Genomic DNA, 57,671 nt, shown 5'->3' with positions numbered 1-57,671 from the left:
GCGGTCAGGATCTTGGCGATGCTTTCCTTGATCTCCTTGGTGTTGGGCGGGCGGCCCTTTTCGATCAAGGGCTTTGCCAGGCCGATGGTTTCCTTCAGCGCCTCAGTCACCATGGCCTCGCCGGCCTTGGATTTCAGGAACTTCTCGAAGAAGACTTTGACTGCCTTCTTGGGCATCTCGCGCGACAGTCTGGAGGCCGCGGCCTTGGCCAGATCATCGGCAAGACCTGCCGAGAGTTTCGATGTCAGCTTGCCGCCGGCGGCACCTGCCAGCCCCGCGATGAAACTGTCGATAAAGACTTTCTTGGCGGCACCGTCCCAGGTCACGTTGTTGCCCGCCAGATGCTCGCCCAGCTGGCCCGCGCTGGATTTCAGCGCCTCGGTGCTGGCAGCGGCAATGGCGTGGGCCTTGGCGGGCGACATGCCCTTGGTCGCCACCAGCCGTGCGGTCATGTAGGTTTCGACCACGGCAAAGGAGACCTCGCGCACCACCTCCAGCTTCCAGATGATCGCTCCGGCGGTGCTGATGCGTTCGTCGATGAATTTCTTGAAGGCCTTGCCGCCCTTGTTATAGGCCTTGGTCGCCTTGACGTCCTGTTTGTAGACCTTTTTCCAGTCCGGTTTCTTCTTGCTGGTCAGGGTCTTCATCAAGCTCGCTTCGGAGCGCGCGTTCAGGATCGCGGTCCAGGGTGGATCGGTCTTGTCGTTGACCATGCTGACGGCAAACTCGGTCAGCGCATTGAGGAAGGTCTCGTTGCCCTGGCGGGTCTTTTCCACGTCATTGCAGAAATCGACCCAGGATTCGGCCTGGCCGTACATCATTTCGGCTTTGGCCAGCAGCTGGCGGCGCAATTTCTCCTGCCCGGCCTCGAACTCAGCCACGGTAATCAGCTTGGTCTTGCCGTTCTCGACAACCTCAACCCGTTCAATCTTGGCATCAGCGGACACCTGGGCGGCCAGTTTGGGCAGGCCTGCGTTCCAGGTCCGCATGCCGGGATCGACAATGCCGTCGGGCTTCCTGAACCCCAGCTTCTTTTTCTGGAAATCGCGGATGGTGCTGATCAGCCCGGCATCGCATTTGGTGCTGATGTCGACGGGGTAGCCGTTTGCCTTGAGCATCAGGCGCACAAGTTCGACATCTGCCGGGGCATTCTTGACCGGTTTGAATTTGCTTTCGCCGGTTTTCGGGTCCGGCTTGGTAATCCGTTTTTTGTCGCCAACAGGGGCGGAAAGCTTGAGAGCCATGAGTTTGCTCCAACCAATTAACTACTGGTTCAAGCCTGCCATGGCTCCGCTGCGCAGTCGCGGGGGATTTGGAATAGACATTCCCCCTTTAAATCGGGGACGCCGGTACCCACATATCACATGTATGTGAGGTGCTTCCCTGACGCAGGAAAGCACCCGTTTCGATTGGTTCAGGGCGATTGTTATCAGGCTGCCTGAGACTTGAACCGTGCGGTTGCCGGGTCGGCATTATACCGGGCCGCAATCTCCCCCGCCTTCATTGTCAGGTCATTGACGCAATCGATGATGTACTGCGCCTTCTCCTCCTCCATCAGGTAGGAGAAGTTGAGCCGCACCCAGCCGGGTTTCTTCATCTCTTCGCCTGCCTGCAGGTCGGCAAAGAGGGTTTCCGATTCCGGCTGGCTGATGCCCAGCAGGCGGTGCGCGTAAGGACCCGCACAGGCACAGCCGCCGCGGGCCTGGATGCCATAGACATCGCTGAGCATACGGGTGAACAACTGCTGATGCACCGGGTTGCCGGCCGCATCCCTGACCAGGAAGGAAAAGATCGGCAGCCGGTGCGCGTTGCGGTGGCCGAGGATGCGCAAACGCGGATTGGCGGACCAGCCGTCCCAGGCCATCTGCGCGAACCTGGCTTCGCGGGCTTCAATCTGCTCTTGACCCACGGCTTCCTTGACCAGGAACGCCAGGGCTGCGCGGATGTCGCCGATCACGTTGGGGGTGCCGGCCTCCTCTCGGGCGGCCAGATCCTGGCTGTATTCATGCCGCCAGGGAGAAACAAAGCTGACGGTGCCGCCACCGGGCCAGGACGGGCAACGGCGGCGCACCACGGACTGGTTGACGACCAGCACGCCAGAGGCGCCGGGGCCGCCCGGAAATTTATGCGGCGAGACAACGACGGCATCTTTGCGGGCTGCCCCGTTGCCGCCCATGTCGACCGGCAGGTAGGGACCGCCGCCGGCGTAATCCCAGACCGACAGCGCGCCGTGTTCGCGCAGCAGGCGGCTGATGGGATCGGGGTTAGTCACAATGCCTGTGACGTTGGAAGCGGCAGAGAAGCTGCCGATTTTCAGATCGCTGTCCGCGTGCTGTTTCAGCGCCAATTCCAGCACCGCCAGATCCGGGCCGCCTTCTGCAGCCTCCGGGATTTCCACCACCTCGGCCTTGCTTTCGCGCCAGGGCAGGATGTTCGAGTGGTGCTCATACGGGCCGATGAAGACAACCGGGCGGGCGGCCTCGTTCACACCGAACAGGCTGACCAGGCGGTTGAGGCCCGCAGTGGCGCCGGAGCCGGTAAAGATCACTGCATCCTCTGCGGTGGCGCCTGTGATGCGGGCAATCTCAGCGCGCGCCTCACGGCGCAGGCGGGTCATCTGGGTGCCGCAGTAAGAGGCTTCGGTATGGGAGTTGGCGTAGAAGGGCAGCACCTGTCCGGCCACGAAATCCTCCACCTGGCGCAGGGCGCGGCCAGAGGCGACATAGTCAGCATAGACCAGCGGCACCTCGCCATCGAGGCCAGGGATCATCACCCCGTCGCCAATCACACTGCGGCCAAGGGTGCCGTCCTGTGCGGCTTGCTGGATTGTCTGTTTGAATGCTGCCAGGGTCATGTCGCGCCTCCGAATTCTGTTGAGGCATCATGAACGGAAACTGGCGCGTAAACTTTATCAATTACTGAGTGGATAGCGCAACTTTTGTGTCATATGATCGCACTATGAGCAAAAATGCAGATAAGATTGACCGCGCCATTTTGCGTGCCCTGCAACAGGATGCCAGCCTGTCCCAGCGGGAGCTGGCCGATCAGGTGGGGCTGTCGCAAAATGCCTGCTGGCGGCGGCTGAAGGCGCTGAACGAAAGCGGGCTGTTGAAGGGCTCCACCGCGCGGCTGGACCGCAAGCAGCTGGGGCTGGATCTGGTGGTGTTTGTGCTCTTGCGCACCCGGCATCATTCAGCGGACTGGCTGCAGAAATTCCGCCGCCACGTGCTGACCATCCCGGAAGTGGTGGATTTCCACCGCATCGGCGGCGACTACGACTACCAGCTGAAAGTGGTGACCGAGGACATGGCCAGCTATGACAAGGTCTACCAGCGGCTGATCGCAGGCGTGGAGCTGGACAGCGTTACATCCTACTTTGCGATGGAAGCTATCGCTGAGGGGCGCCCGCTGCCCTTGTGAGGATGCTGGCAGGGGATGCGCGCCCCTGCCCCGCAGTCTTGACTGTCAGTGCCCGAAGGCGCTGTCTTTCATCCATTTCGGCCGCTTGCCGTCGGGGCCCATCCGCATGTGCAGGCAGGCGGTGCCCAAACGCTGGAAATAGAGGATGTCAACCGGGTACCAGCCGGCCGAGGGCACCTCGACCTGGGTCACGATTGTGCTGTCGCAGGACTGGCGGCCGTCAAACTCGCCCACCACCTGGCCGCCGATTTTCGCCAGAATGCCATCGTTGGTCAGGAAGTCGATGTTGTGCACGCCCGGCGTGTCCAGTTTCACGTAGCCGGTGATCCGCGCCGCCACATGCATCGGCCGCTTGGCTGTCAGCGTGTTCTGCCCTTCTTCGGTATCGCGGTTGTCCAGCCCGGCAATCGGGCGGCCCGGTTCGCTGCTGATTTTCAAGGCAGATGAGGCTTCGGCCAGGGATTTTACGTCTTGCGGGTAGGCATAGACCACCGCAAGGCCTGGCTTAACGCCGGAAGGCTGCGGGTTTGCAGGTGTGAGTTTCAGAGGTGCGGCGCTAACTGCCGCTGCCGCCATGGTAAGCGCTGCAATGGCAGCTGCTTTCATCAAGATCTTCATTGGTCACTCCCTGTTGTTTTTGGAACAGGATAGACCCAATGGCCTTACCGAGCCACAGCTTTTGGATGCCACCGCCCGCGAAATCCGGCTCCGAGGGAGTTCGAATGAAAAAGGGCTGCCCAAGAGGACAGCCCTTCCGCCAGATGCCCTAGTGGGCAGCGGGCTTAGTTCTTGGCGTAGAATTCGACGACCAGGTTCGGTTCCATCACAACCGGGTACGGCACGTCGCCCAGGCCGGGGGTGCGCACGAATGTTGCGGTCATCTTGGAGTGGTCGGCTTCGATGTAATCCGGCACGTCGCGCTCAGCCAGCTGGGTGGCTTCCAGAAGCGCAACCATCTGCTTGGACTTGTCGCGGACCTCGATCACGTCGCCCTCTTTCACACGGTAGGAGGGGATGTTCACGCGCTTGCCGTTCACGGTTACGTGGCCGTGGTTCACAAACTGGCGGGCAGCAAAGACGGTTGCCACGAACTTGGCGCGGTAGACGACGGCGTCCAGGCGGCGCTCGAGCAGGCCGATCAGGTTTTCACCGGTGTCGCCGGTCACACGCACGGCTTCGCCATAGATGCGGCGGAACTGCTTTTCGGTCAGGTCGCCGTAGTAGCCCTTGAGCTTCTGCTTGGCGCGCAGCTGGATGCCGAAGTCGGACAGCTTGCCCTTGCGGCGCTGGCCATGCTGGCCCGGGCCGTAGTCGCGGCGGTTGACCGGGGACTTCGGACGGCCCCAGATGTTTTCGCCCATGCGGCGGTCGATTTTGTACTTGGCAGACGTGCGTTTGGTCACGGCTGATCTCCTTCTTGTGTTTCGAAGGGCGTTGTCCTCTTGCCTAACGGCATGACAGGGATCCCCTTGCGGGGGCCACCAACACCAATGAAGCCGCGCTTATATAGGGGGATGGGGCAGAGTCAACACGGTGAAAGCGCGTTCTGCAGGAAATCTGCATCGAACCCCGGCCTTGGCCGAAAATAACATCCGGACCTTGCCAGATAAGGGACTCAGGCAGCTTCGTGGCCCAGAATCGCGGCCTCGGACGCGCTTAGATTGCGGCGGGCGTGGGCGCCGTATGACAGCGGATTGCGCTCCAGCCCGGGCTGCAGGCGGAACAGGCGCGCCCGGTCGGTTTCGCTGAGAGCAGTCAGCGATGCATTGGAAGGGTGGAAACTCTCGGTCTCGACGCCATTGGCCCAGAGAACCTGGTGATCAGCCAGCATCAGGTGGATATAGGTGATTTCGCGCACAGATGTATCTGGCTGGATGGTGGTGCCGTTGACCAGATCGCTGGCCGCAACCAGTACCTCAGGAGTGTTGAACAGGGCCTGCACACGGGCCCCGCGCAGCAGCATCCGGTGATCGGGGGAGACCAGCAATTCCTGCTCTGGCCGGTCGATGCCCAAGGCACCGGCATGGAGGCGGACCGGACGCAGCCGCGGCATCACGAACAGCCGAGCACCGCTGATCCGGCGCGAACCGATCCAGAGGATTTCCTGAGCGCCGTTGTCGCGGGTCTGGACCTTTTCACCTTCGCGCAGCTGCTCCACCCGTTTCGGGCCGCCTGGGGTTGCGATCAAGGTTCCCGGTGTAAAGCAGATCACGCCGCTTTCGCCCTGAGGCCGGTCTGTGCAAATAGTGCCCAGCGAATGATGCACCACCCACAGGTCCGTGCCGCGCTGCGGCAATTCATCCACGAACATCAGCAGCGGGCGCTGACCCGGACCGACCTCGATAAGGGTGACGGTGTAGCTTTGCACGCCGTTGGTCACGACAAAGCTGCTGTCCATCAGCGGCTCGTCGACCTCAATGGCGTCCACATCGGTGCGGTTCTGCACTGCGGCCCCCACCAGCCGGCGCACCGACCGGGCTGCCCGGCGGCGCAATTCTGCCTCGCCGTTTGCCATATCCAGCCGCAACACATCCACCGGGCCGTCCACCCGCACAGCATCGCCGTGCCAGGACCAGGCCGCCCCCACATCCAGAGCGTCCACCGGAGCGGCCGGAAGGCCGTCGATTTCTGTTTGCGACCAGGAAACAACAAACGTGCCACGAAAGCCCGTTTTCATCTGCCTGTATGCCTGCTTCAATTCTTTATTATTAACGAAACGTTAACAAAGACATTTGCCTCCGGAAACAGTGAAGCGTGTAAAATGCTTGTGAGCGTGCCCTTTACGCACCATTCTTCATCCGGTTGCAGTTGCCCTTAGGGCATACAATTTTTAGGGAACAAGGCGATGCCAGGCGCCCCGGCACCAGAAACAGGCGCTTCAGCACGCCGAGCCAAAGCTGGTGCGCAAGGATTCCGCCGCCTGCCGGACCACCTCGGCCACCTGCATCAGCTGCCGCGCCAGCGGATTGCTGCGCCGCCAGATCATGCCGATGGTGCGCGAGGGCTGCGGGTCGCGGAAACGGGAAACCGACACCACTGCAGACCGGGTTTCCACCGGCACTGCCATCTCGGGGATAAGCGTTACTCCGATCCCAGCGCTGACCATCTGCACCAGCGTCGACAGGGAGCTGCCATCCAGCAGTTCCCGCGGGGCAGCGGATTGCATGTTGCAGAAAGACAGCGCCTGGTCGCGGAAGCAATGCCCCTCCTCCAGCAGCAGAAGGCGCATCTCACGCAGGCCGTCCGGGCCAGGAACCGGGGTGCCGGCATCTTCGCCGGGACGCACCAGGACAAAGTCCTCCGAAAACAGCGGAACTTCCTCATAGGAGGGCTCGGACACCGGCAGCGCCACGATAGCGGTGTCCAAGCGCCCCTCCCCCAGTTCCTCCAGCAACTTGGGCGTCACAGTTTCACGAACACGGATGTCGGCCTCGGGGTATTGGCGGGTGAGCGTGCCCACGATGGAGGGCAGCAGATAGGGCGCGATGGTGGGAATCACCCCGATGCGCAGCCGCCCTGCCAGCCCGTCGCGCGAGGCCCGTGCCAGCTCGCCCAGTTCATCCACCGAGCGCAGGATGCCGCGCACCCGGGCGGCCAGATCCTCGCCGAGGCTGGTGAGCCGCACCTGCCGCGCACCGCGCTCCACCAGCTGCACCCCCAGCGCCTCCTCCAACTCCTTGATCTGAACAGACAAAGCCGGCTGCGACACGGCGCATGCGTCTGCTGCGCGGCCGAAATGGCGGTGCTGGGCCAGCGCCTCGAAATAGCGCATCTGGCGGAGGGTTACGTTTATCATAGGAATTTATTATCAGAGCGATGAATAAATGCAACTTATCCCAATGATATTTCCCTGCTAGCCTCATCTTCAGAAAGACAGGGAGACCCGGCAATGGCTGCCCGCACCCCGCCTGCATTTCCAGGCGGCGCACATGCTGGCAGTTTGGTTACGGAACGCTTCCGCCTCATCGCAGTTGACCTATTTGAAGCCACGATCGGAGATGGAAATGGACGGAAATACCCCCGCAGGAAAATGCCCGGTGATGCACGGCGCAGCGCTGAATACCGACGCCGGCGGCACCTCGAACCAGGATTGGTGGCCGAACCAGCTGAACCTGAAGATCCTTCACCAGCATTCCCCCAAGTCGAACCCGATGGGAGCGGATTTCAACTATGCCGAAGAGTTCAAGACGCTTGACCTGGAGGCGGTGAAGAAAGACCTGTTTGCGCTGATGACCGACAGCCAGGAATGGTGGCCGGCCGACTATGGCCATTACGGCGGCCTGTTCATCCGTATGGCCTGGCATAGTGCCGGCACCTACCGCACCGCCGACGGGCGCGGCGGCGGCGGGACTGGCAACCAGCGGTTTGCGCCTGTGAACTCCTGGCCGGACAACGGCAACCTGGACAAGGCGCGCCGCCTGCTGTGGCCGGTCAAGCAGAAGTACGGCAACAAGATCTCCTGGGCGGATCTGATGATCCTGGCAGGCAACTGCGCCATTGAATCGATGGGCGGGCCGGTGTTCGGCTTTGGCGGCGGCCGCGAGGATATCTGGGCGCCGGAGGAAGACATCTACTGGGGCACCGAAACTGAATGGCTGGGCGACCAGCGCTACTCTGGCGACCGTGATCTGGAGAACCCGCTGGCCGCGGTGCAGATGGGCCTGATCTATGTGAACCCGGAAGGGCCGAACGGCAACCCGGACCCGGTGGCCTCCGGCTTTGACGTCCGCGACACCTTTGCGCGGATGGGCATGAACGACGAGGAAACCGTGGCGCTGGTGGCGGGCGGCCACACCTTCGGCAAGGCGCATGGCGCGGGCGACCCGGATCTGGTGGGTGCCGAGCCGGAGGGCGGCGCAATGGAGCAAATGGGCTTTGGCTGGGCCAATACGCATGGCACCGGCAAGGGCGGCGACGCGACCACCTCGGGCATCGAAGGGGCCTGGAAGCCGAACCCGACCACCTGGGACATGGGTTATTTCGACGTGCTGTTCGGCTATGAGTGGAAGCTGGTCAAAAGCCCGGCGGGCGCCCAGCAGTGGCAGGCGCAGGACGTGAAGCCGGAGCATATGGTTGTGGACGCCCATGACCCGAGCAAGAGACATGCGCCAATGATGACCACCGCCGACATGTCGCTGCGGATGGACCCGGAATACGAGAAGATCTCGCGCGATTTCCACGCCAACCCGGAAAAATTCGCCGATGCTTTTGCCCGCGCCTGGTTTAAGCTGTGCCACCGCGACATGGGGCCGAAGTCGCGCTATCTGGGGGCGGATGTGCCTGCGGAAGACTTGATCTGGCAGGATCCGGTGCCAGCGGTTGATCACGCCTTGGTGGATGCGCAGGATGTCTCGCAACTGAAGGCAGCAATCCTTGATACCGGGCTTTCGGTTCCGGAACTGGTTTCAACGGCCTGGGCCTCGGCCTCGACCTTCCGCGGCTCCGACATGCGCGGCGGGGCCAATGGCGGCCGCATCCGGATGGCGCCGCAGAAGGACTGGGAGGTGAACGAGCCTGCGCAGCTGACCAAAGTGCTGAAAGCGCTGGAGCAGGTGCAAAGCGAGTTCAACGCCAGCGCTTCGGGCGGCAAGAAGGTGTCCATGGCCGATCTGATAGTGCTGGCGGGCTGCGCCGGTGTCGAGGAAGCCGCCAAGGCGGCAGGCCACCCTGTCGATGTGCCCTTCACACCGGGCCGCACCGATGCCACCCAGGAGCAGACCGACGTCGAGGGTTTCGCGGTGCTGGAACCGGAGGCCGATGGCTTCCGCAATTACCAGAAGGCGGAGTACAGTGTCCCAGCCGAGAAGATGCTGGTGGACCGGGCGCAGCTCTTGACCCTGGGTGCGCCGGAAATGACCGCGCTGGTTGGCGGGCTGCGGGTGCTGGGCGCCAATCATGGCGGTTCCAAGCATGGCGTGTTCACCGACCGTGCCGGCGTGCTGAGCACCGATTTTTTCACCGGCGTCACCGATATGGGGGTGGAATGGAAACCGGCTGGCGACGGCACCTATGAGGGCCGCGACCGGGCCAGCGGTGCGGTCAAATGGACCGGCACCCGTGCGGACCTGGTGTTCGGCTCCAACTCGCAGCTGCGCGCACTGGCGGAGGTCTATGCTCAGGATGACGGCGCCGCGGCCTTTGTACGCGACTTTGTTGCGGCCTGGGTCAAGGTGATGAACGCCGACCGGTTCGACCTGGCGGCCTAAGCGTCCCCTCGGCAAGAGACAGAGACGCCCCGGATTTCCGGGGCGTTTTTTTTGTGCACGGTTTTTTCCCGCCCGCTGCTGCACGGGCAGAAAAAAAGCCGGAGGATTTCTCCCCCGGCTTCCCTGCCCCATCCGGAGCTTTTCGGTGACGGCCGGGCAAACGCGGCAGCGCTGCCCGGTGTCTGTTTCTTACTCGGCCGGAGCCGCAGCTTTTTCACGCTGGCCGTCGCGGAACAGCGCCTTGGCCAGAGAAATGCACATCAGGCCCATTACCATGGTGAAGGGCAACGCGCCGATGATCATCGCGCTTTTCAGCGCCTCCATCGGATCTGCGCCGCCGTTCTGCTTTCCTGCGAACAGCAGGGTGCCAATCACTGCGGTCAGGATCAGGCCCCAAACGATCTTGTGCTTGTTGCCGATGTTCTGGTCGCCGCCGGACATGATGGTGTTCATCACCAGGATGCCGGAGTCTGCCGAGGTGACCAGGAAGGTCATGATCAGCACTACGCACATGATGGTGATGCCGGACAGCAGGCCGCCGTCGATCATGCTTTGCAGGGTCACGAACAGCTTGGCAGTATTGGAGGCACCGATGATGGCGCCATCGGCCGCGCCGTTCAATTCCAGGTCAATGGCGGTGCCGCCCAGGATGGTCATCCAGGCAAAGCAGACCAGTGCCGGTGCGATCACACAGCCGAGGATGAACTCACGCACCGAACGGCCGCGGGAAATCCGTGCCAGGAACAGGCCCACGAAAGGCGAGAACGCGATCCACCAGGCCCAGTAGAAGGTGGTCCAGCCAGCCTGCCAGCCAAACTGGCGCTGTGCTTCACCGGCTGCATAGGTTGCGGCCAGAACGTCGTCGGACAGAGCTGCCGCTTCACCTTCCAGACCGGATTTGAAGCCATCGAAGGAGCCCCAGGCATTGGTTGCACCGCCGCGCAGCGCGTCGGCGTAAGGTGCAGCCTCTGCCGGCAGGGCTGCTGCGAAGTCAGCCGGCGACTGCGGGCCGTAGGCGCCGAAGCTCAGCGAGGTGAAGTGCAGGATGTAGTCCACGAAGGCCGACGCATAGGTGGTCATGGCGAACATGAAGGAGCCGAAGACCACGAAGGTCAGCAGCAGGATGATCGACAGAACCAGGTTCAGGTTCGACAGATACTTCACGCCGCGGCCCACGCCGGAGACAGCCGAGATGATCGACAGGCCCATGATGGCGAACAGGCCGGCCAGCAGGCCAACGGTGCCCGGAGCAGGCGCGTCGCCGCTCATGTCCATCATCCATTCCATGCCGGTGATCGCATAGACGCCGTCCACGAACTGGGAAACGCCGAAGCCGATAGTCACGGACACACCCAGGATGGTAGCAACAACACCCAGCACGTCAACGACGTGGCCAGCGAAGCCGTTCATCAGCTTGCCAAACAGCGGCGTCAGCGCGGTACGGATGGTCAGCGGCATGTCGCGTGTATAGGCGTAGTAGGCCAGCGACAGGCCGGTTACCACATAGATCGCCCAGGCATGGAAGCCGTAGTGCAGGAACGTGTAGCGGAAGCCGGACTGGATGGATTCTTCGGTGTTGCCGGTCACTTCCTGAGCCAGGACCACCGGGTTGGAACCCCAGAGGCCCAGCGGTTCAGCGGTTGCGAAGACCATCAGGCCAACGCCCAGACCGGCACCGAACATCATCGAGAACCAGGAGAAATCCGAGAACTCCTTGCCCTGGCCCGGTCCCCCCATGATCCGTTTACCGGTTTGCGGCAATGCGGCGACCACAAACAGGAAAAAGGCGAAGAAACCGACGATGACGATGTAGAAGGCGTTGAAATCCTCAAGGATCCGCCAGTTGAGGCTGCCCAGAACGCCCGTGGCGTTTGCCGGCCAGACCAGTGCCCAGAGAACCAGGGCGACCATGATCCCCTTGCTGAGCAAGGCGATCTCGACGCTGTGCCCCTTATAGAAGCCATCGTCGGAGGTCTTGATCTCCAGATCCGTAAAAGGTTGCTTTATTGACATGCGTTTCCTCCCGTTTCGCACGTGCCGCACCGGGGTGCGGATTGTCCGGCGGTTCGCGCAACCGCCGGTATCTGGCGTCAGCCCAGCAGGGCTTCGATCCTTGCCAGCGTTGCAACGCTGACAGCGACGCCGTCCTGACGGGCTTGCAAGCGTTTTGCCCGCCGCCCGTCTCCGGGCAGATGTGCGCCGTCTTGGCTGCGCACCGCTTCCACGATCCCGGCCATTCCAGCACCAAAAGCGTCATTTGCTGTCGCACCCGGGTCGATTGCGATGAACATCTGGCCGGTTTTCGGCGGCCCGCCTGCGGTGCCGGAAAACGGCGATGCGTTGATGCCGAGGGTGGCACCGGTCAGCGCGGCGGCCATGATTTCGGTGAGCAGTGCCACGCCCACGCCCTTGTAGCCGCCCGAAGGCGCCATCGAGCCCTTGAGGCCCGCATCCGGATCGGTGGTCGGATTGCCGTCAGCGTCCAGCGCCCAGCCCAGCGGAATCTCCCTGCCCTCGCGGGCGTGCTTCATCACTTCGCTTTTGGCGATGGTGCTGGCGCTCTGGTCGATCAGCAACTCCGGCTCGCCGTCCGCACCAGGAACCGCGACCGAGAACGGGTTGGTGCCAACAACCGGCTTGTTGCCGCCCGAGGGCGCGATCGAGGCCGGCGCGTTGGTAAAGCCCAGCCCCACCAGCCCGGCGCGGGCCAGGCGGGCGGTGTGGTAGCCAAGAACACCGCAGTTGTAGCTGTTGCGGATGGCAAGGACCGCGATGCCCTGCTCCCGTGCTGCCGGGATCAGGGCCTCAAAGCCCATATCAATCGCGGAATGGGCAAAGCCTGTGGCGGCATCCACCGCCACGACGCCGGGGCGCGGGCGGTTCAGAACCGGTGCCGCCTGCCCGTCCACCTTGCCGCATTGCACGTGCTCGGCATAGATCGGGATATAGGCGAGGCCATGGCTGGCCACGCCGTCCGCCTCGGTCGCTGCGGTGGCAACGGCCAGCGGGCGGGCGTTGGCCTCGGAGGTGCCTGCGGCCACCAGGGCACGGAAAGCGATATCCTCGATCTCGGCAAGGGTCAGGGTTTTGGTTTCGGTCATATCGGTGCCTCTTCAGTCGTTGTCCGACAGCCCGGCGCCGGCGCCAAGACGGCGCGACTCCTCGGTGGCCGGAGCGTAGGTTTTTTGGGCAAAGCGGTTCAGAACGGCCCAGGCCGCCTCCTCCGGTTCGGCCCGGGTGCAGGTCGGATATGGGTTTGACAGGCTGCCTGCCGCGCGGATGGTCAGCCGGGCCGCCTCGTTCGGCAGTGTGCCTTCGCATTGCAGCCCAGTTCCGTCGGTGACGGCCTGAAAGCCCTCGCCCTCAACGGTGACACAGGCGCCAAGCTGGCGTGCAGCCAGCGCGGCAAAGGGCAGGATCATCGCGGGCTGGGAAACAGGCCCGATGGCAAGCGGTGCAGATTGCAGCCGGGCGGCGCAATCGGAGAGCGCGGCACCCGTGCCCAGCGGGCAGAGTGGAGCTGCCGCCTGCCACTCCGCTTGCAGGTCCTGCGGCACATGGACGGGCAGGTCCGCGGCGTATCCTGCCTCCAGCAGACTAGCCAGCACGGCGGATCCGTCCAACCCCTGCGCACACAGCCAGCGGGTGGCCTTGGAGGCTTCCTCTGCCAGCCCCCAGTCGTAGCCTGCACCGCGGGCGGCGCGTTTGGCGGTGGCTTCGACTTCGTTCAGCGCATAGCTCATTGGTCTGCCTCCGGATAAACCCACAGGTCGGCGTTGGCGGTGGTCAAATCGTCGGGATAGGGCGCGCCCGCATACATGCAGATCCGCACCCAGCGGTCCGAACGGGGATCGAAATGGGTGGCGCCGAAGAACGAGAGTTTCGCCCGCAGCATATCGATCGGCAGCACCCGGTCGCTGATGGTGTTGCTGCGGATCTCGCCATAGGGCGCCACTTGGCTCATCTGCGCCCGGCGCACGGTGTGGCGGTGTTCCGGGTGGCGCAGCAGGAAGGCTGCAACAGGTTCCCCCCCGTCCCAATCTGCCAGCGCCGCATGAGCCGCAGCGGCGTCGCGGGCCGGAGCCAGCGGCTGCTCGTACTCGGCAATCGGCTCGTCAAAGCGTTCGCCCATGCGCGGCTCCAGCTTCTCCTCCGAGACATACCAGGCGCGGGCGCAGTTTTCGCGCGCAGACCAATCCAGATGCAGCGCCCAGCCAAAGCTGTTCTGCAGCAGCTCCCGAACCTGCGCGACCGGCATGGCGCCGTTGATGATGAAGGCATCCTTGTTGGCGTCGGACATGCAGTCCGACAACCCGTCCACCAGGTCCCCATAGGGTTCCAGGATCAGCGAGGCCGCCAGTTCCTGACCTTCAAGGCTCAGCTCCGTTTCGCTCCAGCGGATCAAGCGGTCCCAGGGTTTATCGTTGAGCAGATCATCTGCGGCGGCCCATGCGGCCAGCGCCTCCAGGTCTTTGTGAAGGCTGGCCAGCTTCTCAACTTGCACCGGGTGTTCCGAATGCCAGCGCGCCGCCGACAGTTCGCTCCGCCGCAGCATGCGACGGAAGCAGGCGGCTTCCTCAGCGGTGGCGGTCTCGACCGAGCGCACGCGGGCAATCGCCTCTTCCCGTGCCATGATCCAATTGTTGAACAGCACCGGGTGGTTGACGATGTAGGGCGCCATGCCCAGGCCGGTGGAATTGCCGATACCCAGCCGTCGCGCGGTTTCGGGTGCCAGCCGTACCGCGTTTTCGCCACCCTTGGCTCGCGCCATATGCTCCACCAAATCGCGCACAAAGACGCGGGTCAGATAGACCGACAGCATCTCCGCCTGGAACGGCGCGTTAAGCTCAGAGCGATCCGCGATGGCCTCGCGGTCGGCGGCGCCCAGCTTACCGGAGCCGTAGACGGCGGTGGTGCGCATCAGGTAGCCGACCGCGTCCACCTGCGCGGGGTCCGGCTGGCGGCCCTGCGACAGCGCATCAACGAAATGCGCCCAGAGGCGCACCGAGCGGTTCGCGCGGGAGACCGACAGGGACTTCTCGTTAACCCGGCCGGCCTCCTGATACGGGACGTTTTTGGACAGGCGTTCAATATCCGCTTCCGTGGGCACCCCATCGAACAGGGTGAAGGTTGCATCCCATGCGGTGGCGATCACCCGGTCCGAACGCATCTCCGGCGGCAGGTCATGGGCAAAGGCAATCAGGGAATAGGTCCGCGCAGGGCCGGTAGCGGTATAAACCGCCATGCCGACCCCCTTGGCATCGATATCGAACTTGGGGCGCGCAAAGCTCCAGTTTTCCCGGGCCATGCGGCGTGTCAGCACCCGCATGAAGCTGAGGCGGCACTGGTGCAATGAGCCAAGCCGGCTGAGGCGCATGACCTGCGCCGGGTCCCGTCGTGATATCGTTGTCTGCGCGGTTGTTTCCATGACCTATCCCTTTGGGCCAAAGTTTTCGGCAAAGAACCGGTACCAGTTCCCGCCCATGATGCCGCTGACCTCGTCATCGTTCATGCCCGTCGCGCGAAGGCCTTCTTCGATGTTTCCAAAGTCGCGGTTGTCCTTGAACCAGCTTGGCATTTCCGGGAAGCCCGGCGCGGCGGCTGATCCTTCGCCGTAGTCGATCTCTTTCGTCCAGCGGCCGACCCGCATCCATTCAACGATGCTGTCGGGCTGGTCCTGGCAAAGATCGGTGCCGATCCCGAGATGCTCCACCCCATATTTCTCGGCGGTGCGTGCGATCATCTCGCAGAAGCTTTGCAAGGTGCAGTTAGATTTATCTTTCAGATGGTGCGGATAGACCGAGAAGCCCAGCATGCCGCCGTGGCCGGTCACCGCGCGGATCACGTCGTCCTTCTTGTTGCGCAGCGCGGGCGACCACTCGTGCGGGTTGGCATGAGTTATGGCGATGGGGCGGGTAGAAATCTCCGCCGCTTCGATGGTGGAGCGGTCGGCGGAGTGGCTCATGTCCACGACCAGGCCGACCCGGTTCATCTCCTTGATCACCTGCTTGCCCATGCGGGTGATCCCCATGTCCTCAGCCTCGTAACAGCCGGTCGCCAGCAGCGACTGGTTATTGTAGGTGAGCTGCATGAAGCGGGCTCCGAGCGTGTGCAGGATCTCGACCAAGCCGATGTCATCCTCCATCGGCGAGGGGTTCTGGAAGCCGAAGAACACCGCGGTGCGGCCGGTTTCGCGGGCCTTGTCAATGTCAGAGGCCCACTGCCCCTTCATGATCAGATCCGGGTACTGCTCGAACCAACGGTTCCATTTCTCGAAGTTCAGGACCGTCTCGCGGAAGGTCTCGTGATAGGCAATGGTGACATGGATCGCGTCCACGCCGCCCTCGCGCAGCTGGCGGAAGATTTTCCCGGACCAGTTGGCATATTGCAGGCAGTCGATACGGTATCCGGTCATTCAAGCACCTCGGTTATCAAAGTCGCGCACCCGGCCCTAGGCGGCGGGCAGGATGCGCCCGCCACAGGGGAAACAAGGAGGGCGGGCGCTTCCGCAAACTGGCAGGCCGGTCTTCGGCGCGGCCAGGATTTCAGTCTCAGACCGGCTTGCCGGCGCTGATGTAGGCGGTCTTAACGGTGGTGTAGAATTCCGCCGCCGCCTTGCCCTGCTCGCGCGGGCCATAAGAGCTGTCGCCACGGCCGCCGAAGGGCACGTGATAGTCGGTGCCTGCGGTCGGCAGGTTGACGGTCACCACACCGGTGCGCGCGTTGCGGCGGAAATGGGTGGCGCGGGCCAGCGACTGGGTGACGATGCCGGAGGTCAGGCCGAAATTGGTATCGTTCACCACCGACAGCGCCTCGTCATAGCTGCCGACCTTGATAACGCTGGTCAGCGGCGCGAACATTTCCTCGCGGTTGATGCGCATGTCGTTGGTGGTGTTCAGGAACACGCCCGGCGACATGTAGAAACCCTCGTGCGGCATCTCCAGGCGCTGGCCGCCGCATGCCAGCTCCGCACCTTCGGATTTGCCAAGGTCGGCATAGGCCAGGTTCTCGTTCAGCTGCTGCTCGCTGACCACCGGGCCCATCTGCACGCCCGCTTCCAGCGCGTGGCCCACTTTCATCGCCTGCGCACCCGCCACCAGTTTTTCAACAAAGGCGTCGTGCACGGCTGCGTGGACCACGAGCCGGGAGGAAGCGGTGCATTTCTGGCCGGTGCCACCAAAGGCGCCGCCCAGCGCCAGGGTGACGGCTAGGTCCAGGTCGGCGTCGTCCATCACGGCCAGCGCGTTTTTGGAGCCCATCTCCATCTGCACCTTGGTCAGGTTCTGGATCGCGGCAGCAGCGATGCCCTTGCCCACCGGCACCGAGCCGGTGAAGGAAATGGCGTTCACCTTGGGGCTTTCGACCAGACGCTGGCCGATCGAACGGCCGGAGCCCATCACCAGCGAGAACAGGCCCTTGGGGATGTCCTGACGCTCGATGATCTCGGTCAGGGCCACGGCGGACGCCGGGGTGATGTTCGCGGGTTTCCACACCACTGCGTTGCCGTAGCAGAGCGCCGGCGCGATTTTCCAAGACGCGGTTGCGGTCGGGAAGTTCCAGGGGGAGATGATTGCCACCACGCCCACGGCCTCGCGGCGCACGTCCACTTCGATGTCGGGGCGAACTGAGTCGGCGTTTTCACCGATCTGGCGCAGGCATTCGGCGGCGTAATAGGTGAAGAACTGGCCGGCGCGGTAAACCTCGCCCTTGCCCTCGGCCAGCGGCTTGCCTTCTTCGCGGCTCAGCAGCGTGCCCAGTTCCTCGGCGCGGGCCATCAGCTCATTGCCGATGTTCATCAGTACCGCCTGCTTGCGCTCCAGGCCGTAAGCGGCCCATTCGGCTTGGGCGATCTGCGCCTGATCCAGGGTCGCTTCCAGCTGATCGGAGCTGGCCTGGGCAAACATGCCGACCAGATCGCTCAGATCCGAAGGGTTGCGGTTTTCGATTTCGCTTTCGCCCGCCAGCCATTCGCCGGCAATCAGGTTCAGTTTGGTCACGGAGAAGCCCCAGATGCTGAATTTCAGGTTTGCAGCAGGATGGACTCCACCAACAGCATCAGTCAAACTCAATAAACTGTAAAGAACTTCAGGATTTTTGAAGCATGGCATTGAAAATCGAAATGCTGCGCGCCTTCTGCACTGTGGCCCAGACCGGCAACTTGTCCGAGGCCGCCAACCGGCTGGGCCGGACCCAATCCGCCGTTTCAATGACGCTGAAGCAGATGGAGGAGCATCTGGGCAAACGGCTGTTCGAGGGCGAGCGCAAAAACCAGCTATCGCCTTTGGGCGCGCAGGTTTTTGAACTGGCCCAGCAGCAGGTCCGGCGTTTCGACCAAACCGTGCAAAGCATCGAATTGGCGGCAGAAGCAGCCCACGGCCTGTTGCAGATCGTGTCGGTTCCATCGGTTGCGGCACTGGTTTTCCCGGCAGTGCTGGAGCACATGACGGCACGGCATCCGGGCCTCAAGGTGGAACTGCGCGACACCGACACCCAGGAGGTGCTGGATGCACTGGCGGAGGGAAAGGCCGATATCGGCATCGCCTCCGGCTATCATCCGCTGAATGGCGTCAGGGCCGTGCCTCTGTTCGAGGACCGCTTTGGCTTGGTCTGTTCCACCGATCATCCGCTGTACCAGCAGGAGGCTGCCCCTACCATTGCTGATGTGATCGGTGCATCCTTTGTCCGCAACGCCCTATGCAGCCTGATCCGTAACGAGCGCTTCGTTGAGGCCAGCAGTAATGCCGACGTGACGATCCACAACACCCATTCGCTGATCACCATGGTCCGGACCGGAAAATGGGTCACGGTTCTGCCACAGACAGTTGCCCGGTTCATGCCGGAGGCCACTGCCTTCCGCCCGATTGCCGACCTTCCCGACAAGCGGGAGGTTTACCTGTACCAGCGCGAACGGTCCCGCTTTTCCGCACTGACAGAGGAGTGCTGCGCCTTCATTCAGTCCTGCGACCTTTCCGGCGAGCTAAGCTGAAACATCCGGCATGGCTGGGCGCCAGTCCCCCTGATGTCTCAGGTCAATTGGAAGGACAGAAAGGGACCCGCGCCTTCGGCATCCTGGACCCAGCGTGCTTGGATGCCGAAAATCTCAGATACGGTTTCCGGAGCCAATGCCTGGCTGGGTGCGCCGCAGGCCACCAGGCGCCCGTGTGACAGCACCGCCACACGGTCGCAAGTCAGGGCCTGGTTCAGGTCATGCAGGGCCACCACGGTTGTCACCTGCAGGTTCCGGATGCAGTTCAGGATGGACAGCTGGTGGTGGATGTCCAGATGGTTTGTCGGCTCATCCAGCAGCAGAAGCCCCGGCCGTTGCGCAAGGGCGCGGGCAATGTGCAGCCGTTGCCGTTCGCCGCCGGACAAAGTGGCCCATTCGCGGCGCGCGAAGCCCTCCATTTCCACCGTATGCAGCGCCTTGTCCACCAGCTGGGTGTCGTCGCTGCTCCAGGGTTTCAGCGCCGACAGCCAGGGGGTGCGGCCCAGCTCGACGACGGACTGTGCGGTGATGCGCTCAGCCGTGTCGGCCTGCTGTTCGACAATGGCGATCCGCTGGGCGATCTCCCGGCGGGTCAGCCGGGCCAGCGGTTGGTCCTCCAGCAGCACTTCGCCATGCGAGGGTTTGGCCAGGCCCGACAGCAGCCGCATCAGGGTTGATTTGCCGGAGCCGTTCGGGCCCACCAGCGCCAGCGTCTCACCCGGCTGCACCGCCAGCGAGACGTCCTGCAGCAGAGTTTTGCCGCGCACTGAGAAAGACAGGTTGCGGGCTTCGATCCTCATCTCGCAGTCCTTTGCCCGCGCACCAGAATCACCGCAAAGGACGGCGCCCCGATCAGGGCGGTGACCACCCCGATGGGAAGCACCTGGCCGGGGATGATGATGCGGGAGACGATATCGGCGGCGATCAGGAACACGGCGCCAGTCAGCGCCGCTGCTGGCATCAGCCTGCGGTGGCCGGGGCCTACCAGGAACCGTGCCGCATGCGGGATCACCAGGCCGACAAAGCCGATGGAGCCGACGATCGACACCATCACCGCGGTCATCAGCGCGGTGGCGAAGATCAGAACCACCTGCACCCGCCGGACCGGGATGCCAAGCGAAGCGGCGGAATCGCTGCCAAAGGTGAAGGCGTCCAGAGCACGGGCATGAAAGCGGCAGATCATCCAGCCCGCCAGCGCCAGCGGCACCGCCAGCCACACATCCGGCCAGCGCACGCCGCTGAGGTTGCCCATCAGCCAGAACATGATGCCGCGGGCCTGATCCGCATTGGCGGACTTGGCGATAATGAAAGCGGTCAGCGCATTGAATAGCTGCGAGCCGGCAATGCCCGCCAGCACGATCTGCGCAGCTGCGGCGCGGTTGCCCCCTGCCCCGGCGGCCCGCGCCAGAATGGCGACAAAGCCAAACGCCAGCAGTGCGCCGTTAAAGGCACCAAAGGACAGTGACAGGGCGCCGCCGCCAAGTCCTGCAATGGTGACCGCCACCGCCCCGGTCGAGGCACCGGCCGATATGCCCAGAATGTAAGGGTCCGCCAGCGCGTTGCGCAGCAAGGCCTGCAGCACTACACCCGCAACCGCCAGCGCCGCCCCGCAGGCTGCAGCCACCAGCGCCCGCGGCAGCCGGTAGCTCCAGATGATGCCCTGATCCACCGGGTCCACCGGTAGGCCCGCCCCGGCCAGCTTGTTGGCCAAAACGGACAAGACAAGGTCAGGCGCAAGCGAGGTTTCCCCGATCATTGCGCCTGCCAGAACCGCCGCGGCCAGCACCGGCAGGGCAAGGCAAGCGCCCCGGAAGCCCTGCCAGGCCAGTACGGCGGCTGCACTCATGCGCCGTTGCCGATCGCGCTGAGTTCTTCCGCCAAGTCTTCCAGCGCCGGGATGGCGCGGATGGTGGCGTCCATCGCCTGGGCGTCCATCACCACGATGCGGTTGTTTTTAACCGCATCCATCTGGCTGGCGACCGGGTCATTGCGCAGGAACTCAAGCTTCTTCTCGTAGTCATCAGCGGCAAAGCGGCGGCGGTCCATACGGGCAATCACGATCACCGTCGGGTTGGCTTTCGCGATGGTCTCCCAACCGACGGTCGGCCATTCCTCGTCGGTCTCAATGACGTTTTTCAGGCCCAGCTGCTGCATCATGTAGCCCGGTGCGCCCTTCTGGCCGGCCACGAACGGGTCGCTTTCCATCTCGGGCGAGGAGAACCAGAACACAGCGGAGGCGTCGTCCAGCGCAACCTCTTGCGCCTTGGCCACAGCCGCGGCCTCACGAGCCTTGTAGTCGGCGACCAGCTCAGCGCCTTTTTCTGCCTCGCCGAAGATCGCCGCCAATTCCTCAATGCCCTGATAGAGGCTGTCGGTGGTGAACATCTCGGTCCGGGTGCCGTCGCCGCCGGTGGTGTTGTCCTTGCCGACGCAGTCCGCGGGCATCACATAGGTCGGGATACCAAGATCATGAAACTGCTCGCGCTTGGCGACGATGCCTTCGGGACCGATATGCCACTCATACTGGGCAGCCACCAGGCCCGGGCGCTTGGCCACAACGCTTTCAAAGCTTGGGTCATTGTCGGCCAGGCGCTCAACCTTGTCGTTCAGTGCGGCGTACTCGGGCAGAACATCGTTGAACCAGACCGAGGTGCCCAGCACCTTGCCACCCAGACCCAGCGCATAAAGTACCTCTGTTGCGGCTTGGCCAACGGTCACGGAGGACGCAACCGGTGCCTCGAAAGTGACGGTTTCACCGCAGTTTTGAATAGTCAGCGGAAAGTTTTCGCTGGCTGCTGCGGCCTGAGCTGCCGCAACGAATGAAAGGCCCATGAGGCCGGAACGCAGAAACATGATCTTCGATCTCCATGTGTCAATGACCGGAGAACGGGTGAAGGGCATTGACCGGCAAGGCGGAGGGTTTCCCCTTCTTGCGGCGCCAGGAACGGGCGGCGCATCTAGCCGGCAACCTCCCCGGACAACCCCGTCCGGTGTGTTTCGGTTTTCACCGGCAGGTCTCCTGACTGGCGGGTCACTGTCTGTCCCGTCTTCCCGGACCCTTCAGGCCCAGTGACACGATGGGACAGCACTCGCCGCCTACAGTTGCGGGGGCAGTTCCGTTTGGCGCCAGGCGGCACCGCGGATTCCCTCTTAGCCCTTACGGGACCGGTAAAGCGCGGGTAGCGCATCACTTCTCTTGCGGCAAGAAAAACTTCGTCGGTCAGCAGAATTCTTCGGGTCTAGTCATGCAACTCCACGCTCCGTGCAGGCATCGACCCAGGACCCGCGGCAGTTAATTGCGGAAACCGAAAGCGCTGAGTGCTCTAGGCCGCCTTGAAGCACCGGTCTACCAGTGCGTTCGTATCCAGGATCAAAATCGACTCGAACCTGCCGTCTGGTGTTTTGTGCTGCAGGCACCCGGATACATCCTCAGCGATGCTCTTGGAGGTATTCTGCTGGTCCAAGGGCTTCAGTTCAGCCACGCGGTTCTCCGTCGTGATGATTATTTCATCGACGGTGTCCACGAGTATTCCAAACTTCTGCGCGTCATGCTTGAAAATCAGCACTTTCTGATCGCGGCCGGACCCGGGCGGCAGCCCATACAGCACACGTGGATTGAACAGGGTGATAAGCTCTCCCCGCAAATTCAGGATGCCTTCGACGAAGCTCAGTGAAAACGGCGGTTCGAGCAGGTCAATTGGGCGGTTGATCACCTCGCTGACTTCGGAGGTGTCGAGCGCGAACCGTTTTTCGAAAGTGAACTTGATAAATGTGCGCCTTGCCGCGCGGGCCTCCAGTTCAGCGGCCTCTTCTTCCGTTTTCTCGGGTGGAAAAATCTCCTGGCAGGCTTTGGCCGCAGCCACAAAACTTGGCTCCTGCAATAGCTTTGCCGGATCAAGCATCATGACAATCTGGTTGTTCTTATCCAGCAGACACCCGTTCACAAGATCACCGCGCGGCAGGGCCAGCTTGGCAAAGAGCAGCACTTCATCCTCGAAATAGGGCAGGATGCTGTCGATGGAAAAGACCATGAGCCCGACCGGCCCTTCTGCGGTGTCGATGATCAGCATTCTGCGCTCCTTGGGGATCGTGGCCCCAAGCACAAATTTTGCACTATCTCCCATGAATCCGCGGAAATCTATGACGGGCAGGATAACGCCGCGCAGATTTGCAGTGCCGATCACATTGCCACCCACCAGCAGCGACTGTTCCAGCTTGGGAACGGTTCTGACCTCCTTTACAAACCGCAGGTCGATGGCGCAGGTCGTGTGGCCGGTTTGAAATGAAACGCAGGCGAGCTTTTTGCCTCTGCTGAGTTTGACCGTTTCCTGTCCGGGGCCGTTGTCAGCCCGCGGCAGTTTTTCCAGGTTCAGCAGTTCGTGCGGGTCTAGGACCTGAACCAGCCTTTCGCCGTCATTGAATTTCAAAACCCCGTCGATAACAACATCCTTGATGCCGTCGCCATTGGGGCGGAAATCGACCCGCGCCACGCCTTTTCCGTTCAGGACTTCACCCGTTCTGTCGAAAAGAAGGCCAATGCAGTGTTCGCCATGTTCGACAATTGCAACCTTGCGCGATTGCGCGCGCTCAATAGCCGGAAACTCAAGCAGGCTGCGCAAATCAATCACCGGAACAATCATGCCCCTGAGGTTGAAAAGCCCCAGCATGTAGGACGGCGCAAGCGGCACAGGTGAAATCTCATCCGGTTCATTCACGATCTCCTGGAGCGCCGAGACGGAGATTGCAAACTCGCTGTCGTCGATCAGGAATGAACCGTATTTGTCCGGCTTCCCCCGTTTTGCCCGCACATTGTGCGGCTGGGCCAGTTCCTTCTGAGGAACACTGCTGTCCCCAACTCCAACCGCTGGGCAGCCTGCCAGATCGCTAGCCGAAGATTGCGCGCCAAGGATCAGCGGGTTTGAAGTCTCCGGTTTCATGATTGTCCCCCCAGGCGCGGAATCGCTTTGACTGTGAATTCGCCGCTGCTGCAATCGATGGTCACCTGCCGCCCCTGCATGCCGCCGACATCCTCGTGAATGTTGCGGACGCCGGCGTCCCGCAGCGACCGGTAGGCGGAGCGGGCGTTGATGCTGCCGACAAGACGCGCAGGATCCGTATCTGCCGGCATCGTCATGTTGGCACCGCCAACGACAATCGCCTGGAGTTTGCGCAGCTCCTTGCCCGACACCTCCATCAGGGACTGCAGCGAATTGACAGCCTGGTCCACATGCCTGCCGCATATTGCATCAGAGCTGTCCGGTGACTTGGCAAGCAGGCAATGCGCCAGCCCATAGATCCCCTTGGCCGGGTACAGCAGCCCCAGACCGATGCAGGAGCCGAGGATCGCATTCAGCGACTGCCCGGCCCGGCCGGTTTTCACCTGGCCGATCTGCACGTGGATTTTCTGGATGTCATTCATGCACATGGGCTGCCTACCCTGGCGGCGGGCCGGTAGATGATCGGCGCCACTTGTTCAAAGCCGGTACGGAGATTGTTCAGCGTCTCGCTTTCTCCAATGAACAGGACGCCATCCGGCTTGATCAAGTCCCGCACATTCTGAAGGATCTTCTCCTGGTCTTCGCCAGTGAAATAGATCAGCACGTTGCGCAGGAACACCACGTCAAACGGACTGGTGCTGCCAAGCCTTTCCAGCAGGTTATGCAGCTTGAACTTCAGGCGGGCCCGGATCTGCGGCACAGCCTTGTAGCCTTCTGCATCGCTGCCCTTCATGTGGCTGGCAAACAGTGCAGGCTGGTCGCGGCGGAAGCGGGCGATCGCGCGGCCATTGTAAACGCCGGTTTGCGCCACTTCCAAGACCCGGGAGGACACATCGGTGCCCAGCACGGAATAGTCGAAGCCCGGTTTCTGCAGCCGCTGCTGCTCCAGAATTGTGCCGATGGTATGAGCCTCCTCCCCCGTCGATGCCGCAGCCGACCAGGCCCGCATCCTGAGGTTCTCCCCCCGTGCCTGAAACTCCGGCAGGAAGACGTCCTGGAAATAATCCCAGACCCGCGGCGTGCGGTAAAAGTAAGTCTCGTTGGTGGTCACCCGGTTTGTCAGTTCCTGCATCTCCGCAGGGTCGGCGGCGAGCCGGGAGATATAAGATGCGAAGCTCGGTTCTTCGACTTCGCGCAGCCGCCGCCGCAGGCGGCTGACCAGCATTGTCTTGCGGGTCTCGCCGATGGTTATTCCGGTACTCCTGTGAACGATGGTGCGGAGTTTTGCAAAGTCTCCATCGCTCATGGTGATGTCGGTGTCAGGTTTTCTCATGCCCTGTCCTTTCGCCGGTGCACTCAATCAGCAGCCGAGCCGGCCGACTTCTGTTTTCAGCTCCTGTGCTCCGGCGTTCAGCTCCTCTGTTGCAGCTGCGATGGAATCCGAGGCGATGACGGCCTCTTCGGACGCGTCCACAATGCTTTGGATAGCTTCGGAGACGTCCCGCGCTGCAGTCTGCTGCTCATTGGCGGCCACGGATATCTGGGCGATGGAATCCGTGGTGTCAGAGATTCCGGTCAGGATCTTGGTGAAGGCGGCACCGGCCTCCCGAGAGACCTCGCTGCCCTGGGTCACCCGTTTCACCGTTTCATTGATCAACTTGCTGATTTCCTTGGCGGATTGCGACGACCGCTCTGCCAGCTTGCGCACCTCGTCAGCTACCACCGAGAACCCCAGGCCGTGTTCGCCCGCCCGCGCGGCCTCGATTGCGGCATTGAAGGCCAGCAGGTTAGTCTGCCCGGCGATTTCGCTGATCGTCTTGACGATTTCGCTGATTTCCTCGGAGGACGCGTTGATCAGATCCATGGCTTCGATCGACCGTTCAATCGCCTTTGCCCCCAGATCGGCTTCTTCCTTGGTTTTCTGGGCGATCTCGTCGGAGTGACTGCTGTTCTGCGCAATCGAGTCGATCGAGGCGCTCAATTCCTCAACGGAGGCGCTGATTTCCTCTGTGGTGCAGCCCAGTGTCTGGGCGCCGCCGGCGACCGTGTGGGCCTGATCAGAAATTTCCTTGGACTGTTCGGCAAACCGGGTCGCTATCCGGGTCACCTCCTGCGCGACCTGTTTTTCGGCTGTGATGTTGGTGGCGAATTTCACCACCTTGAAAGGTTTGCCATCGGCATTGAACACCGGGTTGTAGGAGGCGTTGATCCAAACCTCCTTGCCGCCCTTGCCAAAGCGTTTGTATTCGCCTGCCGAAAACTCGCCGGAGGCCAGATCCGCCCAGAACTTCTGGTATTCAGGGGAGCTTGTGTACTCCGGATCGCAGAACATCCGGTGGTGCTGGCCGCGGATTTCGTCGAGCGAATAGCCCACGGTTGCCAGGAAGTTCTGGTTGGCGGTCAGGATCGTGCCGTCCAGTTCAAACTCGATCATGGCCTGCGCCCGGCTGATGGCATCCATCTTGCCGTCCTGCTCTGCGGTGCGAAGCTTTTCTTCGGTGACATTGGTGGCAAATTTCACCACTTTGACCGGCTTGCCTTCGGCGTTGAAGATCGGATTGTAGGAAGCATTGATCCAGATTTCTTTGCCGCCTTTGCCAAAGCGCTTGTATTCTCCAGCCGAAAACTCGCCGGACGCGAGATCTGACCAGAATGTCTGGTACTCTGCCGAACTGACGTAGGCGGGATCACAGAACATCCGGTGATGCTGACCGCGGATTTCATCGAGCGAGTAGCCCACGGTTGCCAGGAAATTCTCGTTGGCGGTCAGGATCGTGCCATCCAGCTTGAATTCGATGACCGCCTGAGCCCGGCTGATGGCAGCGATCTTGCCGTCCTGCTCAGCCGTGCGAAGCTTCTCGTCGGTGACATTGGTGGCAAACTTGACCACTTTGCTAGGCTTGCCAGCGGCATCGAAGACCGGGTTGTATGAGGCATTGATCCATACCTCGGCACCATTCTTGCCAAAGCGCTTGTACTCACCGGACGAAAATTCGCCCATCGCAAGCTGCAGCCAGAAATCCCGGTATTCATCGGATGCCGCATAGGCGGGGTCGCAGAACATGCGATGGTGCTTGCCCTGAATCTCCTCCAGCGTGTAACCAACCGCTGCCAAGAAATTTTCGTTCGCCGTTAGGATCGTGCCATCCAACTCAAATTCGATAACGGCCTGGACACGGTTGATGGCGTCCACAACGCCCTGAAGGTCCTCTCTGGCCTGATCAACCTCTGGCGCTGCTGCCGTTTCGTTCGCACCCATAGTTTCGCCTCACTCATAAAAACGTTTCCAGGCCAAATTGGGGAACAGCTATTAACAACACGATACCAATGCACCTTAGGGCTGCATTTAACTCCCGCTTTATCTCTAAAATACAACTCATGGAATTAACTGAAGGTCGGCGCAGCGCCTTCTGGCTGCACCGGCCCCCATTGGGCTTCCTGGCGAAAACAGCGGTCAGCGGCTGCGCCAGGCCTGGGTCTTTCTCAGGATTCCCCGTGATGCCAGCAGGTGGATGATCCGCGCCAGCGCGTTGGTGTAGAAGATCATCATCCCCATGGCCGCTGCCGGGGCGATGTCGCCTGCGTCATCCATGTTCAGCACCGCAATCGAGGCCAGCGTGGTCTTGGGTGAGTAGAGAAACACCACCGCCGACACCGTCGTCATCGCGTTGACAAACAGGTAGATCGAGATGTCCAGCACCGCAGGCAGGCAGACCGGCACCGTGACGCGGGCAAACAGCTTCATCGTGGGCTGCTTGAGCGAGGCGGCAACGGATTCAAACTCCCGGTCCATCTGCTTGAGAGCGGTAACCGCCGTCAGATGCGACACCGTATAGAAGTGGGTGACGGTGCAGACGACCAGGATCGCCATAGTGCCGTAGATCGCATTGAGCGGATTGGACGGGTTGTTGAAAAAGAAGATGTAGGCCAGCCCCAGAACCATCCCTGGAATGGCCATCGGCAGCATCGCAAACATCTGGAAGATGGCGCGCCCGGTGCGGAAGCCCTTGGATTTCTCCACCAGATAGGCACCAAAGAACACCACCGCGGTACCGGCCACAGCTGTCATCAGCGCCAGCTTGATGGAGTTCACATAAGAGCCCCAGCCGCCGCCGTCCATCTTATCGAACTGGTAGTTGTTCAGGCTGAAGCTGAGATCGTAGGGCCAGAACTTGATTAGCGCGGCAAACTGGCAGACCGCCAGCAGGCCGGCGATGAACAGGCCGATGAGCGAGCAATAGGCAAAGAAGATCCGGTCCATCTTCTTGTTCGGCTGCGGCTCATAAGGCACCGAGCGCGCCGACAGCAGCGCCACCTGCTTGGACTGCACCATGCGGTCGATGGCAAAGGCAAGGATTGCCGGGATCACCAGCACCACGGAGACCACCGCGCCCATTTCAAAGTTCTGCTGGCCGATCACCTGCTTATAAATGTCCACCGCCAGCACGTTGAACTGGCCGCCGATCACCTTGGGCAGGCCAAAGTCGGTGATCACCAGATTGAAGACCACAAAGGCTGCCGAAATCAGGCCATAGCGCGCGCCGGGCACAGTGACCGTCCAGAAGGTGCGCCAAGGGGTGGAGCGGAGGCTGGCGGCGGCCTCGTAAAGGCGGGCGTCCGAAATGGCCAGCGCAGTCGAGATGATGATGAAGGCATGCGGGAAGGTGAAGAAAACCGAGCCGATCACAATGCCTATGGGGCCGTAAATACTGGCGCCGAATAAGAGTTCCTTGATCATGCCCTGATTGCCGAAAAGGTAGACCAGCGCGATACCCGGAAGCAGCGACGGTACCAGGATCGGCGCCATGGCAATGAGGCGGAACAAACCCTTGTATTTCATGCAGCTGCGGTTCAGCGCGTAGGCGAACCAGAAGGCAAGCGAAACGGTGACAACCGTGCTGAGCACTGCAATCCACAGAGAATTCTTGATCGAGTTGAACAGCGCAGGCGTCGAGAAGTAGGAGACGAAGTTGTCTATGCCTTGTGCCTTCACCGGCCGCAGCTGCACCCGGCGGAAGGTGTTGGAGTCGAGCGTGACCCACTCAGTGCCGGTTTGCAGGTTGGAACCGATCAGGAAACGGCCGGTATCAGAGGTATTGCGGATCTGGTACATCACCGGGCTGCGGAAGCTGAAGTCGGGGAAGAAACCGGTGACCGGCAGCCGCCCGTCGGCGCCAGTGGACAGATCGGCATCGGCAAAGGTGCCGCTGCGGGCGTTCAGGTCTGCGCCGGTCAGGATGGTGCCGTCAAACGACCCGGCCTCATCGCTGACCTGGAATTCATACTGCGACAGCTCCACCCGGTAGGTGGAGAAGGATTTCGACAACATCGCATAAAGCGGGAAGACCAGCGACACGACAAGGTAAAGCGCGATGATGATCATACTGCCGCGCATAATGATGTCGTCGCGGCTGAGTTTGCCCTTGATCACCGGGCCAGCGGGCATGACGGATTGCGTGGTATCAGTCATCTGCTCACGCCCCCTGCCCGTCTTGCGCAAATGCCATCAGGCGGTTGTCGGGCAGTTCGATTTCCATCTGGCAGCCGGCCTCCAAATCCAGGCGCCGCACTGCGTTGATGGAGAAGTCGGCGATCAGTTCCTTGCCGCCGAAGCGTTCATTGGTCAGGCGGCAGCGCCAGAAGGAGCCGAGGAATTCCATTTCCGCCAGTTGAACGTCGATACAGTTTCGGTTGCCGCTGCTTTCCAGGTACCCGGCCTCATGTGGTATAACGTCCTCGGGCCGGATGGCGGCAATGACCGGGGTGCCGTCGGCAAGTTCATGCGGCAGGCAGGCAAAAGTCTTTTCCCCCACCGCCAGACGCCCCCCTTTGGCAACCGAGGAACTGATCTGGTTCATCTCGCCGATGAAGTCGGCCACGAACAGATTGGCCGGCTCCCGGTAGATTTCAGTTGGAGAGCCGACCTGCTCAATCACCCCGTGGTTCATCACCACGATGCGGTCGGCCATCGCCAGCGCCTCTTCCTGGTCATGGGTCACCATGATGGTGGTCACACCCAGCTTGCGCTGCAGTTCCTTGATCTCGTGGCGCAGGTGGACGCGCACTTTGGCATCCAGCGCCGACAGCGGTTCATCCAGCAGCAGCAGGCCTGGATTAGTTGCGATGGCGCGTGCCAAGGCGATCCGCTGCTGCTGCCCACCCGAGAGCTGGGCCGGGTATTTGCGGCCCTGGTCCGGCAGGCCGACCAGTTCCAGCAGTTCAGCGACGCGCGCATTGATTTCCTGCTTGCTGCGTCCTGCGTTTTCCAAGCCGAAAGCGATGTTCTTTTCGATCGTAAGGTTCGGGAACAATGCATAGGACTGGAACACGATGCCGAAATCCCGCTCAGACGGCGGCAGGTTGGAGACATCCTGATTACCCTGGGTCACAGTGCCCTTGGATTGCAGATCCAGACCCGCAATTGCGCGCAGCAGGGTGGTCTTGCCGCAGCCGGAGGGACCGAGGAAGCAGATGAATTCACCCTCCGTCACGTCCAGGGAGATGTCTTTCAGCGCGATGAAGCTGCCGAAGGCTTTCCAGAGGTCGCGGATGCTCAGGTAGGTTTCTTTTGGCGGGGTCATTTGAAGCACATCGTTGGTCCTTGCATATGCCAACGCGGCACCCTGTCTGTTGTCAACGGGCGGCATGGCTCAGGGCATGAGGCAGTGAAGTTCAGGAAGGCAGAGGGGCGGAAGGCCAACCCTCCGCCCCTGCAGGCTTATTTCGCTTCCGACTTGCCGTCGTAGCGGGCCTGCCATTCCTTGAGGATCGCAGCGCGGTTGTTGGCCGCGAACTCGAAATCATTGTCGATCATCGCGTCCAGCAGCCCTTCCGGGAAATGCTCAACCGGCTTGGCGACGCCCGGGTAAGCGACAACCGCATAGCCGGTGTTGTACATTTCGTTGGCTTCCTTGGTGACCGTGAAATCGACCAGTGTCTGCGCCGCTTCCAGATTTGCGGTGCCTGCCACAATCGCAGTTGCCTCCATGTCCCAGCCGACGCCCTCGGAGGGAACAATGATCTCCAGCGGTGCGCCTGCGGCCTTGGACTTGGCACCACGGAAGGCGAAGGAAATGCCGATCGGGATCTCGCCAGCCGCCGCCAGCTTGCAGGGTTTGGAACCGGAATGGGTATAGCGCGCAATGTTTTCATGCAGCGCATCCATGAACTTCCAGCCCTCTTCCTCACCGAACATCTGCAGCCAGCTGGACACATCCAGAAAGCCGGTGCCGGAGGAATTGGGGTTCGGCATGATAACATGGCCGGCATACTGCGGATCGGTCAGATCCTTCCAGGACGACGGCGGCGTCAGGCCAAGTTTCTCAGCCTCAACCGTGTTGTAGCAGACAGACGCCACCCAGGCGTCCATGCCGACCCAGCTGGGCGGGTTGTCGCCATCAACGAACTTCGAATCCAGCTGATCGACTCCGGTAGGCGCATAGGCTTCCAGCATCCCTTCCGACTTCAGAAGCAGCAGAGAAGTTGCGGCCAGCCCCCAGACCACATCCGCCTGGGGATTGTCGCGCTCGGCCAGCAGTTTGGCCGTGATGATCCCGGTGGAGTCCCGCACCCAGTTGATCTTGATGTCCGGATGGCTCTGGTTGAAGGTTTCTGCGTACCGCGCGAGATCTTCAGCCTCGACTGCGGTGTAGACGGTCAGCTCCGTTTCGGCAATTGACGCGCTCGCTGCCGCTATGGTGAAGGCAAATGCGGTAATAAATGACGCTTTCTGTTTCATGGACTTCCTCTGTTGGCTTGTTCTTGTTCGTTATCGCCCTCTAACGGGGCTGTTGGTCTTACCTTTTCCTGTGACTGGCAGTTTGACAGGTTTTACCATCAATAAAAATTGGTAATACCCATCACATCATAACCAGAACCTATATACCTAACTGTTGCTTCCAACCTCATCAGGCTCAGTCAAGAGTCCGGATGTCATTACTGGTACCGATCATCGCCAGCCAGTCTCCAAGCACTTTTGACCTTCAGCCTGAATCATTGAACAACAGTCCAATTTGTGGGGTTTTGTGTGTTTCAGGATCCCCAAGAGGAAAACTGTTGCATAACTTCAATTGTGTCAACAGAATCCAACACGGCACTGCAGGACCCTGAATGGCTCAACGCTTTCGCCGGGACTGGCTAGGGAGTTCCAAGAGTCCAACAACAGCCCCGCGCAGAACTGCCAGAGGCTACAAAGAGACTCACAGTTCGATTGCGAACACTGAGTCCACGTTGGTTCGGGAACATGTTTAACCGCCCTCTAAGACACCTGGCGGCAACATTCTGGCTTCAGTTGCCAATGAGATGCGCCCCCGGATGCAAACGGCATCTAAAACGGGCGGCCGAGCCAGCACTAACGGCTTGGAAGTGCTGATGATTGAGCAGTACTGGATCAGCCTTTGGCCCGTATTGGCGTGCACAAGATACGAGTTGGATCTTGGATCACAGGTTTTTGTTTGCACAGCGGGCCGAGCCTGCCCCGCACTCAGACAAGCAATTCCTCCCCGGCGGACGGTGCGGATACAGCCCCCCAGTAATCGGCCGGACGGAACCAGTCGAAGCTGTCAAATGCCGTTGAAATGCTGCCGCGGCCGGCAATGGCGTGAATGAACTCGACCCCGAACACGGCAACTCCGAGTTCGCTCAGCACATCATCCACGTTGCCAGCTTCAAAGCTGGTGTAGCTGGTTTCATCCAGAACAAGATACAACGTGTCGGTTCCCGTCCCGCCCCGGAAGACGTCGCTTGACGGCCCGCCGCCGCCGATGAGCGCGTCTTCTGTGAAGACAAATGTGTCGTCGCCAGACCCGCCGAATACCAAGTCATTGCCGCGCCCGTCTACAATCACATCCCGCCCAGCTGCGCCGCGGAGAACATCCGAGCCGTCTCCACCGTTGATGATATCGTTCTGGCTGCCACCATTCACAGTATCGTTGCCGCTGCCGCCAAGAAGAATATCCTTGCCCTTTGCGCCATAAATCCTGTCATTGCCGCTGCCACCGATCACAACGTCGGCGCCGCCGCCGCCATTGATGGTGTCATCTCCGCCCAGCGCAAAAATGGCGTTTGCCGCCCCCCCCTTGCGCAAGACTGTGCTGCCATCATCCAAGAGGGTTGTCTTGCCGCCCCCCATGACAAATTCGGCGTAGGCGCCCCAGATCTGATGCGAAGTCTCTGCCGGGTGAATGGAGTCCCACGCAAGCACTTGGTCACTGCCGAACGTGCTCCCGTCGATCAAATAGTCGGTCCGTTCTGCGAGAATGCCAACCCCGGATGGATCCTCCTCAATTGCCTTTGAAACCGCAAACAGGTCAACGGCCCTGGCGTCGATTCCTTCGGTGCCAAGACCCGCAATGCTCTCCGTAATTCTGCTATTGAAAATATCAATCAGGAGGTCAGCGAAACTTGCATGAACCGGCGAGAGCGTATCGAACTCCGGATAGAACCCGTCCGCAGGCTGGGTGGCGAGAAACACCGTTCCGACCCCGGCTCCGCTGGCGGTGCGGGCGGCTGAGACGATCTGCGCAATCAGCCCTTCAATGACCGGCGTTGCGAGAGCAAGGAAGTCTGCTTGGGTCGCTATCTGCTGTTCCCGCACGGTTCCTAGAAAGCCGATGAAGTCATTCCCTCCAATCAGAAAGAAAGCTGCCGACTCCACCGGTACACCTGCTGAGGCGTCCTCAGTAAAATCTGCGACTTGGGCATCGAGATCTATCAAGCCTTCGAGTAGACCGTCACCGAGTGCGGTTGCCGTCGCTACAGCATAGTTCCTAACCTCAAACCCGCCGAGGGCGGCGGCGTAACTGGCATGGGTCAGCGCGTTGGTGACGGCTCCCTCAGGGCCAACTTCGGAAAAACTGTCTATGATGGTCTGCCGGGCGGCGGCTTTTGCCTCGGCTCGCAAACGCTCCAGGTCGCTTGACGAGGGGAAACCCCCAAAGCTGGCAATCAAGTCCAGCAGGATGAACGGTTCTATGACCGACGCAAGAAGGTCCACAGCATTGCCTTCGTCAGACAGGCTGTCGCCAAAGTAATACACGCGTGAGAACGGTGTCATCATTGCCCCCTTCGGGCACCATCAGTGCAGCACCCGAGCCGCTGGATCGAAAGAAGACGCGGCGCGGCACATTCAACCCAGTGCCCTGCAGCATGTAAGCGTGCGCGCCATTGCTGAATATGGAGCCGCCCGGCGCCATGGCAAGGATTCCCGGCGTGCTGCAACCGCCCATCACACAGCAGCAGAAGAGGTTTGCAAGACCGTTTGCCGGTAACTTTGCGCCAGCGAGCAGGCGGATGGCCCTTCAGTCAGCACCCTAAACAAGCGGTATTCAGGACAAAACAGGATTACATTGAAAATTCAGCTGCAACAGGGCATGGTTAACTATGATGCTGAAGTTGTTCACAATAACTTTGGCCTTGCTGGCCGTGACTGCCTTCTTTTCGCTGCAGCCGGAGGCGCGCACGGAAATCCGCTATCAGACACATCCCGTGGAATTCGGCCCTCTGACTGAAATTGTGACAGCGACCGGAACGCTGGATGCGTTGGTTAAGGTTGATATCAGTTCGCAGGTTTCAGGCCGGATTGCCGAAGTCAGAGCCGGGTTCAACAGCCGTGTCGCCAAAGGGGATCCGCTGGCGATTATCGATCGCGAAGGGTTTCAGGCGCGTGTGGAAGAAGCCAGAGCCGCCGTTGAAATTGCACTGGCAGCTGTAGATGTGCAACGTGCAACTTCGGAACGAGCGGCAGTGGAAATCGAAGCCGCCAAGCTGGAGCAGGAGGTTTTCCGGGCCCGGATCGACCAGGCTTCTGCCGATCTGTCTGTTGCGCGCTCTCGTCTGACCCGTAAGGAGTCCTTGCGTGCAAACGGCACTGTTTCTGCCGCTGACGTGGAGGATGAGCAGGGCGCTGTCTTGCGCGCGGAAGCACTGCTTCGCGAAGCGGAGGCGCAGCTAGCGGCTGGCGGCCAGCGAGTGGAGGCCGCCAGGGCAGAGCATGCCAGAGCCAAGGCTGAGCTTGCCGGCGCAAGGGCCAACGTGCCGCAGCGCCGGGCTGCCCTGCAGCTGGCACTTGTGGAATTGGAGCGCACGGCCATCCGGTCACCGATTGACGGCGTGGTCATCGACCGCAGCATTGATGAAGGGCAGACGGTTGCTGCGGCACTTGAAGCCCCAAAGCTGTTCACGATTGCCGAAGAGCTGAGCCGGATGGTGGTACACGTCAGTGTGGACGAAACCGACATCGGGCGCATCCGCACTGGCCAATCTGCGGAGTTTTCGGTCGATGCCTATCCCGCCAAGCGGTTTTCGGGAACCGTGAGCGAAATCCGGAAATCAGCAAAAGTATTGCAAAACATCGTCACCTACACGGTCGTGCTGAACACCGAAAACAAAGACGAACTGCTGTTTCCAGGAATGACCGCTCTGGTCGACATTGCCATTCGCGAAACCGCGCCGGTGCTGAAGGTGCCAACCAGTGTCCTGTCATACCACCCGTCGCAAGAGGGGTTGGCGGACAGCGCTGCCGGGCGGCAGGTTCTTTGGCGCCTGACCCCTTCAGGTGAGCCCGAGGCTGTTGAGGCCGGAACAGGAGATCAGGATGCCAGCCATACCGCTGTGGTTTCCAGTCACCTGAACGAAGGCGATCTGGTCATAAGCAGTGAAATCAGCACCGCGTCCGGAAACCGGTTTGCGCAGTTTCTCCGTAACTGGCGCTGACACCATGCTGATAGAGGCTGAGAATATCTGCAGAAGCTACCAGAACGGAGACACCCGGATAGAAGCTGTCAAAAACTGCTCCTTCACCATCCGTGAAGGGGAGTTTTTGGCGATAACCGGTCCCAGCGGCTCTGGCAAATCGACGCTGATGTCCATTCTCGGCCTTTTGGAAAGACCCACCAGCGGGGCCTTTCGGGTGTCCGGGCAGAACACGGAAGGCATGGCTGCCGATACCAGGGCCGGGCTCCGGAATCGAACCTTCGGTTTTGTCTTCCAGTCCTACAATCTTTTGCCCCGGCTGACTGCGCAGGAGAACGTCGAACTGCCGATGACCTATGCCGGTGTACGGGCTGCCAAACGCCGGGAACGGGCGCGTGACTTGCTTCAGAAAGTCGGACTGGAGGACAGGCGGGCGCATTTTCCCAATCAATTATCAGGCGGTGAACAGCAGAGAATTGCCATTGCCCGGGCATTGGCAAACAGCCCGCGGCTCATTCTTGCGGATGAACCGACCGGGGCGCTGGACAGTGAAAAGGGCTTGCAGATCCTTGGCCTGTTTCATGAATTAAACCAGGCAGGCAGCACCATTGCAGTGATCACGCATGATGAGGATGTCGCCTGCCACACAAGCCGAATTCTGCGGATGAAGGATGGGCGGATCAAATCGGACGAGCTGGTGCTCTCACCGCAATCCAGGGCTGACGCGCAAAAGGTGGCCCGTTTTGTTCGCCATCCCGGGCATGGCAGCGCAGATCTTCCGCCAAGGCGGCCGCAATGACGCTGCTGGAAAGCCTCCGGATTGCGCTGCGGGCGCTGCGGGCAAACCTGATGCGCAGTTTCCTGACCATGCTGGGGATCATCGTGGGGGTTACTTCAGTTGTGGCCATGGTCGCGTTCGCGGAAGGCGCCCAGCGCGAGATCGGCCGCCAGATCAAGACACTTGGTGCAAACGTCTTAATGATTGTTCCGGAACTGAACCGCGGCGGCGATGACAATGCGGACCTGTATCAGGCGGCAATACTGCGGGAGTCCGATGCCGCTGCCATCGGCACGCATGTCGGCCAAGTGGTAGCAGCCGCACCATCCGTGCGGGCAGACCTGCAAGTGATCAACAGGGACAAGAACACCTGGGTCACAGTAAACGGCACTACCACGGGTTACTTCACCATCCGCGAATGGCCGCTGCGCCAGGGCAGGATGTTTTCCGGACAGGAGCAACTCAACAGCGGCAAGGTTGCCCTGCTCGGTCAGGCAACCGCGGACAAGCTGTTCGGAGACAGCGACCCGGTCGGGCAGACCATCCGTATCCTGTCGGTGCCGTTCGAGGTGATCGGCATCCTTGCGGAAAAGGGCACCTCCGGCAGCGGACGCGAGCAGGATGACATCGTCTTCATCCCGATTTCCACCGCGCAGAAACGGCTGTTTGGAAGCGCCAATCAGGTTCACCGGGGGTCGGTTGACTATATTCTGGCCAAGGCTGCGTCGACACAGGCAGTTGCAGGGGCAGAACAAGAGATCACCCGGCTGCTGCGGCAGCGGCACCGGATCCGTGACGGCCGGGACAGCGACTTCCGGGTTGTAGACCCGGCTGCGCTGATGGCGGCTCAGCACGCGGCCTCGCGCACAATCCGCTGGCTGCTGGCCGGGATCGCAGGCGTGTCGCTGGTGGTGGGCGGGATCAGCATTATGAACATCATGCTGGTCTCAGTGACCGAGCGCACTCGCGAGATCGGCCTGCGGGTGGCAGTCGGCGCCCGCGCCAGGGACGTCCAGTTTCAGTTCCTGATGGAGGCGGTGCTGCTGTGTTTACTGGGCGGCCTTATCGGGCTGTCAGCCGGTGCCGGACTGGCCTATGCCGCCAGCAGCATTGCCGGCTGGCCAGTGTACCTTAGCCCGCTGTCGCTGATCGGAGCGGTGGGCCTGGCGTCTGTTGTGGGGGTCATCTTCGGCTTCTTCCCGGCCCGGCGCGCCTCGCGTCTGGATCCGGTGACGGCTTTGCGAATGGAGTGAACAAAAATGGCGCCCCAATGAGGAGGGGCGCCACGCTTTGCAACTCTATCTGGCCCACTAGCCGGAAGGAGTTGAGTCAGTTGGGATCAACATCCCTTGGATGATCTTCGTCCGGCTCAAAGTACGGCCCGGCAATGTCCACATTTTTGATGCAAACCCAAGTTCTCTTTTTGTAACTGTATTTCAGGATTTCAGCATCGTTGCCTTCGCCATTGTTGCCGCAGCGGCGCTCAGCCAGTTCACGATCACTTGGCTTGCCTCCGCCAGCCAAAACTGCAGGTGCGCTGAAGCTGATTGCAAGCGCGGTAACAACAAGAAATTTCATCATAACAGCCTCCACTAGTTAACTAAAAATTCGGCAGCCTCACGCTCCATTGGAATGCGCAGGCCTTCAGACATCAATCCGGCACGTTGCCAGAGTTACCCGGATCCTGATCGCGCGGATGATCTTCAGAAGCATTGGGGCCTTTGAGGCACCTGAAGCCATCACGGGTCCGTCTAACGGCTTCGGCTCCGTTCCCGTCACCGCTGTTAGTGCATTTTGCAATTGCCAGCAGATATGGATTCTGCCCAACCTTCAAACCATTGTCGGCAATTGCTGCGGGAGCGCTAAACCCGAACACAAGCGCCGCAGCAATGAGAAGTTTCTTCATAACAGCCTCCACAAGTTAACGAACTCTTCCACTCAACCAAAATGGCGGCCGTGCCGCATCGCTCACTTGCAGGACAAAAATTCCGCGCGGCCTCCCTCATTTGAGCGATGAATTCCCGCCAGCCGGGAATGGCGGGGTTTCACCACCCGGAGCGGCGTAGCCGGACCCCAAATTACAGGAATCAGTCAGCAAATCTGACGGGGATGCTGCACTGCAATTGGCGGGCGCTCCGGCGCCTCTGCTGTGGCCGCAATTGCAACAGAAAAGACAACCAATATCCGGGGAACCTAATGCTCAATATGTGCAAGAAGCGATACCAGCTCCCCTTGCCGGTGGGTGTTGGTTTTCTGGAAGATCGACCGCAAATGGCTGCGGGCGGTCCAGATCGAGACCCCTAGCGCCTTGGCTGCCTGCTTAGGGCTAAGCCCTCTGGACAGCTGGAGGGCAACCGCCGCCTCGGCTGGTGTCAGATGGAATTCCTGCTGCAGCAGGTCTGCATTGGTGTCCGCCTGGTCTTCAACCTGCCGGATACTCAGCAACGACCGGGCTCCGTCCAGTTTCTCGCGGAACGCCGCAGGCAGCGGAATGACATCAATAAATATGGTTTTATTCTGTGAAACCTTTAGCTTAACCGGCGGCGGCAGCGGCTGTTCCGAATTTTCATCATAGTCCATTCCAGCCCGGATCAGGCGGGACAATTTTGCATTCTGGAGCGGGTCTCTGATCCGGATGCTTTGCCAGTGTACAACCAACTGGCATGCCGGGCTGCCGTTCAGGACCAGGTCGACAAAAGCCAGGTTCCCCGTCCTGTCCAAGGCCATTAGCCCATGGCACTTGCCGCCGAGCAGGTCGGTCCATTGTTCCAGCCATACTGAAGCCAACGTGCTGCACCCCTCATCACGTTTCCAGTCGTCGCGACTGGCCCGAATTGGCCTCGTGGGTGAAGTGCTATAGGGTCCCGCTGCGGCTGAAAACTCTCTGCAATGAGATGTGATATCTTTGCCCCTAAGCGCAATCAGCGGGCAGGTTTTCGCGCTGGCAGCAGCGTCCTGCAATCCATATGCACTTCTTACACATTCAATACTTCAAATGCACCGAAAAGTAAATCAGGCGTACTACCTGCTGGCAGCATTTTCGGCGGAATTCATCTCACTCTCTGCCGGTATCAAGGACCTAAGCAGTCCCCAGTTATTTGATGACGAATGGAAGGTCTCCTTCCACCGCGCAGGAGGATAATAGAGCACGGCTGCGTCTGAACGCTGCCTCCAGACAGGGGGTGCAAACATAGGCCCATCCTGTGCATGATTGCCCAAATGGTAAGAACAGCGTGCTAAGTGGTTTTTGCTACGGCGACCAGGCTTGAGCGCATGCCGCGGATAAATTCATCATGTCGACAGCCCGGGCAGCGACTTGACTGGCGGCTTCCTCCAAGGTTCCATGCCCCAAGTAAAATGCCGGAACCGGCGGCATCACGACAGCGCCCATTTCAGTCACTGCCGACATGTTCCGCAGATGCGCCAAAGTCAGCGGCGCTTCACGAGCCAAAAGGATCAGCCGCCTGCGCTCCTTCAACTGCACACTGGCAGCGCGCGTCAGCAAATTGTCATCGAAACCATGTGCGATGGCGGCCAGTGAGCGCATAGAGCACGGCGCAACAATCATTCCCGATACTGGAACCGAGCCTGAAGCAATGGCAGCACCGATGTCATGCACGGGGTGGCAGCGCGCAGCCATCGCTCTCAACTCCTCAGAAGCTCCAGCCCCGCATTCCTGAGCCAGGGTCCGCTCAGCGGCCGCGCTGGCGACCAGATCAATTTCCGCTCCCAAATTCAGAAGATGCCGCGCAACCGCCAGGCTGAGTACAGCACCGGAGGCACCCGAAACGCCCAGCACAACCCGATGCGCGCTCATAACATCAGCTCCGGCATCAGCCGGGACACAAGTTCCGCGGCAAAAGCCTGATCCTTGGCATCCGCTCGCATGACCCCGCCCCATTCACGCACCGTCTCGCTGCCGGCCTTCGTTGTGGCATCAATACCGATCTTTCCGGCCAATCCAGGTTTCGGCGACGCAAAGTCGAGATAGTCCATCGGTGTGTTCTCCAGCACCATGACATCGCGGGACGGGTCCATTCGGGTAGCCAGAACCCAGGCGATGTCATCCCAGTTCCTCGGATCGATCTCCGAATCCACAGCGATCATCATCTTGGTGTAGTTGAACTGCGGCAGCATCCCCCACAGCGCCATCATCACCCGGCGCGCCTGCCCAGGGTAGCGTTTGTCGATGCTGACAATGGCAATCCTGTAAGAACAAGCAGCCGGCGGCAGCCAAAGATCGCGAATCTCCGGGATCTGCGCCCGAACCGTTGGCAGGGCCAGCCGGTTAAACACCTCGCCGATGACCGCAGGCTCATCCGGCGGCCTGCCGGTATAGGTGGAGAGATACAGAGGATTTTCGCGATGCGTCACTGCACTCACCTGCATGACGGGAAAAGGTTCCGCCGGATTGTAATAGCCCGTGTGGTCACCAAAGGGGCCTTCGGGGGCAGTTTCCGAAGCAGACACCCAGCCCTCCAGCACAATCTCAGCATCGGCGGGCACCAACAGCGGGATAGTCTTGCAAGGCACCAGGCGAGGACGGGCTCCGCTGAGCGCGCCAGCAAAAGTCAGCTCCGACACGGTTTCCGGCAAGGGCAACGCCGCGGACAGCAGCGTGGCAGGGTCTGCCCCCAGAACCACAGCGGCGGGCATAGGCTCGCCCCGCCCTGCCCAGCCGCGGTGGTGCGCCGCCCCGCCCCGATGAGGCAGCCAGCGCATGATCAGCCGCGATCGGTCCAGAACTTGGGTCCGATAGACACCAGCATTGTAGCTGTTGATGTTTTCAGGGACGCTGCCGTGCGGCCGGGTGATCACAACAGGCCAGGTGATCAGCGGCCCGGCGTCCCCAGGCCAGTGGGTTTGTACTGGAAGGATATCCAGATTTGCATCCGCCCCCTCGCAGGCGATGGCCTGAACCGGGGCGGTTTTCACCATCTTCGGGCGGGTGGCCAGAGCCGCCATGAGCATCGGCCAGCGGGACAGAGCATCGCGCAGCCCGTCCGGCGGCGGCGGCGACCGGAGAGCCGCCAGAAAGCTTCCCAGATTATCCAATCCGTCCTGCGGCACCCCAAGCCCGGCGGCCACGCGCTCCGATGTCCCGAAAAGGTTCAAAACAACCGGGATATCCGAAACCTGGCCGCCCGCCAGCACCGGGTGATCGAATTGAAGCACCGGACCACCGGCCTCCAGCACCGTGCTGTGCACCGCTGTCATTTGGTGGCGCACGGAGACCGGGTCGGACACCCTCTGAAACTGCCCTGTGGAGAGGCACCAATTCAAAAACTGGCGGAGGCTGGGGAATGGCGGATGAGTACGAATGTGACCGCTCCAATTCTGATTTCCGCCGATCCCTAGCAAAGTTTCCCGCTGCGAATTTGTCCGCCGACAAACTCTGGCCGCGCGTGAGGCCATAGACCCGCTGCAATTGAAGCTACCGGCGGGAAAGGACTTCTTTTGCCACACACCCAGCCACAAATCCCAATTTGCCCGGCGGCCCTGGCGAAGCTGCTGCGCCTAACGCCCCTTGTTCCGGTATCACTATCGCTCACGGCCTGCTCAAGGCGTATTGCCAATCGCCACCCCGGCCTGTTCCGCCGCTTGGGTGAGCACAGCCGCAAGCGGTTCATCCTGGATCCCGCGGATTTACCCGTTGTTCTTTGTCTTGAACCCAATGGTGGCCAACCTAAGGTCCGCGCCCTGCGCGGCAGAAGTGAAGGTGACGCCCGGATTTCCGGCCCGCTGGCCGCGCTTCTGGGGCTGGTGCACGGGACCTATGACGGGGATGCGCTATTCTTTGCGCGGGATCTGGTGATTGAAGGCGACACTGCGGCGGCACTGGCGCTGCGCAACGCAGTGGATGACGCCGAACTTGACCTGTCGCAGGAGATCGCCGCAATGTCCGCGCCATTTTCCCGGTTCCTGTTGCGGGCCGTTGCCTATGCTCAGCGGCGCACAGGTGTCTCGCTGGCCCGGCCGGAGGAGGAAGCAGCATGGTGATGGAAATCGTCTGCCCGGCAGGCACGCCCGCGGCCCTGCGCGCTGCCGTCAAGGCTGGGGCGCATACAGTCTACTGCGGCTTTAACGACGAGACCAACGCCCGTAACTTCCCTGGCCTCAATTTCGATCGTGCAGAAATGCGCGAAGGCGTGGGTTTTGCCCACGATCACGGCTCCAAGGCGCTGGTTGCAATCAACACATTCCCCCGCGCAGGCGATCAGGCCTTATGGCACCACGCCATTGACGACGCAGCGCAATCCGGCGCGGATGCGGTTATTCTGGCGGACCCTGGCTTGCTGAAGTATGCCGCGCGCAACCACCCTGGCCTGCGGCTGCATCTGTCTGTTCAGGCAGCGGCCGCCAATGCCGACATCATCAACTTCTACGCCTGCACCTTCGGCGTGAAACGGGTGGTGCTGCCGCGAGTTTTGTCGGTGCCGGAAATCGCCGCCATCAACGCAGAAGCGGAAGTGGAAACCGAGGTCTTTGTTTTTGGCGGGCTGTGCGTGATGGCCGAGGGACGCTGTTCGCTCTCCTCTTACGCAACCGGACTGTCGCCCAATATGAACGGGGTCTGCTCCCCCGCTAGCCATGTGGAGTACCGCGACGAAAACGGTGCGCTGGATGCCAAGCTGGGCGGGTTTACCATCCACCGCGCAGCCAAGAACGAACCCGCGCCCTACCCGACCCTATGCAAAGGCTGTTTCTCTGCTGGCAGCCAAACCGGGCACCTGTTCGAAGACCCGGTCAGCCTCAATGCAGAGCAGCTGATCCCGCAGCTGAAAGAAGCTGGGGTTACCGCGCTGAAGATCGAAGGGCGTCAGCGCTCGAAATCCTATGTGGCGCAGGTCGTGCGCAACTTCCGCGCCGCCGTTGACGCGCTGGAGGCTGGCCAGCCGCTGCCGCAGGGCATGCTGGCGCGGCTGTCAGAAGGCCAGGCCGTGACCACCGGCGCCTACAAGAAAACCTGGAGATAGCCGCATGGAACTGACTGTTGGGCCGAACCAATTCTTCTGGCCGGCCGAAGACTGGAGCGCGTTTTACGGCTCCTTGGCCGAAGCCCCTGTTGACCGCGTTGTTATGGGCGAGTTGGTCTGCTCCAAGCGCCTGCCTTTCTACCAGGAGCGCATCCCCGAAGCGCTGGCCCTGCTAACCGAGGCGGGCAAGGAGGCTGTACTGACAAGCCTGTCCCTTGTAACACTAAAGCGCGAGCGAAAGCATACTGCGGATCTGGCCGCGATGGGGGTAACGGTTGAGGTCAACGACCTGACAACACTGGCGTACCTGCCCAAGGGAATGGGTTTTCACGTCGGCCCGCTGGTCAATGTCTACAACGAGGGCACATTGGCTTGGCTGGCCTCGCTGGGAGCCACGCGTATCTGCCTTCCGCCAGAGCTGCCGCTGTCGTCGGTTAGAACGCTTGCTCGTGCAGGCAGAGAGCTGGGCATCGCCATTGAAGTTTGGGGCCACGGTCGGCTGCCGCTGGCGATTTCAGGGCGCTGCTACCACGCGCGGCTGCACAAGAGGACCAAGGACAATTGCCAGTTTGCCTGCGAGAATGACCCGGACGGGCTGGATGTGAAGACGCTGGAAGGTCAGCCCTTTATGGCGATGAATGGAGTGCAGACTTTGTCGCACAGTTACGCCTGCACCGACTATCAGATCGAGGCACTCGCAGACGCCGGAGTTTCCGCCTTGCGCCTGTCACCTCAATCTCAGGGATTTACCCGCATTTGTCAGAATTATCGCGGCCGTGTGACTGGTGTTCTAGCGCCAGGTGCCATTGCCGCGGATGTGCAGAAGGCTTCCCCGCAGACCCGTCTCAGCGACGGCTTCCTGACAGGCCCAAGCGGTGTGGCCTGGTCCGCGGGTCCAATACCGTCGTGATCAAGCGCAAAGCCTTGAACGCTTTCTGGGATGCCCCGTACCGGCCGTTGTTCCTTTCAGCATTTCTGTACGCGCTTCTTTCTGTCGCCTGGTGGCCGCTGGGCGTTCAGTTAGGTCTCCCTGAACCGGGGCTGAAGCCAGCGGTTTTATGGCATGTCCACGAGCTGCTTTTCGGCTTTGCGGCCGCTGCCATTGCAGGCTACCTTCTGACGGCGCTGCCGGGCTGGACAGGACAGCAGCCATTGCGCGGCCCGGCACTTAAAGCTCTGGTTTCTGTCTGGCTGCTGGCTCGTACTGCTTCCGCCATGGATCTGCCGCTGGCCGCCGCCCTGTTCCTGAACAGCGCATTTTTCCTTGCCCTTTGCGGATACATCTTTAGCGAACTGGCTGCTGCACGAATTTATTGCAAGCTGGGCTACGCTGGAGCTGTGCTTGCCTTGGGACTGGGGGAAGCATTTTTTCTGGTTAACGCCAAAGCTGGAAATATCTGGACTTGCCTAAACCTTGCGCAATCCGTTCTGATCGGGTTCCTGGTGCTGATGTTTTCCATCGGTGCACGGGCAATCCCAGCCTTCACCCGGAATTGGCTGGCGCTGTCCGGCCGTTCAACACTGCAGGTACAGGAACACGCCCAAACACAGGCTGTTTCCCAGGGGCTGCTCATACTGGCCCTGGCCTTCAAACTTGCCGGAGCTGAAGATGCCGCAAATGCTCTTCTTGTTGCCGCGGCAATGGCAATGTTCTGCTCCATACCAGGCTGGAGAACTCTGGCTATTCTTTCCAACCCGCTTCTTGCCGCGTTGCACGTTGCCTTTCTGTGGCTGCCTGCTGGCGCATTGCTGGTTGGCGTCACCGGCCTGGATCTGGCGGGTTACCCGGTTTCCACGGCTATTCATGCCATTACCATTGGTGGAATGTCCGGCCTGGTTATGGCCATCGCCGGGCGGGCCGGGGCCCATTCCAGCGGCGGGACCATGCGCGCCAGCATGTGCTTTTCAATCGGGGTGGTACTAAACGGAGCCGCGGCTTGGATTCGCCTCTCAGTTCCGCTCTTTCCAGCTCTTACAGACAAACTGACCGTTGGCGCAGCCCTGTTGTGGTGCACTGGCTGGCTTGTCTTCATTGCAGGCTTCCTGCCCGCCCTTTCCGGCCCGCCCCGCCGACCCGTCCTGAGCGGACGGCGCCTCATAGCACAGGACCCGACGGAACCGTCAGCCCAGGCACCTGAGTGAACAGATTACCTCATTTCCTAGATGGTAAAACACTGGCAGCACCAGTTGCAGAGTCGCTCCAGCACCAATCACTTGTGGTTTCTTGCCTCAAGATATCACCGGAATTCGGCTCGCTACTTGCCGCCGTTTCGCGGGGGCCTTTACCGTTGATGTCTTCAAGCTGCGCCAACCGGCGCAGGAGGCAATTGCAAGGGGCTGGAATGCTGTCGGCGAACAGCTTTTGTCAGCCGCGTGCGCGGCAAGAAACCTGACAACACTCCCCGCCAATTCGGTACCTTGCACCCGAAGCAAGTTCACAACAGACCGCCGCGCTGGCACAGGCCAGAGGTAGGACCACCGCAAATCATCTGTGTTTGGAAATGAAAATCTAAGGTTAGGGGCACTCGGCCCCACGATGTATAGGACGAGGCAGGAACCATCCGCAGAAAGGAACGAAAGGTCTATTAAGGGACATCAAGCAATTCGGATGAGCAGCCCAAAAATGTACCAGGTGCATACGACTGTCCATGCAGATAGACACCTTCACTGAAGTCTGAAGGGTGCCAACCGCCGCATGTAAGGCGTGTCACGAATTACGAATTGATTTTCTGTTTCAATTTGATGCCAATGCGACCTCACCTGCATTGTCCCCAAGACCGCAGTCCGAGACCTGCCTCCGGAAACGGCTGGGAGTTACCCCCTCCTGCTGCCGGAATGCGCGTTCAAAGGCGGAGACTTCAGAATATCCAAGCCATGCAGAGACGTCTTGGAGGTGCGCACCAGGGATCAGCAGCATGCGCTTGGCAATTTCCATCCGGCATCCCGCTAGGAGGTGCGAATATTTTTGCCCCTCATCTTCCAGCCGGCGCCGCAAGGTGCGCCGGGACATGCCCAACGCGGCGGCGACGGCAGTTTGCTCAAAACTTTCTCGGCCGATCCGCATCATCAACTCGCGGCGCACCCGCACGGTAACTGGCGCGGCGCGTTCGCTCTGCCTGGCATTTTGAACAATCGACTGTGCTGCTTCCTTGAACGCAGGGTTGGCACCGCCAGGCAGCGGCAGATCCAGCAGTCCTGCAGAAAACACCAGCCGGTTCGCGGGGGATGCAAATTGCACCGGACAGCGGGGACCAGCCTTGCTGCCGCTTTGCAGAGCGCTTGATTCGTGCTCCAGCGACAGCAGCTCTGGCCGCCAATCCGGTCCGGCAGCAGACCGTATCAGGTTGTGGAAAACCGCCAGCGTCAGCTCCGCGTCCTGCCGCCGCGGCCAGATTCGGTTGTCCAAAATTCTATAGGTCAAAACGGCCTGACCGGCGTCCACTGCCAGCCGCAATTCAGAGTCGCTTTGCACAATAGGGAAAGCATTTCGAAACAGCGACAGTGCTGCACCAAGCGTTGGCGCCTGGTTTATGAATTCTCCAACCTCGCCAAGGTTTTGCAGGTTGAAAACAGAACCGACACGCCAGCCGAAATCGGGCAGTTTCAAAATGCTCGACGCGTGCTCGCAGAAATCCACAAACTGCTTCAGGCCGATCTCCCCCGCCAGGTCCGTGGGACCAATTCCAGCGCTGCGGAAAACCGGGGCAGCATCTCCGTTCAGAAACTCAACGGCCCGCAGCGGGTCGTTCAAAGTGGAGGCGGAAATCCGGGGCTGGTAGGTGTGTGGCATCGGGCAGTTCCTCAGGATTGCGCCAGAATACCGCAAAAATCCGCTGTTCCAGAAATTTTGCCGAAACCGGGGCCGCAGCGGCCGAATCTGTCCGGAAATGTCGGGTAGTTGTCCGGAAGTGTCCGCCACAAGGAACGGCCCGCTGGGGCACCTTGATTAAATGGCACCTCAAATTGGCACCTTTGATATCGCAATTGCAGGCGGCGGCCCGGCCGGATCGGTGGCAGCGGTTCTGCTGACGCGTGCCGGGTTCCGCGTGGCGTTGGCCACCCTTCCACCGCGCGGGCCGCGGTACGAGGGCATGTCCAGCCGCGTCGCTGCGATCCTGGCGCGGCACGGTTTGCCGCTGGAAGGAATTGGCCCGGCAGCCCAACGCCATGTCAGCTGGGGCGCTTTCCAGGGCGGGCAGAACAGCGAGCACCTGGCCGACCGCAGCGCGTTTGATGCCGGGCTGCTGGGGGCTGCGCAGGATGCGGGCGTCAGCGTTACCTATGCGGCGGTGTCCAGTGTTCGGCCGAATGCCGGTGAAATCCGCCTGGCCGATGGCCAACGCCTGTCTGCCCGTTTGCTGCTTGAGGCCCGCGGCCGCCGCGCGCCGCGCAAGAGCTCGGATAGGGACCGTGCTGATCTAGTGGGGCCAGATACAATCTCAGTTGCCGGATTTGCACCGCCGCAGGCTGGAGGCATAGAGACACCCCGGATCGAAGCGCGGCCTGATGGCTGGGTCTGGTCGGTTCCAGTGAAACGGGACTGCCTATGGCTGCAAGCCGTGGGCAGCGCGGCTACGCTCGGCCGTAAAGGCGGCAAGGCTGCCTTGGCTGCTTTGTGGGGGACCGTACTTTCAGACATCCCCTTGCCTGCCCGTCCGTCCGTTCATGCAATTGCGCCGCGGCTGGCGGCACCGGATTTGGACCCGCTCTGCCCGCGGCTAGGCGATGCCGCGGTAGCGCTGGATCCCCTATCGGGACACGGGATGTTCTGGGCGGTGTCCTCGGCGCTGATGGCGGTGCCCATTGCGCGGGCGCTGCTGGCTGGGGAGGCAGAACTGGCCCGCGACTTCTACCGCAATCGGGTAGCGGAGACCTTCTGGCGGCAGGCCCGGGTGGGCCGGGACTTTTACCGCGAGGCGGGATTCAGCACCTCATTCTGGCAGCAGCGCGCGGCCTGGCCGGATGACACCCCTGCCCATGACACGGACATCCACCCGCATGTGAGCAAGCGCGTGGTGGTGCAAGACGGTTTTCTAGCGCGGCGGGAGGTACTGATCACCCGGGACGCCCCCGGTGGTGCGGCCTTTACCGCCGGACAGGAGATCGTCCCTCTGCTGCGCCGCCTGACCGGCCAGCCGCTGCCGGATGCCGCCCGCTTTCACAGCACGGTTCTGCCCGAGGCGCCGCCCCAGGCGGCGCGGGCGATCCATCAATGGCTTTTATCGCAAGGCTTCACCGAGGGGGCGCAGATCCCCTGGGACACCACAAACAGGGAGACTGATTCATGCAACTACAATCCCGCGGCCTGACAGCTGCACTTCTGATGTCAGTGGCGGGCGCCATGCCTGCGCTAGCCAGTGAGGAGCTGCTGCAGAATATCTGCTCCAGCTGCCACACGGCGGAGGAAAACGGGCTGAGCCGGATCAGCGGTCAGCGCAAGACGCCCGAAGGCTGGATGATGACCATCGTCCGGATGCAGCAATCGCACGGGCTGGACATCAGCGCAGAGGACCGCCGCGCCATCGTGCAGCATCTGGCGGACACCCAGGGCCTGGCCCCCTCCGAAGCAGCGCCGTTCCGCTATGCTCTGGAGAAGGATCCAAACGCGCAGGAGAGCTTCGACGAGCCCTTCGCCTCAATGTGCTCCCGTTGCCATACCGGCGCGAGGGGGCTGCTGCAGAACCGCACCGCGGAGGAGTGGGAGCTGCATATGGATTTCCATGTCGGCCATTTCCCAACCATCGAATACCAGGCGCTTGGCCGCGACCGGGAGTGGTACAAGATCGCCCGGACCGAGATCGCAGGCTTCCTGGCGGAGCAGAATCCGCTGGAGACTGCTGCCTGGAAAGATTGGCAGGCTGCGGAGAAGCAGCCGGTGGCGGGCGATTGGGTGGTGATGACCGATCTGCCCGGCATCGGTGAGGCCTATGGGAAGCTGTCGGTCACGGGCGATGCCTCGCCCTATCAGGTCAGCGGCGAGTTCGTGACGGCGGACGGCACCGTGCATCCCGCGTCCGGCCAGATGAACCTCTACACCGGCTATGAATGGCGTGCAAATCTGGACATTGGCGGCACCCCCTACCGCCAGGTGCTGGCGCTGTCGGAGGATGGAAACAGCCTGCAGGGCCGCCAGTTCGACCGCGGCAACGATGCCCTGGGCGCGCCGCTGAGCGGTGTCCGGGAGGGGGCCGGCAGCGTCATCCTGGGCACAGTTCCTTCTGCCGTTCCGGCAGGGGAAGTGCAGGTACAGGTGGTGGGCACCGGACTGGAAGGTCTGGACGCCTCTGCTGGTGAGGCCACTGCGAACACCTTTGGCGCAGCGCTTTCGCTGGCAGCGGAGGGCAACGGCGTTGTCACCTTCAGCGCGGGCGGGGCTGAGGGGCAGATCGCCCATTACACCTCCGTCGACAGCCTTCGGGTGGAGCCTGAGTTTACCATCGCCCGCGTGGGTGGCGGCAGCGAGGAAGGCCCGGCGGCGGTGCCTGCCTATTTCAATGCGGTTGGCATGTGGAACGGCCCTGATGGCAAAGCGGGGACCAAGGATGACGTGCGCATCGGCCGGGTTGAGGCGCAATGGACCGTGGCCAACGCGCATGAGCACGCAGCGCACATGAAAGACACTGAATTTGCAGGCGAAATGCAGGCCAGTGGCATCTTTGCGCCCGCGGTTGCCGGACCCAACCCGGACCGCCCCTTTAGCGCCAACAATGCGGGCGAGCTGACCGTGCAGGCAGAGGCGATGGGCCAGCAGGCGGAGGCGATGCTGATCGTCACCGTGCAGCGCTTCATCGACCCGCCGATCCGCTGAGACAGGGGAGAGAGACCATGAAAGACTTTCACTATCAGCCGGCCAATGCGCACCGGGTTGAGGTCGAGGGGCGGGAGGTTCTGTTCCATGTCCCCACCACCTCGATCTTCGAGATGGACGGGGTGGACCGGGATATTCTGGACTATGCCGCGCAGGAGCAGGTGTTCTCGATGGACGAGTTCGAGGCGCGGTTTGCCGCGGAGGACGCAGCGGTGCGGCTCGACGGGCTGGTGCGGCTGGATATCGTCAACGACGGCCGCCCGCTGCAGCCGGAACGGCCGCCGATCGAGATCGAGACCTTCCCGCTCACGACCATCGTTTTGAACGTCAACACCGGCTGTAACCTGGCGTGCTCCTACTGCTACAAGGAGGATCTGGCGGTGCCGTCGAAGGGCCAGAAGATGGCTTTTGACACTGCACGGAAGTCAGCGGAGATGCTGCTGGCCGAGAACCCGGACCGGGACAGCTACAACATCGTGTTCTTCGGCGGCGAGCCCCTGTCGAACCTGCCGTTGATCCGGCAGGTGGTGGACTGGGCTGAGCCGCATTTTGCGGCGCTTGGCAAGGAGGTGAACTTCAGCCTCACCACCAATGCGACACTGCTGACTGAGCCGCTGATCGATTGGCTGGACGCGCACCGCTTTGGCCTGACGGTTTCCATCGACGGGCCCAAGGCGCAGCATGACCTGAACCGCAAGACGGTTGGCGGCAAGGGCACCTATGACACGGTGGCCGCCAAGGCGCGGCTGCTGCTGTCGCGGTACACATCAAAACCGGTGGGCGCCCGCGTCACCCTGACCGCAGGCATCACCAACATTGTCGAGATCTGGGACCATCTGAAGAACGACATCGGCTTTGCCGAGGTCGGCTTTTCGCCGGTAACATCAGGTGAGATGGATGCCTTCAACCTCAACGGCGCCGAACTGCTGGAGGTCTTCGAGGGGATGAAATCCCTAGGCCGCCGCTATGCCGAGGAGGCGCTGCAGGGCCGCAACATCGGCTTTTCCAACATGCATCAGATGATGAACGACCTCTATGAGGGGCGCTCCAAGGCGCTGCCCTGCGGGGCCGGGGTTGGGATGCTGGCAGTGAACCACGATGGCGCGCTGAACCTTTGCCACCGGTTCACCGGCTCGGAAATGGACCAGTTCGGCACCGTCGACGAGGGCATCAAGCGCAAAGAACTGTCGGGCTTCATCAAGGCGCGGTCTGACCGCACTGAGAAGGGCTGCGCCACCTGCCGGATCCGCAACCTGTGCGCGGGCGGCTGCTACCACGAGAGCTATGCCCATTTCAGCGACCCGATGATGCCCACCTATCACTACTGCGACCTGATGCGCGACTGGATCGACTTTGGCGTCGCCGCCTATGCCCGGCTGATCGCCCAGGCGCCGCAGTATTTTCACCAACATGTTGCGCCGAGGAGGGCGTTTGGAAAATGAAACCGCTCAATCAGAAAGCCGAACGCGTTCAGCAGGCCGCGGCCGAAGGCCAGATGGACGAGGTCCGCGCGATGCAAACCGTGACTGCCGGATGCGCCACAACATTCGATCCGGGCTGGGAGGTTGATCCCTTTGGCGGGCTGGCCGCCCTGTGCCAGCCGATGGAGGCCGACCTTTACGGCTGCTCCGACCCCTGCTGGTGGCCTGCGCAGGTGCCCGACATCATGGTCAACCACCCGAACTGGGACGAGGGCGCGCCCAATGCCGCCAAGGACTGGCGCGCGCTTGGCGCCACTTATCCCACCGATGCCGAAACCTGAGGAGACCCGCATCATGAAATCCGCGCTTTTTGCTGCTGCCGCGTTTTACGCGTCAGCCCTGCCGCTGGCCGCAGGCGACCTTCTGGTGACGGTGGCCCGGCCCTCCAACCTCTATGTCATTGACGCCGAAGACCGCTCGGTCAAGGCCGACTGCGACCTGGGAGCGAATGTGACGCCCGGTGTGATTGCCATGTCGCCGGACAACCGCATCGCCTATGTGCTGCTGAACCATTGGCAGGATGTGGTCGGGGTGGATATCGAGACCTGCGAAAAGGTCTTTCACGCCGCCCAGTCGGAGGGCGATGTGACCCGCCGCTCCTTGGCGTCGCTGGCAGTCTCCAAGGACGGCAGCCAGATCTACACGGTGCGCAATCCGGTGCGCAAGAAAACCGACCGCTACGAGGTGATGCAGCCGGAGTTTGCCGTCTATGACGCGGGCGCCGGGCTGGAGGCCACGCCGTCCGCCACCTATGAGGCGCCGCGGCGGTCCACCCTGATGGCGAGCGACCGCAACGGCCAGGTCTATGTCGCAGGGCATGAGATCTACCGGGTCGATCCCGGCACTGGCGAGACCGAGGTGGCGATTGCCAATGCCAGCTGGGACCGCCCCACATACAGCCCGCCCGATGTGCTGGCCTTCTGGCCGACCGGCAGCCAGAACGACGAGATGCTGCTGATGTATACGGCGGCGGTCTTTACAGACGAAACTCAGCAGGAAATGGCGGATTTCGTCTGGGGCTACCAGTCGGTTGATCTGAACAGCGGAGAGACCGAGATCGCCGATTTTGCCTCTTTCGAGGTGCTGATGTTCTCGGCTGTGCGCAGCGCGGTGGATCCCAAACACCTCTATGGCGTCTATACCCAGCTGTCCAAGCACAACCTGGAAACCCAGGAGCTGGTCAAGCGGGTGGACCTGCCGCACACCTATTACGTCATCAATGTCTCCAGCGACGGGAAGGAAATCTATGTCGCGGGCACCAATGACGACATTGGCATCTACGACAGCGAGACACTGGACCGCGTGGGCGAGATCCGGATCCCGTCGGGCGGGGATATGTCCGTCTCCACCCTGCATGTCGTGCCGCAGGGATGAACAGGCCTGCTGCCAAACTCTCCCCCCAGCCGGGCGGTGCTGCTGCCCGGGACTGGCCGCGCCTGCCTTCACGCGTTGGCGCCGCACTTTTCACGCCCGCCACTGCGAGGTGGCTGCTGCCGCTGTTGCACCCGCACCGGCGGCGGCTGGCGGTTCTCCTGCTGATCAGCTTTGCCGCTGCCGCGCTTGGCCTGCTGCCGCCCTATATTAGCAAGCTGGTCATTGACAGCGGGCTAATGGCGGGAGATGCCACGCAGCTGGTGATTTGGTCGCTGGCTTTGTTCGGGATCGGCCTGCTGGCCACCGGCACCGGCGCGCTGAGCAATATACTGCACATGCGAGCCTCGGTCCGAATGCTGGCGCGGATGCGGCAGCGACTGCTGTCGCGGCTGTCCGCCAAGCCGGTCGGCTGGTTTGCTGGCCAGCGCGCGGGTGAGCTACTGGCGCGGATTGATGGCGACGCGGCGGAAGTACAGAAATTTGCGTTCAACGCGGTGCTGAGCGGCTCCTCGGCACTGATCCGGCTGATTGGCGGCTCCATGATGCTGATGGTGCTGGACTGGCGGCTGGGGCTACTCACGGCGCTTCTGGCACCTGCGGAGCTGGCCTTTCTGATCTGGGCGCGGCCCCGAACCGAGCGCCACGCGGCAGCGGTGCGCGAGATGCAGGGGCAGTATGCGGCGGGGCTGTCCGAGACGCTGTTCGGCCTGCCCGCGCTGCAGGCCGCGCGTGGTGCAGAATGGGCGCAGCGGCGCAGCCTGCGGGATCATGCCGGACTGAGCCAGAAGCTGATTTCACAAAACCTTTGGAGCGAGTTCACCCGCGCAGTACCAGTGCTGTTGTCGGCGCTGACACGCTCCGCGATTTTTCTGGCGGGCGGCCTGATGGTGATCCGCGGCCAGTGGCCATTGGGCTCGCTGATGGCCTTTATCGCCTATATGGGATTTATGACCGGGCCGATGCAGTCTCTGCTGGGACTGTGGCACGCACAGGCGCGGGTCAAGGTGGCCGCGGCACGGCTGGATGCGGTGATGCAATCACCCTCTGCCCCTTCTAACCGTTTCTCTCCTTCCGGCTATGGTCTGCAATTAGACAATGTAACCATTTCTCGCGGAAACACCCCTCCTCTGGGTCCGCTCACCCTGAGCATTCCCGAGGGTGCCAGAGTGGCCCTGAAGGGGGCCAGTGGCACGGGCAAGACGTCGCTCCTGGCTGTACTATGCGGGCGGGCACAGCCCTTGGCCGGACATGTCGCTCTGGGCGGCGCGGACTTGCGCCTGCTTGGCGGGGACAGCCTGCCTGACCGTGTAGCCCATGCCGGGCAGCGGCCCTTCACTGTGCGGGCCAGTCTGCGCGGCAACCTGTTCCAAAGCCGCGCCTTCTGGGTCAAGCCTGAGAATGAAGCGCGGGTGTGGGAGCTGCTGGAGCTGTTCGGCCTGGCGGACAGGTTCCGCGGTCCTGAAGGCCTTGACACGATGCTGGGCGAAGGCGGGCTGACACTGTCAGGCGGTGAACGCCAGCGGTTGTGTTTACTGCGGGCGCTGCTGACGCCGTTTGATATCCTGATCCTGGATGAGGCACTGTCGGAGGTGGATCCTGCCACTGCGACTCGGATCCTGGCCTATATCGATGAGGCCTTTACCTGCACCACCCGCATCCTGACCGCCCACGGCGGTGCGGCGGCGAGCGGGAAATTCGACTTGGTGATCGAATTGGCAGAGGTGAAGTCATGACACGCGCACCGTTGATAGCGCTGATTGACGGGCCGCTGGCTGCGGATGCTCCGGGCTTCGCAGGCCGAGCGGATATCTGCGCCATGCACCCGAGAGCGGCAGAAAGCCCGGCGGCACTGCATGCCAGCTGCATGGCCGCTGCCATCCACGCAAATGCAACAGGCGCGCGGATCCTTGGGCTCAGCATCTTTGCGGGCCGCTTGTCCACCTCTCTTGCCAACGTGGCGGAGGCGCTGCACCGGGCCGCGGTGTCGGAAGCGGAGATCGTTCACTGTTCCTTTGGTCATGGTAAGTCCAGTCCGCTGATGGATGAGGCGGTAGCTGCGGTTCTGGCAGCGGGAAAGCTGCTGGTCGCCTCTGCCCCGGCGCGTGGCACGCCGGTTTATCCGGCAGGGTGCGCGGGCGTGGTTTCAGTGCAAGGCGATGCCCGCTGCAACAGCAGCCAATGGTCGCTGTTGAACTTGCCGGGCGCACAATACGGCGCCTGCCCCGTCACCTCTGGCGTTCCGGTCCGGGGTGCCAGCCTGGCAGCGGCGCATTTCACCGGGCTGCTGGCCCGGGCCTGCATGAGCGGCGGCATTGAGAACATGCTGCAAAACCCGTCCTTCACCGGCCGGGAACGCATCGGGACAGGAGGCCCGCAGGCCGCATGATCTGCTTTGACAACTGGAACAGCACGCTGCGCGCCAATTGCGGCCACTATTATGCGACCCCGGATCGGGCCTCAGGAAATTGGGCGGGATCGTTTGACCTTCACCGGCGCAGCGGCATTGATGTGGCCGAAATCCGCTGCCTGCCGGCCCGGATTGAGCGCACCCGCAAGGGTATTCTGCGCGACGATCAGGAGCATTTCTTTTTGCTGCGCCAGCTGGAAGGGGAAACCGGCATCCTGCACGCGGGCCGCGAGACCCTACTGAGACCCGGGGATTTTCTGCTGCTCGACTCCACCCGCGCGGCGGAGCTGAGCATCAGTGGCGGGCCTGCCGCCTTTCTGTCGGCGCATCTGCCGCGGGCGCTGGTGCTGGAGAGACGCAGGGATATACCCGCAGCAGGCTGCAAGATCACCCCGGCGCATCCGCTGCACGCCAGTCTGTGCGGGCTGCTGGATACAAAGGGCGCAGTCGACAACGCAGAATATATCTTTGATTTAGTGCTGCTGGCCTTTGCCGACGGCCCTCACTCGGGGGCGGGCAATTTGGGCAGCCGCAAGAACCGGTTTCGGCTGGTGCGCGAGACGCTGGAGCTGCTGAGCACCGACCCGGGGCTGACAGTGGACGCGCTGGCCGCCCGCACCGGGCTGTCGCGGCGACAGTTGCAACGCGAGTTTCAGGACAACGGCACCACTTTCACCGGCTGCCTGACCCGCGCAAGGCTTGCAGTGGTGGCGGCCAAGCTGCGCCACGCGGCGCGGCAGGGCGTCCGGGTGCCGATTGCCCAGATCGCCTATGGCGCTGGGTTCGGCGATATTTCCCATTTCAACCGCAGCTTCCGTCAACAGTTCGGCTGTTCGCCGCGCGGGTTCCTTGGCAGCTGCAATCGCTGCGGATTTTTGGCGCAGGACGCAAACTCTTTGGCACCTGCCACCAAGACCGCGCCGCCGGGCCGTGCTTGTCTTTTTCAATCAAACCCGGCTGACGGTTAAACAGGGAGAACGGCAATGGACTATGGCATGCTGGTCAACGGCGAACAGGTTTCGGCGGAGCGCATGATCGAGGTGATCAACCCGGCAACGGAGGAGGTGTTTGCCCGCGTGCCGCATGCCTCCGAGGCCCAGATGGAGCAGGCGGTGGCCGCCGCCAAGGCGGCCCAGAAGGCCTGGGCGGAAACTCCAATGGCCGAGCGGCGCGCCAAGGTCGAGGCGCTGGCTGCCGCCATAGGCGAGGAAACCGATGAGCTGGCACGGCTGATCACATTGGAGCAGGGCAAGCCGCTGCCTGAGGCGCAGGGCGAAGTCGCTTGGTCGCAAGGTTATCTGGCGCATACAGCCACGCTGGAGCTGCCGGACCGGGTCATTCAGGACGACGAGGAGTTCCGGATCGAGACCCGGCACAAGCCGCTGGGCGTGGTGGCGGGCATCATCGCCTGGAACTTCCCGCTGCTTCTATGCTGCTGGAAGATCGGGCCTGCGCTGATGGCGGGCAATGCCATTGTGCTGAAGCCCGCGCCGACCACCCCCGTCACGGCACTGAAGCTGGGCGAGATCTGCGCGCGGATCTTCCCGGCGGGGCTGGTGAACATCATCACCGATGCCAATGACCTTGGCCCCAAGCTGACGGCTCATCCGGATGTGGCCAAGATCGGCTTTACCGGCTCGTCCGAGACCGGCAAGCGGATCATGGCGAGTGCGGCGGACACCATGAAGCGGGTTACGCTGGAGATGGGTGGCAACGATCCGGCCATCGTGCTGCCGGATGTGGACGTGAAGGCGGCGGCCGAGAAGGTCTATGGCGGGGCGTTCCTGAATGCCGGGCAGGTCTGCCTGGCGGTGAAACGCGCCTATGTGCACAGCGAAATCTATGAGGAGTTCTGCGCCGAGCTGGCGGCGCTGGCCGAACAGGCAGTGGTCGATGACGGCATGAAGCAGGGGACGACCATTGGCCCGATCCAGAACAAAGCGCAGTTTGAGAAGATAAAGGGGTTCCTGGAGGACGCCCGCGCCTGCGGCCGGATTATTGCGGGCGGGGCGGCCAAGGACGGTCCGGGCTATTTCGTGCCCCCCACTATTGTGCGCGATGTGACCGACGGGCAGAAAATCGTCGATGAGGAGCAGTTCGGCCCGGTGCTGCCAGTGATCCGCTTTAACGACATTGGCGACGTGATCGCCCGCGCCAACGCGTCCGACTACGGGCTGGGCGGGTCGGTGCATTCCGCCGATACCACCAAGGCGACCGAGATCGCCGGGCGGATCGAATCCGGCACCATCTGGGTGAACCAGCAGCTGAACATCGGCCCGCATATCCCGATGGCCGGCTTCAAGGGCTCCGGTCTGGGGGTGGAACAGTCGGTCGAGGGGCTGGCGGAATACACCCAGATGCAGGTGATCAACGTCGCCCGCGGCTGATCCCATTTTAACACCCGGCCGGGCTGCCGCCGCGGCGGCCCGGTCCGCTTCATCAGCAGAGACTGACCATGACTGACCCGCAAACCGATCCCACCGCCCCGATTGACGGCCTCTCGCATGTGCATGGGCCGGATGAGCCGCCGCTGCAGCATATCACCATCCCGGCGCTGCTGCGGCAGGCGGTGGAGCAGCACGGCAGCCGTGAGGCGCTGGTGTTCA

The 57,671-nt window shown here is 61.7% G+C and carries 49 protein-coding genes and 1 riboswitch (2 of these 50 cut by a window edge); of the genes, 20 read left to right on the top strand and 29 right to left on the bottom strand.

Annotated elements, in window-relative coordinates:
- Both RA24_RS19270 and RA24_RS19265 read right to left on the bottom strand, forming a co-directional pair.
- Positions 1-1,244 carry the 5' portion of a hypothetical protein gene (locus tag RA24_RS19270; protein ID WP_019297859.1) on the bottom strand. 403 nt of this gene lie to the left of the window's left edge, so 1,244 of the gene's 1,647 nt are visible here — the first part of the coding sequence; its start codon is at positions 1,242-1,244; the stop codon falls past the left edge of the window.
- Positions 1,245-1,429: 185 nt separating this feature from the next.
- Positions 1,430-2,854: an aminotransferase class V-fold PLP-dependent enzyme gene (locus RA24_RS19265; RefSeq protein ID WP_039150511.1), complete on the bottom strand. Its 1,425-nt coding sequence runs from the start codon at positions 2,852-2,854 to the stop codon at positions 1,430-1,432.
- A 104-nt stretch (positions 2,855-2,958) separates the two neighbouring features.
- On the opposite strand from RA24_RS19265, the gene RA24_RS19260 reads away from it, so the two are divergent.
- Complete coding sequence (locus RA24_RS19260; protein WP_019297861.1) at positions 2,959-3,420, top strand: Lrp/AsnC family transcriptional regulator; 462 nt, start codon at positions 2,959-2,961, stop codon at positions 3,418-3,420.
- A 45-nt stretch (positions 3,421-3,465) separates the two neighbouring features.
- Here RA24_RS19260 and RA24_RS19255 read toward each other — a convergent pair whose 3' ends face one another.
- The 4 genes from RA24_RS19255 to RA24_RS19240 form a co-directional block, all read right to left on the bottom strand.
- Positions 3,466-4,038, bottom strand: a complete 573-nt coding sequence (locus RA24_RS19255; protein ID WP_039193607.1) for a PA14 domain-containing protein — start codon at positions 4,036-4,038, stop codon at positions 3,466-3,468.
- 164 nt (positions 4,039-4,202) lie between these two features.
- Positions 4,203-4,823 (bottom strand): 30S ribosomal protein S4, encoded by a 621-nt coding sequence (gene rpsD / locus RA24_RS19250; RefSeq protein WP_019297863.1) that lies wholly within the window; start codon positions 4,821-4,823, stop codon positions 4,203-4,205.
- Between the two features lie 212 nt (positions 4,824-5,035).
- Positions 5,036-6,097 (bottom strand): Hint domain-containing protein, encoded by a 1,062-nt coding sequence (locus RA24_RS19245; RefSeq protein ID WP_039193605.1) that lies wholly within the window; start codon positions 6,095-6,097, stop codon positions 5,036-5,038.
- A gap of 201 nt (positions 6,098-6,298) precedes the next feature.
- Positions 6,299-7,216, bottom strand: a complete 918-nt coding sequence (locus tag RA24_RS19240; RefSeq protein ID WP_039193602.1) for a LysR substrate-binding domain-containing protein — start codon at positions 7,214-7,216, stop codon at positions 6,299-6,301.
- Between the two features lie 208 nt (positions 7,217-7,424).
- Between RA24_RS19240 and katG the strand changes: the two genes are divergently transcribed.
- Positions 7,425-9,626: a catalase/peroxidase HPI gene (katG, locus tag RA24_RS19235; protein WP_039193692.1), complete on the top strand. Its 2,202-nt coding sequence runs from the start codon at positions 7,425-7,427 to the stop codon at positions 9,624-9,626.
- A 189-nt stretch (positions 9,627-9,815) separates the two neighbouring features.
- Here the strand turns inward: katG and RA24_RS19230 are convergent, their stop codons facing one another.
- The 6 genes from RA24_RS19230 to RA24_RS19205 all read right to left on the bottom strand — a co-directional run bounded on the left by RA24_RS19230 (position 9,816) and on the right by RA24_RS19205 (position 17,623).
- A complete protein-coding gene (locus RA24_RS19230; RefSeq protein ID WP_039174443.1) occupies positions 9,816-11,639 on the bottom strand; it encodes a BCCT family transporter in 1,824 nt (607 codons plus the stop codon).
- Between the two features lie 77 nt (positions 11,640-11,716).
- Complete coding sequence (locus RA24_RS19225; RefSeq protein WP_039193599.1) at positions 11,717-12,727, bottom strand: Ldh family oxidoreductase; 1,011 nt, start codon at positions 12,725-12,727, stop codon at positions 11,717-11,719.
- Positions 12,728-12,739: 12 nt separating this feature from the next.
- The gene (locus tag RA24_RS19220; RefSeq protein ID WP_039193597.1) at positions 12,740-13,369 is read right to left on the bottom strand and encodes a DUF3726 domain-containing protein; all 630 of its coding nucleotides are present in this window, start codon (positions 13,367-13,369) and stop codon (positions 12,740-12,742) included.
- Complete coding sequence (locus RA24_RS19215; RefSeq protein ID WP_039193595.1) at positions 13,366-15,054, bottom strand: hypothetical protein; 1,689 nt, start codon at positions 15,052-15,054, stop codon at positions 13,366-13,368. The genes RA24_RS19220 and RA24_RS19215 overlap by 4 nt, the downstream gene beginning before the upstream one ends.
- 3 nt (positions 15,055-15,057) lie before the next feature.
- Positions 15,058-16,041 carry a membrane dipeptidase gene (locus RA24_RS19210; RefSeq protein ID WP_019297871.1) on the bottom strand — a complete coding sequence of 328 codons (984 nt, stop codon included), beginning with the start codon at positions 16,039-16,041 and terminating at the stop codon, positions 15,058-15,060.
- Positions 16,042-16,177: 136 nt separating this feature from the next.
- Positions 16,178-17,623, bottom strand: coding sequence for an aldehyde dehydrogenase family protein (locus tag RA24_RS19205; RefSeq protein WP_029204986.1), 1,446 nt, complete (start codon positions 17,621-17,623; stop codon positions 16,178-16,180).
- A 104-nt stretch (positions 17,624-17,727) separates the two neighbouring features.
- Between RA24_RS19205 and RA24_RS19200 the strand changes: the two genes are divergently transcribed.
- Positions 17,728-18,612, top strand: coding sequence for a LysR family transcriptional regulator (locus RA24_RS19200; RefSeq protein ID WP_019297873.1), 885 nt, complete (start codon positions 17,728-17,730; stop codon positions 18,610-18,612).
- Positions 18,613-18,650: 38 nt separating this feature from the next.
- Here the strand turns inward: RA24_RS19200 and RA24_RS19195 are convergent, their stop codons facing one another.
- The 11 genes from RA24_RS19195 to RA24_RS19145 form a co-directional block, all read right to left on the bottom strand.
- Positions 18,651-19,412, bottom strand: a complete 762-nt coding sequence (locus RA24_RS19195; protein ID WP_039150532.1) for an ABC transporter ATP-binding protein — start codon at positions 19,410-19,412, stop codon at positions 18,651-18,653.
- Positions 19,409-20,458, bottom strand: coding sequence for a FecCD family ABC transporter permease (locus tag RA24_RS19190; protein ID WP_039193591.1), 1,050 nt, complete (start codon positions 20,456-20,458; stop codon positions 19,409-19,411). Before RA24_RS19190 ends, RA24_RS19195 begins: the two co-directional genes overlap by 4 nt.
- Positions 20,455-21,465 carry an ABC transporter substrate-binding protein gene (locus RA24_RS19185; protein ID WP_019297876.1) on the bottom strand — a complete coding sequence of 337 codons (1,011 nt, stop codon included), beginning with the start codon at positions 21,463-21,465 and terminating at the stop codon, positions 20,455-20,457. The genes RA24_RS19190 and RA24_RS19185 overlap by 4 nt, the downstream gene beginning before the upstream one ends.
- A gap of 139 nt (positions 21,466-21,604) precedes the next feature.
- Positions 21,605-21,797, bottom strand: a riboswitch (cobalamin riboswitch).
- 138 nt (positions 21,798-21,935) lie between these two features.
- Positions 21,936-23,549, bottom strand: coding sequence for a chemotaxis protein CheW (locus tag RA24_RS19180; protein ID WP_039193588.1), 1,614 nt, complete (start codon positions 23,547-23,549; stop codon positions 21,936-21,938).
- Entirely contained in the window at positions 23,546-24,037 is a 492-nt protein-coding gene (locus tag RA24_RS19175) for a chemotaxis protein CheD (RefSeq protein ID WP_039193585.1), read from the bottom strand. Before RA24_RS19175 ends, RA24_RS19180 begins: the two co-directional genes overlap by 4 nt.
- Positions 24,028-24,882, bottom strand: coding sequence for a CheR family methyltransferase (locus RA24_RS19170; protein ID WP_052269636.1), 855 nt, complete (start codon positions 24,880-24,882; stop codon positions 24,028-24,030). The genes RA24_RS19175 and RA24_RS19170 overlap by 10 nt, the downstream gene beginning before the upstream one ends.
- 27 nt (positions 24,883-24,909) lie before the next feature.
- Positions 24,910-26,808 (bottom strand): methyl-accepting chemotaxis protein, encoded by a 1,899-nt coding sequence (locus tag RA24_RS19165; protein ID WP_039193583.1) that lies wholly within the window; start codon positions 26,806-26,808, stop codon positions 24,910-24,912.
- A gap of 195 nt (positions 26,809-27,003) precedes the next feature.
- Entirely contained in the window at positions 27,004-29,019 is a 2,016-nt protein-coding gene (locus RA24_RS19160; RefSeq protein WP_039193582.1) for a putative 2-aminoethylphosphonate ABC transporter permease subunit, read from the bottom strand.
- A gap of 4 nt (positions 29,020-29,023) precedes the next feature.
- Positions 29,024-30,130, bottom strand: a complete 1,107-nt coding sequence (locus RA24_RS19155) for a putative 2-aminoethylphosphonate ABC transporter ATP-binding protein (protein WP_039193579.1) — start codon at positions 30,128-30,130, stop codon at positions 29,024-29,026.
- 137 nt (positions 30,131-30,267) lie between these two features.
- Positions 30,268-31,287, bottom strand: a complete 1,020-nt coding sequence (locus RA24_RS19150) for a putative 2-aminoethylphosphonate ABC transporter substrate-binding protein (RefSeq protein ID WP_019297883.1) — start codon at positions 31,285-31,287, stop codon at positions 30,268-30,270.
- A 744-nt stretch (positions 31,288-32,031) separates the two neighbouring features.
- Complete coding sequence (locus RA24_RS19145) at positions 32,032-33,603, bottom strand: SGNH/GDSL hydrolase family protein (RefSeq protein WP_039193687.1); 1,572 nt, start codon at positions 33,601-33,603, stop codon at positions 32,032-32,034.
- A gap of 353 nt (positions 33,604-33,956) precedes the next feature.
- On the opposite strand from RA24_RS19145, the gene RA24_RS19140 reads away from it, so the two are divergent.
- Genes RA24_RS19140 through RA24_RS19130 form a run of 3 tightly spaced genes read left to right on the top strand, consistent with a single transcriptional unit; the run spans position 33,957 to position 37,271 of the window.
- Complete coding sequence (locus RA24_RS19140) at positions 33,957-35,261, top strand: efflux RND transporter periplasmic adaptor subunit (RefSeq protein ID WP_193747152.1); 1,305 nt, start codon at positions 33,957-33,959, stop codon at positions 35,259-35,261.
- A gap of 4 nt (positions 35,262-35,265) precedes the next feature.
- Positions 35,266-36,039 (top strand): ABC transporter ATP-binding protein, encoded by a 774-nt coding sequence (locus RA24_RS19135; protein ID WP_237754642.1) that lies wholly within the window; start codon positions 35,266-35,268, stop codon positions 36,037-36,039.
- Positions 36,036-37,271 (top strand): ABC transporter permease, encoded by a 1,236-nt coding sequence (locus RA24_RS19130; RefSeq protein WP_039193577.1) that lies wholly within the window; start codon positions 36,036-36,038, stop codon positions 37,269-37,271. Before RA24_RS19135 ends, RA24_RS19130 begins: the two co-directional genes overlap by 4 nt.
- Before the next feature lie 76 nt (positions 37,272-37,347).
- On the opposite strand, the gene RA24_RS19125 is transcribed toward RA24_RS19130, so the two are convergent.
- The 5 genes from RA24_RS19125 to RA24_RS19110 all read right to left on the bottom strand — a co-directional run bounded on the left by RA24_RS19125 (position 37,348) and on the right by RA24_RS19110 (position 41,340).
- Positions 37,348-37,596, bottom strand: coding sequence for a hypothetical protein (locus RA24_RS19125; protein ID WP_152612868.1), 249 nt, complete (start codon positions 37,594-37,596; stop codon positions 37,348-37,350).
- Between the two features lie 73 nt (positions 37,597-37,669).
- Positions 37,670-37,924 carry a hypothetical protein gene (locus RA24_RS22365; protein WP_152610569.1) on the bottom strand — a complete coding sequence of 85 codons (255 nt, stop codon included), beginning with the start codon at positions 37,922-37,924 and terminating at the stop codon, positions 37,670-37,672.
- A 287-nt stretch (positions 37,925-38,211) separates the two neighbouring features.
- Complete coding sequence (locus RA24_RS19120) at positions 38,212-38,598, bottom strand: helix-turn-helix transcriptional regulator (RefSeq protein ID WP_206540669.1); 387 nt, start codon at positions 38,596-38,598, stop codon at positions 38,212-38,214.
- Positions 38,599-39,268: 670 nt separating this feature from the next.
- Complete coding sequence (locus RA24_RS19115; protein ID WP_039150560.1) at positions 39,269-39,835, bottom strand: UbiX family flavin prenyltransferase; 567 nt, start codon at positions 39,833-39,835, stop codon at positions 39,269-39,271.
- Positions 39,832-41,340 (bottom strand): UbiD family decarboxylase, encoded by a 1,509-nt coding sequence (locus RA24_RS19110; protein WP_039193685.1) that lies wholly within the window; start codon positions 41,338-41,340, stop codon positions 39,832-39,834. The genes RA24_RS19115 and RA24_RS19110 overlap by 4 nt, the downstream gene beginning before the upstream one ends.
- 156 nt (positions 41,341-41,496) lie before the next feature.
- Between RA24_RS19110 and ubiT the strand changes: the two genes are divergently transcribed.
- From ubiT to RA24_RS19090, 4 genes are read left to right on the top strand one after another with little or no spacing between them, the layout of a single operon-like run.
- Positions 41,497-42,018 carry a ubiquinone anaerobic biosynthesis accessory factor UbiT gene (gene ubiT / locus RA24_RS19105; RefSeq protein ID WP_036762571.1) on the top strand — a complete coding sequence of 174 codons (522 nt, stop codon included), beginning with the start codon at positions 41,497-41,499 and terminating at the stop codon, positions 42,016-42,018.
- Complete coding sequence (gene ubiU / locus RA24_RS19100; protein ID WP_039150717.1) at positions 42,018-42,995, top strand: ubiquinone anaerobic biosynthesis protein UbiU; 978 nt, start codon at positions 42,018-42,020, stop codon at positions 42,993-42,995. Before ubiT ends, ubiU begins: the two co-directional genes overlap by 1 nt.
- A gap of 4 nt (positions 42,996-42,999) precedes the next feature.
- Positions 43,000-43,905 carry a ubiquinone anaerobic biosynthesis protein UbiV gene (ubiV, locus tag RA24_RS19095; protein ID WP_039193574.1) on the top strand — a complete coding sequence of 302 codons (906 nt, stop codon included), beginning with the start codon at positions 43,000-43,002 and terminating at the stop codon, positions 43,903-43,905.
- Positions 43,902-45,137: an NnrS family protein gene (locus RA24_RS19090; protein WP_052269635.1), complete on the top strand. Its 1,236-nt coding sequence runs from the start codon at positions 43,902-43,904 to the stop codon at positions 45,135-45,137. Before ubiV ends, RA24_RS19090 begins: the two co-directional genes overlap by 4 nt.
- A 592-nt stretch (positions 45,138-45,729) precedes the next feature.
- On the opposite strand, the gene qhpR is transcribed toward RA24_RS19090, so the two are convergent.
- Entirely contained in the window at positions 45,730-46,746 is a 1,017-nt protein-coding gene (gene qhpR, locus RA24_RS19085) for an AraC-like transcriptional regulator QhpR (protein ID WP_237754643.1), read from the bottom strand.
- Positions 46,747-46,945: 199 nt separating this feature from the next.
- On the opposite strand from qhpR, the gene qhpG reads away from it, so the two are divergent.
- The 10 genes from qhpG to RA24_RS19035 form a co-directional block, all read left to right on the top strand.
- Positions 46,946-48,304 carry a flavin-dependent monooxygenase QhpG gene (gene qhpG / locus RA24_RS19080; RefSeq protein WP_019297897.1) on the top strand — a complete coding sequence of 453 codons (1,359 nt, stop codon included), beginning with the start codon at positions 46,946-46,948 and terminating at the stop codon, positions 48,302-48,304.
- Entirely contained in the window at positions 48,280-49,803 is a 1,524-nt protein-coding gene (peaA, locus tag RA24_RS19075; protein WP_039193571.1) for a quinohemoprotein amine dehydrogenase subunit alpha, read from the top strand. The genes qhpG and peaA overlap by 25 nt, the downstream gene beginning before the upstream one ends.
- Positions 49,804-49,820: 17 nt before the next feature.
- Positions 49,821-51,245, top strand: a complete 1,425-nt coding sequence (gene peaB / locus RA24_RS19070) for a quinohemoprotein amine dehydrogenase maturation protein (protein WP_039193568.1) — start codon at positions 49,821-49,823, stop codon at positions 51,243-51,245.
- The gene (gene qhpC / locus RA24_RS19065) at positions 51,242-51,565 is read left to right on the top strand and encodes a quinohemoprotein amine dehydrogenase subunit gamma (RefSeq protein ID WP_019297900.1); all 324 of its coding nucleotides are present in this window, start codon (positions 51,242-51,244) and stop codon (positions 51,563-51,565) included. The genes peaB and qhpC overlap by 4 nt, the downstream gene beginning before the upstream one ends.
- A gap of 13 nt (positions 51,566-51,578) precedes the next feature.
- Positions 51,579-52,658: a quinohemoprotein amine dehydrogenase subunit beta gene (gene peaD / locus RA24_RS19060; RefSeq protein ID WP_039193679.1), complete on the top strand. Its 1,080-nt coding sequence runs from the start codon at positions 51,579-51,581 to the stop codon at positions 52,656-52,658.
- Positions 52,655-54,391, top strand: a complete 1,737-nt coding sequence (locus RA24_RS19055; protein ID WP_052269634.1) for an ABC transporter ATP-binding protein — start codon at positions 52,655-52,657, stop codon at positions 54,389-54,391. The genes peaD and RA24_RS19055 overlap by 4 nt, the downstream gene beginning before the upstream one ends.
- Complete coding sequence (locus RA24_RS19050; RefSeq protein ID WP_019297903.1) at positions 54,388-55,044, top strand: hypothetical protein; 657 nt, start codon at positions 54,388-54,390, stop codon at positions 55,042-55,044. Before RA24_RS19055 ends, RA24_RS19050 begins: the two co-directional genes overlap by 4 nt.
- Positions 55,041-56,033 carry a helix-turn-helix domain-containing protein gene (locus RA24_RS19045; protein WP_019297904.1) on the top strand — a complete coding sequence of 331 codons (993 nt, stop codon included), beginning with the start codon at positions 55,041-55,043 and terminating at the stop codon, positions 56,031-56,033. The genes RA24_RS19050 and RA24_RS19045 overlap by 4 nt, the downstream gene beginning before the upstream one ends.
- Before the next feature lie 15 nt (positions 56,034-56,048).
- Positions 56,049-57,452, top strand: coding sequence for an aldehyde dehydrogenase family protein (locus RA24_RS19040; RefSeq protein ID WP_039193565.1), 1,404 nt, complete (start codon positions 56,049-56,051; stop codon positions 57,450-57,452).
- Positions 57,453-57,520: 68 nt separating this feature from the next.
- On the top strand, positions 57,521-57,671 hold the beginning of the coding sequence (locus RA24_RS19035; RefSeq protein WP_039193563.1) for an AMP-binding protein. 1,544 nt of this gene lie beyond the right edge of the window; the window shows 151 of its 1,695 coding nt (coding positions 1-151); the start codon lies at positions 57,521-57,523; its stop codon lies off the right edge, out of view.

Source organism: Leisingera sp. ANG-M6 (assembly GCF_000813905.1).
Classification (GTDB): domain Bacteria; phylum Pseudomonadota; class Alphaproteobacteria; order Rhodobacterales; family Rhodobacteraceae; genus Leisingera.
This window is presented reverse-complemented; position numbering and strand designations above follow the sequence as displayed.

What these genes read in the sequence shown, in the direction of transcription:
- RA24_RS19155 (WP_039193579.1), bottom strand. Translation starts at nt 30,130, where the DNA reads ATGACCCCGCCAAAAGAAACCTACCTGAGCATCCGCGACCTCTGGAAA.
- peaD (WP_039193679.1), top strand. Translation starts at nt 51,579, where the DNA reads ATGAAATCCGCGCTTTTTGCTGCTGCCGCGTTTTACGCGTCAGCCCTG.
- RA24_RS22365 (WP_152610569.1), bottom strand. Translation starts at nt 37,924, where the DNA reads ATGAAGAAACTTCTCATTGCTGCGGCGCTTGTGTTCGGGTTTAGCGCT.
- RA24_RS19145 (WP_039193687.1), bottom strand. Translation starts at nt 33,603, where the DNA reads ATGACACCGTTCTCACGCGTGTATTACTTTGGCGACAGCCTGTCTGAC.
- peaB (WP_039193568.1), top strand. Translation starts at nt 49,821, where the DNA reads ATGAAAGACTTTCACTATCAGCCGGCCAATGCGCACCGGGTTGAGGTC.
- RA24_RS19260 (WP_019297861.1), top strand. Translation starts at nt 2,959, where the DNA reads ATGAGCAAAAATGCAGATAAGATTGACCGCGCCATTTTGCGTGCCCTG.
- ubiV (WP_039193574.1), top strand. Translation starts at nt 43,000, where the DNA reads ATGGAACTGACTGTTGGGCCGAACCAATTCTTCTGGCCGGCCGAAGAC.
- RA24_RS19190 (WP_039193591.1), bottom strand. Translation starts at nt 20,458, where the DNA reads ATGAGTGCAGCCGCCGTACTGGCCTGGCAGGGCTTCCGGGGCGCTTGC.
- peaA (WP_039193571.1), top strand. Translation starts at nt 48,280, where the DNA reads ATGCAACTACAATCCCGCGGCCTGACAGCTGCACTTCTGATGTCAGTG.
- RA24_RS19120 (WP_206540669.1), bottom strand. Translation starts at nt 38,598, where the DNA reads ATGGACTATGATGAAAATTCGGAACAGCCGCTGCCGCCGCCGGTTAAG.
- RA24_RS19230 (WP_039174443.1), bottom strand. Translation starts at nt 11,639, where the DNA reads ATGTCAATAAAGCAACCTTTTACGGATCTGGAGATCAAGACCTCCGAC.
- RA24_RS19200 (WP_019297873.1), top strand. Translation starts at nt 17,728, where the DNA reads ATGGCATTGAAAATCGAAATGCTGCGCGCCTTCTGCACTGTGGCCCAG.
- RA24_RS19115 (WP_039150560.1), bottom strand. Translation starts at nt 39,835, where the DNA reads ATGAGCGCGCATCGGGTTGTGCTGGGCGTTTCGGGTGCCTCCGGTGCT.
- RA24_RS19265 (WP_039150511.1), bottom strand. Translation starts at nt 2,854, where the DNA reads ATGACCCTGGCAGCATTCAAACAGACAATCCAGCAAGCCGCACAGGAC.
- RA24_RS19240 (WP_039193602.1), bottom strand. Translation starts at nt 7,216, where the DNA reads ATGATAAACGTAACCCTCCGCCAGATGCGCTATTTCGAGGCGCTGGCC.
- RA24_RS19185 (WP_019297876.1), bottom strand. Translation starts at nt 21,465, where the DNA reads ATGTTTCTGCGTTCCGGCCTCATGGGCCTTTCATTCGTTGCGGCAGCT.
- RA24_RS19215 (WP_039193595.1), bottom strand. Translation starts at nt 15,054, where the DNA reads ATGGAAACAACCGCGCAGACAACGATATCACGACGGGACCCGGCGCAG.
- RA24_RS19170 (WP_052269636.1), bottom strand. Translation starts at nt 24,882, where the DNA reads ATGAGAAAACCTGACACCGACATCACCATGAGCGATGGAGACTTTGCA.
- RA24_RS19255 (WP_039193607.1), bottom strand. Translation starts at nt 4,038, where the DNA reads ATGAAGATCTTGATGAAAGCAGCTGCCATTGCAGCGCTTACCATGGCG.
- RA24_RS19050 (WP_019297903.1), top strand. Translation starts at nt 54,388, where the DNA reads ATGACACGCGCACCGTTGATAGCGCTGATTGACGGGCCGCTGGCTGCG.
- RA24_RS19245 (WP_039193605.1), bottom strand. Translation starts at nt 6,097, where the DNA reads ATGAAAACGGGCTTTCGTGGCACGTTTGTTGTTTCCTGGTCGCAAACA.
- RA24_RS19160 (WP_039193582.1), bottom strand. Translation starts at nt 29,019, where the DNA reads ATGACTGATACCACGCAATCCGTCATGCCCGCTGGCCCGGTGATCAAG.
- qhpG (WP_019297897.1), top strand. Translation starts at nt 46,946, where the DNA reads ATGGCACCTCAAATTGGCACCTTTGATATCGCAATTGCAGGCGGCGGC.
- ubiU (WP_039150717.1), top strand. Translation starts at nt 42,018, where the DNA reads ATGGAAATCGTCTGCCCGGCAGGCACGCCCGCGGCCCTGCGCGCTGCC.
- RA24_RS19150 (WP_019297883.1), bottom strand. Translation starts at nt 31,287, where the DNA reads ATGAAACAGAAAGCGTCATTTATTACCGCATTTGCCTTCACCATAGCG.
- RA24_RS19040 (WP_039193565.1), top strand. Translation starts at nt 56,049, where the DNA reads ATGGACTATGGCATGCTGGTCAACGGCGAACAGGTTTCGGCGGAGCGC.
- RA24_RS19045 (WP_019297904.1), top strand. Translation starts at nt 55,041, where the DNA reads ATGATCTGCTTTGACAACTGGAACAGCACGCTGCGCGCCAATTGCGGC.
- RA24_RS19195 (WP_039150532.1), bottom strand. Translation starts at nt 19,412, where the DNA reads ATGAGGATCGAAGCCCGCAACCTGTCTTTCTCAGTGCGCGGCAAAACT.
- RA24_RS19220 (WP_039193597.1), bottom strand. Translation starts at nt 13,369, where the DNA reads ATGAGCTATGCGCTGAACGAAGTCGAAGCCACCGCCAAACGCGCCGCC.
- RA24_RS19130 (WP_039193577.1), top strand. Translation starts at nt 36,036, where the DNA reads ATGACGCTGCTGGAAAGCCTCCGGATTGCGCTGCGGGCGCTGCGGGCA.
- RA24_RS19225 (WP_039193599.1), bottom strand. Translation starts at nt 12,727, where the DNA reads ATGACCGAAACCAAAACCCTGACCCTTGCCGAGATCGAGGATATCGCT.
- RA24_RS19180 (WP_039193588.1), bottom strand. Translation starts at nt 23,549, where the DNA reads ATGAAACCGGAGACTTCAAACCCGCTGATCCTTGGCGCGCAATCTTCG.
- RA24_RS19165 (WP_039193583.1), bottom strand. Translation starts at nt 26,808, where the DNA reads ATGGGTGCGAACGAAACGGCAGCAGCGCCAGAGGTTGATCAGGCCAGA.
- katG (WP_039193692.1), top strand. Translation starts at nt 7,425, where the DNA reads ATGGACGGAAATACCCCCGCAGGAAAATGCCCGGTGATGCACGGCGCA.
- RA24_RS19125 (WP_152612868.1), bottom strand. Translation starts at nt 37,596, where the DNA reads ATGAAATTTCTTGTTGTTACCGCGCTTGCAATCAGCTTCAGCGCACCT.
- RA24_RS19135 (WP_237754642.1), top strand. Translation starts at nt 35,266, where the DNA reads ATGCTGATAGAGGCTGAGAATATCTGCAGAAGCTACCAGAACGGAGAC.
- RA24_RS19210 (WP_019297871.1), bottom strand. Translation starts at nt 16,041, where the DNA reads ATGACCGGATACCGTATCGACTGCCTGCAATATGCCAACTGGTCCGGG.
- qhpC (WP_019297900.1), top strand. Translation starts at nt 51,242, where the DNA reads ATGAAACCGCTCAATCAGAAAGCCGAACGCGTTCAGCAGGCCGCGGCC.
- RA24_RS19055 (WP_052269634.1), top strand. Translation starts at nt 52,655, where the DNA reads ATGAACAGGCCTGCTGCCAAACTCTCCCCCCAGCCGGGCGGTGCTGCT.
- RA24_RS19175 (WP_039193585.1), bottom strand. Translation starts at nt 24,037, where the DNA reads ATGTGCATGAATGACATCCAGAAAATCCACGTGCAGATCGGCCAGGTG.